This is a genomic window from Wolbachia endosymbiont (group A) of Yponomeuta plumbellus (genome assembly GCF_947251575.1).
Taxonomy (GTDB): Bacteria; Pseudomonadota; Alphaproteobacteria; order Rickettsiales; family Anaplasmataceae; genus Wolbachia; species Wolbachia pipientis.
The window spans coordinates 1209695-1267365 of record NZ_OX366353.1; the positions used below are offsets into that span (position 1 = coordinate 1209695).

General features: G+C 35.3%; 59 protein-coding genes, 3 tRNA genes and 3 pseudogenes (2 of these 65 running past the window's edge). 29 read left to right on the forward strand and 36 right to left on the reverse strand.

From position 1 onward, the window contains the following. The 3 genes from OPR39_RS06010 to mnmE form a co-directional block, all read right to left on the reverse strand. Window positions 1–37, reverse strand: partial view of an NAD(P)/FAD-dependent oxidoreductase gene (locus tag OPR39_RS06010; RefSeq protein WP_174516794.1) — the start only. 980 nt of this gene lie to the left of the window's left edge; 37 of the gene's 1017 nt are visible here — the first part of the coding sequence; it begins with the start codon at window positions 35–37; its stop codon lies beyond the left edge, outside the window. A gap of 168 nt (window positions 38–205) precedes the next feature. Next, a tRNA-Ser gene (locus OPR39_RS06015) sits at window positions 206–293 on the reverse strand. Between the two features lie 47 nt (window positions 294–340). Beyond that, entirely contained in the window at window positions 341–1669 is a 1329-nt protein-coding gene (gene mnmE / locus OPR39_RS06020; RefSeq protein ID WP_015589308.1) for a tRNA uridine-5-carboxymethylaminomethyl(34) synthesis GTPase MnmE, read from the reverse strand. Between the two features lie 222 nt (window positions 1670–1891). Here mnmE and nuoI point away from each other — a divergent pair, with 222 nt between their 5' ends. From nuoI to infC, 4 genes are all read left to right on the forward strand, one after another. Beyond that, entirely contained in the window at window positions 1892–2374 is a 483-nt protein-coding gene (nuoI, locus tag OPR39_RS06025; RefSeq protein WP_041573606.1) for an NADH-quinone oxidoreductase subunit NuoI, read from the forward strand. 115 nt (window positions 2375–2489) lie between these two features. After that, complete coding sequence (locus tag OPR39_RS06030) at window positions 2490–2705, forward strand: hypothetical protein (protein WP_144054593.1); 216 nt, start codon at window positions 2490–2492, stop codon at window positions 2703–2705. After that, a complete protein-coding gene (thrS, locus tag OPR39_RS06035; protein ID WP_141456657.1) occupies window positions 2702–4603 on the forward strand; it encodes a threonine--tRNA ligase in 1902 nt (633 codons plus the stop codon). Before OPR39_RS06030 ends, thrS begins: the two co-directional genes overlap by 4 nt. A 12-nt stretch (window positions 4604–4615) precedes the next feature. Further along, entirely contained in the window at window positions 4616–5134 is a 519-nt protein-coding gene (gene infC, locus OPR39_RS06040; protein ID WP_015589305.1) for a translation initiation factor IF-3, read from the forward strand. A 28-nt stretch (window positions 5135–5162) separates the two neighbouring features. On the opposite strand, the gene nuoF is transcribed toward infC, so the two are convergent. Beyond that, window positions 5163–6425 (reverse strand): NADH-quinone oxidoreductase subunit NuoF, encoded by a 1263-nt coding sequence (nuoF, locus tag OPR39_RS06045; RefSeq protein ID WP_015589304.1) that lies wholly within the window; start codon window positions 6423–6425, stop codon window positions 5163–5165. Between the two features lie 19 nt (window positions 6426–6444). Further along, a tRNA-Lys gene (locus tag OPR39_RS06050) sits at window positions 6445–6517 on the reverse strand. 327 nt (window positions 6518–6844) lie between these two features. On the opposite strand from OPR39_RS06050, the gene OPR39_RS06055 reads away from it, so the two are divergent. The 4 genes from OPR39_RS06055 (at window position 6845) to OPR39_RS06070 (ending at window position 9634) form a co-directional block, all read left to right on the forward strand. Beyond that, window positions 6845–6920 (forward strand) — tRNA-Ala (locus tag OPR39_RS06055). Between the two features lie 213 nt (window positions 6921–7133). Further along, window positions 7134–8621, forward strand: a complete 1488-nt coding sequence (locus OPR39_RS06060; RefSeq protein WP_265039358.1) for a magnesium transporter MgtE N-terminal domain-containing protein — start codon at window positions 7134–7136, stop codon at window positions 8619–8621. A 109-nt stretch (window positions 8622–8730) separates the two neighbouring features. Continuing rightward, the gene (locus tag OPR39_RS06065) at window positions 8731–9099 is read left to right on the forward strand and encodes a hypothetical protein (RefSeq protein WP_015589302.1); all 369 of its coding nucleotides are present in this window, start codon (window positions 8731–8733) and stop codon (window positions 9097–9099) included. A 103-nt stretch (window positions 9100–9202) separates the two neighbouring features. Then, entirely contained in the window at window positions 9203–9634 is a 432-nt protein-coding gene (locus tag OPR39_RS06070) for a hypothetical protein (RefSeq protein ID WP_174516792.1), read from the forward strand. 77 nt (window positions 9635–9711) lie between these two features. Here the strand turns inward: OPR39_RS06070 and ccmE are convergent, their stop codons facing one another. From ccmE to OPR39_RS06105, 8 genes are read right to left on the reverse strand one after another with little or no spacing between them, the layout of a single operon-like run. After that, window positions 9712–10104, reverse strand: coding sequence for a cytochrome c maturation protein CcmE (gene ccmE / locus OPR39_RS06075; RefSeq protein WP_265039360.1), 393 nt, complete (start codon window positions 10102–10104; stop codon window positions 9712–9714). Continuing rightward, complete coding sequence (locus OPR39_RS07495; RefSeq protein ID WP_167482792.1) at window positions 10088–10225, reverse strand: CcmD-like small membrane protein; 138 nt, start codon at window positions 10223–10225, stop codon at window positions 10088–10090. Before OPR39_RS07495 ends, ccmE begins: the two co-directional genes overlap by 17 nt. Beyond that, complete coding sequence (locus OPR39_RS06080) at window positions 10222–11094, reverse strand: biotin--[acetyl-CoA-carboxylase] ligase (protein WP_141456660.1); 873 nt, start codon at window positions 11092–11094, stop codon at window positions 10222–10224. The genes OPR39_RS07495 and OPR39_RS06080 overlap by 4 nt, the downstream gene beginning before the upstream one ends. A gap of 17 nt (window positions 11095–11111) precedes the next feature. Further along, a complete protein-coding gene (locus OPR39_RS06085; RefSeq protein WP_015589298.1) occupies window positions 11112–12476 on the reverse strand; it encodes an NADH-quinone oxidoreductase subunit N in 1365 nt (454 codons plus the stop codon). Further along, a complete protein-coding gene (locus OPR39_RS06090) occupies window positions 12473–13915 on the reverse strand; it encodes a complex I subunit 4 family protein (RefSeq protein WP_015589297.1) in 1443 nt (480 codons plus the stop codon). The genes OPR39_RS06085 and OPR39_RS06090 overlap by 4 nt, the downstream gene beginning before the upstream one ends. A gap of 3 nt (window positions 13916–13918) precedes the next feature. Next, on the reverse strand, window positions 13919–15769 hold the full coding sequence (gene nuoL, locus OPR39_RS06095) for an NADH-quinone oxidoreductase subunit L (protein WP_015589296.1): 1851 nt from the start codon (window positions 15767–15769) through the stop codon (window positions 13919–13921). Between the two features lie 4 nt (window positions 15770–15773). Beyond that, a complete protein-coding gene (gene nuoK / locus OPR39_RS06100; RefSeq protein ID WP_010962953.1) occupies window positions 15774–16082 on the reverse strand; it encodes an NADH-quinone oxidoreductase subunit NuoK in 309 nt (102 codons plus the stop codon). Beyond that, window positions 16073–16660 (reverse strand): NADH-quinone oxidoreductase subunit J, encoded by a 588-nt coding sequence (locus tag OPR39_RS06105; RefSeq protein ID WP_015589295.1) that lies wholly within the window; start codon window positions 16658–16660, stop codon window positions 16073–16075. Before OPR39_RS06105 ends, nuoK begins: the two co-directional genes overlap by 10 nt. A 224-nt stretch (window positions 16661–16884) precedes the next feature. Between OPR39_RS06105 and OPR39_RS06110 the strand changes: the two genes are divergently transcribed. After that, window positions 16885–17298 carry a WD_0964 family protein gene (locus OPR39_RS06110; RefSeq protein ID WP_015589294.1) on the forward strand — a complete coding sequence of 138 codons (414 nt, stop codon included), beginning with the start codon at window positions 16885–16887 and terminating at the stop codon, window positions 17296–17298. 100 nt (window positions 17299–17398) lie between these two features. Next, a complete protein-coding gene (locus OPR39_RS06115; RefSeq protein ID WP_015589293.1) occupies window positions 17399–19315 on the forward strand; it encodes an ATP-dependent helicase in 1917 nt (638 codons plus the stop codon). Between the two features lie 154 nt (window positions 19316–19469). Here OPR39_RS06115 and OPR39_RS06120 read toward each other — a convergent pair whose 3' ends face one another. From OPR39_RS06120 to OPR39_RS06140, 6 genes are all read right to left on the reverse strand, one after another. Further along, window positions 19470–19940, reverse strand: coding sequence for a reverse transcriptase domain-containing protein (locus tag OPR39_RS06120; protein WP_320109783.1), 471 nt, complete (start codon window positions 19938–19940; stop codon window positions 19470–19472). Next, complete coding sequence (locus OPR39_RS07300; protein WP_022626388.1) at window positions 19844–20065, reverse strand: hypothetical protein; 222 nt, start codon at window positions 20063–20065, stop codon at window positions 19844–19846. The genes OPR39_RS06120 and OPR39_RS07300 overlap by 97 nt, the downstream gene beginning before the upstream one ends. Before the next feature lie 25 nt (window positions 20066–20090). Then, the gene (locus OPR39_RS06125) at window positions 20091–20225 is read right to left on the reverse strand and encodes a hypothetical protein (protein ID WP_255324781.1); all 135 of its coding nucleotides are present in this window, start codon (window positions 20223–20225) and stop codon (window positions 20091–20093) included. 33 nt (window positions 20226–20258) lie between these two features. Further along, window positions 20259–20462, reverse strand: coding sequence for an IS5 family transposase (locus OPR39_RS06130; RefSeq protein ID WP_007549940.1), 204 nt, complete (start codon window positions 20460–20462; stop codon window positions 20259–20261). Between the two features lie 91 nt (window positions 20463–20553). After that, a complete protein-coding gene (locus OPR39_RS06135) occupies window positions 20554–21720 on the reverse strand; it encodes an aspartate kinase (RefSeq protein WP_015589292.1) in 1167 nt (388 codons plus the stop codon). A gap of 200 nt (window positions 21721–21920) precedes the next feature. Beyond that, a complete protein-coding gene (locus tag OPR39_RS06140) occupies window positions 21921–23366 on the reverse strand; it encodes a hypothetical protein (protein ID WP_265039362.1) in 1446 nt (481 codons plus the stop codon). Window positions 23367–23501: 135 nt separating this feature from the next. Between OPR39_RS06140 and OPR39_RS06145 the strand changes: the two genes are divergently transcribed. Then, window positions 23502–24776 (forward strand): APC family permease, encoded by a 1275-nt coding sequence (locus OPR39_RS06145; RefSeq protein WP_265039363.1) that lies wholly within the window; start codon window positions 23502–23504, stop codon window positions 24774–24776. Window positions 24777–24989: 213 nt separating this feature from the next. Here the strand turns inward: OPR39_RS06145 and OPR39_RS07500 are convergent. Continuing rightward, a pseudogene (locus OPR39_RS07500) lies at window positions 24990–25934 on the reverse strand (IS110 family transposase). Window positions 25935–26254: 320 nt separating this feature from the next. Then, window positions 26255–26707: a hypothetical protein gene (locus OPR39_RS06160; protein ID WP_265039364.1), complete on the reverse strand. Its 453-nt coding sequence runs from the start codon at window positions 26705–26707 to the stop codon at window positions 26255–26257. Window positions 26708–26847: 140 nt separating this feature from the next. On the opposite strand from OPR39_RS06160, the gene OPR39_RS06165 reads away from it, so the two are divergent. Beyond that, entirely contained in the window at window positions 26848–27882 is a 1035-nt protein-coding gene (locus OPR39_RS06165; protein WP_010962945.1) for an aspartate-semialdehyde dehydrogenase, read from the forward strand. 815 nt (window positions 27883–28697) lie between these two features. On the opposite strand, the gene OPR39_RS06170 is transcribed toward OPR39_RS06165, so the two are convergent. After that, window positions 28698–29192, reverse strand: a complete 495-nt coding sequence (locus tag OPR39_RS06170; protein WP_012673308.1) for a Smr/MutS family protein — start codon at window positions 29190–29192, stop codon at window positions 28698–28700. Window positions 29193–29284: 92 nt separating this feature from the next. Between OPR39_RS06170 and rlmB the strand changes: the two genes are divergently transcribed. From rlmB to OPR39_RS06185, 3 genes are all read left to right on the forward strand, one after another. After that, window positions 29285–30049, forward strand: coding sequence for a 23S rRNA (guanosine(2251)-2'-O)-methyltransferase RlmB (gene rlmB, locus OPR39_RS06175; protein ID WP_265039365.1), 765 nt, complete (start codon window positions 29285–29287; stop codon window positions 30047–30049). 79 nt (window positions 30050–30128) lie between these two features. Further along, window positions 30129–30851: a Bax inhibitor-1/YccA family protein gene (locus OPR39_RS06180; RefSeq protein WP_015589287.1), complete on the forward strand. Its 723-nt coding sequence runs from the start codon at window positions 30129–30131 to the stop codon at window positions 30849–30851. Then, window positions 30852–31388, forward strand: coding sequence for a cytochrome c oxidase assembly protein (locus OPR39_RS06185; RefSeq protein ID WP_015589286.1), 537 nt, complete (start codon window positions 30852–30854; stop codon window positions 31386–31388). It abuts the gene before it with no gap. A gap of 253 nt (window positions 31389–31641) precedes the next feature. On the opposite strand, the gene OPR39_RS06190 is transcribed toward OPR39_RS06185, so the two are convergent. Genes OPR39_RS06190 through OPR39_RS06200 form a run of 3 tightly spaced genes read right to left on the reverse strand, consistent with a single transcriptional unit; the run spans window position 31642 to window position 32341 of the window. Next, window positions 31642–31794: a hypothetical protein gene (locus tag OPR39_RS06190; RefSeq protein ID WP_237357333.1), complete on the reverse strand. Its 153-nt coding sequence runs from the start codon at window positions 31792–31794 to the stop codon at window positions 31642–31644. After that, window positions 31779–32132: a hypothetical protein gene (locus OPR39_RS06195; RefSeq protein ID WP_265039368.1), complete on the reverse strand. Its 354-nt coding sequence runs from the start codon at window positions 32130–32132 to the stop codon at window positions 31779–31781. The genes OPR39_RS06190 and OPR39_RS06195 overlap by 16 nt, the downstream gene beginning before the upstream one ends. Further along, complete coding sequence (locus OPR39_RS06200; RefSeq protein WP_265039371.1) at window positions 32129–32341, reverse strand: hypothetical protein; 213 nt, start codon at window positions 32339–32341, stop codon at window positions 32129–32131. The genes OPR39_RS06195 and OPR39_RS06200 overlap by 4 nt, the downstream gene beginning before the upstream one ends. Before the next feature lie 115 nt (window positions 32342–32456). Between OPR39_RS06200 and OPR39_RS06205 the strand changes: the two genes are divergently transcribed. Further along, complete coding sequence (locus OPR39_RS06205; protein WP_015589284.1) at window positions 32457–33434, forward strand: quinone oxidoreductase family protein; 978 nt, start codon at window positions 32457–32459, stop codon at window positions 33432–33434. A gap of 348 nt (window positions 33435–33782) precedes the next feature. Here the strand turns inward: OPR39_RS06205 and OPR39_RS07505 are convergent. Next, window positions 33783–34723, reverse strand: a pseudogene (locus tag OPR39_RS07505) (IS5 family transposase). A gap of 223 nt (window positions 34724–34946) precedes the next feature. Between OPR39_RS07505 and mraY the strand changes: the two are divergent. Together mraY and OPR39_RS06230 are read left to right on the forward strand one after the other, a co-directional pair. After that, entirely contained in the window at window positions 34947–35927 is a 981-nt protein-coding gene (mraY, locus tag OPR39_RS06225; RefSeq protein WP_007548592.1) for a phospho-N-acetylmuramoyl-pentapeptide-transferase, read from the forward strand. Between the two features lie 6 nt (window positions 35928–35933). After that, window positions 35934–36530 (forward strand): ribonuclease HII, encoded by a 597-nt coding sequence (locus tag OPR39_RS06230; RefSeq protein ID WP_015589381.1) that lies wholly within the window; start codon window positions 35934–35936, stop codon window positions 36528–36530. A 3-nt stretch (window positions 36531–36533) separates the two neighbouring features. On the opposite strand, the gene virB9 is transcribed toward OPR39_RS06230, so the two are convergent. The 3 genes from virB9 to OPR39_RS06245 all read right to left on the reverse strand — a co-directional run bounded on the left by virB9 (window position 36534) and on the right by OPR39_RS06245 (window position 38274). Beyond that, the gene (virB9, locus tag OPR39_RS06235; RefSeq protein WP_015589382.1) at window positions 36534–37316 is read right to left on the reverse strand and encodes a P-type conjugative transfer protein VirB9; all 783 of its coding nucleotides are present in this window, start codon (window positions 37314–37316) and stop codon (window positions 36534–36536) included. A gap of 185 nt (window positions 37317–37501) precedes the next feature. Then, window positions 37502–37957: an outer membrane lipid asymmetry maintenance protein MlaD gene (gene mlaD, locus OPR39_RS06240; protein ID WP_007548591.1), complete on the reverse strand. Its 456-nt coding sequence runs from the start codon at window positions 37955–37957 to the stop codon at window positions 37502–37504. 2 nt (window positions 37958–37959) lie between these two features. Continuing rightward, window positions 37960–38274, reverse strand: a complete 315-nt coding sequence (locus OPR39_RS06245; protein ID WP_007548590.1) for an NADH-ubiquinone oxidoreductase subunit NDUFA12 family protein — start codon at window positions 38272–38274, stop codon at window positions 37960–37962. 64 nt (window positions 38275–38338) lie between these two features. Between OPR39_RS06245 and OPR39_RS06250 the strand changes: the two genes are divergently transcribed. The 3 genes from OPR39_RS06250 to purF are packed head-to-tail and all read left to right on the forward strand — an operon-like array spanning window position 38339 to window position 42373. Next, window positions 38339–39805: a proton-conducting transporter transmembrane domain-containing protein gene (locus tag OPR39_RS06250; RefSeq protein ID WP_015589384.1), complete on the forward strand. Its 1467-nt coding sequence runs from the start codon at window positions 38339–38341 to the stop codon at window positions 39803–39805. 53 nt (window positions 39806–39858) lie between these two features. Continuing rightward, entirely contained in the window at window positions 39859–40962 is a 1104-nt protein-coding gene (rodA, locus tag OPR39_RS06255) for a rod shape-determining protein RodA (protein ID WP_174516924.1), read from the forward strand. A gap of 25 nt (window positions 40963–40987) precedes the next feature. After that, entirely contained in the window at window positions 40988–42373 is a 1386-nt protein-coding gene (gene purF / locus OPR39_RS06260; RefSeq protein ID WP_015589386.1) for an amidophosphoribosyltransferase, read from the forward strand. A gap of 21 nt (window positions 42374–42394) precedes the next feature. Here purF and OPR39_RS06265 read toward each other — a convergent pair whose 3' ends face one another. The 4 genes from OPR39_RS06265 to ruvA all read right to left on the reverse strand — a co-directional run bounded on the left by OPR39_RS06265 (window position 42395) and on the right by ruvA (window position 45466). Beyond that, entirely contained in the window at window positions 42395–42901 is a 507-nt protein-coding gene (locus tag OPR39_RS06265; protein ID WP_141456676.1) for a DNA-3-methyladenine glycosylase, read from the reverse strand. A gap of 116 nt (window positions 42902–43017) precedes the next feature. After that, window positions 43018–43830 carry a hypothetical protein gene (locus tag OPR39_RS06270; RefSeq protein ID WP_015589388.1) on the reverse strand — a complete coding sequence of 271 codons (813 nt, stop codon included), beginning with the start codon at window positions 43828–43830 and terminating at the stop codon, window positions 43018–43020. A 77-nt stretch (window positions 43831–43907) separates the two neighbouring features. After that, a complete protein-coding gene (ruvB, locus tag OPR39_RS06275; protein WP_015589389.1) occupies window positions 43908–44888 on the reverse strand; it encodes a Holliday junction branch migration DNA helicase RuvB in 981 nt (326 codons plus the stop codon). Beyond that, entirely contained in the window at window positions 44885–45466 is a 582-nt protein-coding gene (ruvA, locus tag OPR39_RS06280; RefSeq protein WP_141456674.1) for a Holliday junction branch migration protein RuvA, read from the reverse strand. Before ruvA ends, ruvB begins: the two co-directional genes overlap by 4 nt. 788 nt (window positions 45467–46254) lie before the next feature. Between ruvA and OPR39_RS06285 the strand changes: the two genes are divergently transcribed. From OPR39_RS06285 to OPR39_RS06300, 4 genes are all read left to right on the forward strand, one after another. Beyond that, window positions 46255–46854: a peroxiredoxin gene (locus OPR39_RS06285; RefSeq protein ID WP_012673206.1), complete on the forward strand. Its 600-nt coding sequence runs from the start codon at window positions 46255–46257 to the stop codon at window positions 46852–46854. Beyond that, window positions 46841–47779: a thioredoxin-disulfide reductase gene (gene trxB, locus OPR39_RS06290; RefSeq protein WP_015589186.1), complete on the forward strand. Its 939-nt coding sequence runs from the start codon at window positions 46841–46843 to the stop codon at window positions 47777–47779. Before OPR39_RS06285 ends, trxB begins: the two co-directional genes overlap by 14 nt. Before the next feature lie 89 nt (window positions 47780–47868). Further along, the gene (locus OPR39_RS06295; protein ID WP_265039374.1) at window positions 47869–48366 is read left to right on the forward strand and encodes an ankyrin repeat domain-containing protein; all 498 of its coding nucleotides are present in this window, start codon (window positions 47869–47871) and stop codon (window positions 48364–48366) included. A gap of 69 nt (window positions 48367–48435) precedes the next feature. Next, a complete protein-coding gene (locus OPR39_RS06300; protein WP_265039375.1) occupies window positions 48436–49305 on the forward strand; it encodes a coiled-coil domain-containing protein in 870 nt (289 codons plus the stop codon). 76 nt (window positions 49306–49381) lie between these two features. Here OPR39_RS06300 and OPR39_RS06305 read toward each other — a convergent pair whose 3' ends face one another. The 3 genes from OPR39_RS06305 to OPR39_RS06315 are packed head-to-tail and all read right to left on the reverse strand — an operon-like array spanning window position 49382 to window position 52786. Further along, the gene (locus OPR39_RS06305) at window positions 49382–50302 is read right to left on the reverse strand and encodes a tyrosine recombinase XerC (protein WP_015589184.1); all 921 of its coding nucleotides are present in this window, start codon (window positions 50300–50302) and stop codon (window positions 49382–49384) included. A gap of 2 nt (window positions 50303–50304) precedes the next feature. Further along, the gene (lpdA, locus tag OPR39_RS06310; RefSeq protein ID WP_015589183.1) at window positions 50305–51684 is read right to left on the reverse strand and encodes a dihydrolipoyl dehydrogenase; all 1380 of its coding nucleotides are present in this window, start codon (window positions 51682–51684) and stop codon (window positions 50305–50307) included. After that, window positions 51677–52786 carry an outer membrane protein assembly factor BamB family protein gene (locus tag OPR39_RS06315; protein ID WP_015589182.1) on the reverse strand — a complete coding sequence of 370 codons (1110 nt, stop codon included), beginning with the start codon at window positions 52784–52786 and terminating at the stop codon, window positions 51677–51679. Before OPR39_RS06315 ends, lpdA begins: the two co-directional genes overlap by 8 nt. Window positions 52787–53143: 357 nt before the next feature. Between OPR39_RS06315 and OPR39_RS07510 the strand changes: the two are divergent. The 4 genes and pseudogenes from OPR39_RS07510 to lepA form a co-directional block, all read left to right on the forward strand. Then, window positions 53144–54084: pseudogene (locus tag OPR39_RS07510) on the forward strand (IS5 family transposase). A gap of 123 nt (window positions 54085–54207) precedes the next feature. After that, complete coding sequence (locus OPR39_RS06335; protein WP_265039378.1) at window positions 54208–54492, forward strand: hypothetical protein; 285 nt, start codon at window positions 54208–54210, stop codon at window positions 54490–54492. A gap of 527 nt (window positions 54493–55019) precedes the next feature. Continuing rightward, window positions 55020–56423 (forward strand): malonyl-CoA decarboxylase, encoded by a 1404-nt coding sequence (locus OPR39_RS06340; RefSeq protein WP_015588958.1) that lies wholly within the window; start codon window positions 55020–55022, stop codon window positions 56421–56423. Window positions 56424–56502: 79 nt separating this feature from the next. Then, a protein-coding gene (gene lepA, locus OPR39_RS06345; RefSeq protein ID WP_015588959.1) for a translation elongation factor 4 crosses the window boundary here: on the forward strand, window positions 56503–57671 show its 5' portion. It continues 628 nt past the right edge of the window; the window shows 1169 of its 1797 coding nt (coding positions 1–1169); the start codon lies at window positions 56503–56505; its stop codon lies beyond the right edge, outside the window.

Sequence of the window (57671 nt, forward strand, 5' to 3'; positions counted from 1 at the left end):
CAGGTCCTGCACCTATTATTACTATATCGGTTTTCATATTCAGATGGTGATCTATTTATAGATATTAGCTTTCTTTGCTAACAAGGTCAATTTACAAAGGGATGTATTTTTAAAAGATGTGGCTAGATTAGACAAGATTTCCAGCGTTATGAACCACATAGTCCAAATAAGCTCTAAAAATCAGCTAGCATAGCGAGATGCTGTGCGGACGGAATGGGATTCGAACCCATGGTACGCTCATCACGTACGTCAGTTTTCAAGACTGGTGCCTTAAACCGCTCGGCCATCCGTCCATTTCTTTTCTATCACAACATTTGATTTTAAGCAATCTATAAAAGCTTTACTTGCCCACGCAAAAGTTGCTAAACACACTACTCAATATTTCCTCAACATCAATAATTCCAATCACCGCACCAAGTTCAAATGCAGCAAGCCTCAAATCTTCAGATATCAACTCAATTGGATTATCGATATTAAAACGTTGTAAATGTTCCAGTGCTTTCTTCATGTGATTCCTATGTCTTTGCCGAGTGATTACAGGGGTGTCTCTATCATGCCCAAATTTTTCCTCTGCCTTCTCTTTTATGAGAGAGATCAATTTGTTTGTACCTATTTCCTTTAGAATAGAAATGGGTAAAAGATCTATGCCATTAATTTTTATATTGTGATTATTGATAACATCGTCAGCTTTGCTCAATACATAAATAGTATCGCTATTTACAACGTTGCAATTGATATTATGACGCTGTTCAAAAGGAAATAGTTCTATTCTTAAATCAGCTTCAAAAGACCTCTTTTTCGCTCGACTTATACCTTCTGATTCTATTGGATCTGAACTCTCACGAATTCCAGCAGTATCAGAGAGAATGATTGGGTATCCGCCAATGTCAATATGAGCTTCAAGTATATCTCTTGTTGTGCCTGCATATTCAGAAACAATAGCAATATCACGCTTGGCTAAGAAATTAAACAGAGTTGATTTACCGACATTTGGTTTACCAGTTATTACAATATGTAAACCCTCACGCAACCTTTCGCCCCGTCTATTATCATTTAAATGCTCTTGTATCAATCGCACGAGAGATTGCACTTCATTATTAATTTTTTCCAACTCACTTTTTTCTGCCCAAATGTCCTCTGGAAAGTCTATATATGCTTCGATTTTGGATTGTATCGTTATCAATCTTTGCCTCCAATTGCTGTATAGTCTCTCCAATTCTCCTGATATCTGCTTAATCGCTTGTTTAGCTTGCATTTTCGTCTCAGCGTCAATTAAGTCTGCAATTCCTTCTATTTGAGTTAAGTCAAATTTACCATTTAGAAAAGCCCTAAGTGAGAATTCTCCAGGCCTGGCCATAACGAAAATTTTTGATAATTCCTCCAAGATGATTTTTATGACTGCCTTACTTCCATGCACTTGTAACTCTATAACATTCTCGCCAGTGAAACTGTTTGGAGCAGGGAAATAGATGATTATTCCATTATCTATCAATTGATTGAAATCATCATATAGATCAACTAAAGTAGCAAATCTTGGTTTAATTTCTTTCTTAATATGAAAATGATTTAAAGCTTTAAGCGCGTAATTGCCTGAAATTCTGATTACTGCAACTCCTGACTTACCAAATACGGTCGACAAAGCGAAAATAGTTTCATTTGTGTTTGTCATTATTTATATAAACTACTTAGCAATATTACACTTAAGAAACCAAAATACCTAATTTGAAAATATTCAAAATTTTTATCTATCTTGCTAGTTTATATTAATGCAGTACTATCATACTAGTGAATGTATTATATAGAAAAGCTGTAAAAGTCACCCAGGTGAAAATATTTATTTTGAAAACTGATAATATGATTTATAATGACTGACACAAGTTTTAAATATTTTATGCTCAAGAAATTAGCTTGGTATTGGTCTTTTGCAGAGTTAATCAAAGGGTTTGCTATTACATTGAAATATATGTTCAAACCAAAGGTTACGTTAAGATATCCTATGGAGAAAGGCCCTTTAAGTCCAAGGTTTCGTGGTGAGCATGCGTTGCGTAGGTATCCAAACGGTGAAGAACGGTGCATAGCTTGTAAATTATGCGAAGTTATCTGCCCTGCTCAAGCAATAGTTATTGAAGCAGAGGAAAGAGAAGACGGTAGTCGTCGCACCACACGCTATGATATTGACATGACAAAATGCATATACTGCGGGCTTTGCCAAGAGGCATGTCCAGTTGATGCAATTGTGGAGGGTCCTAACTTTGAATTTGCTACTGAAACGAGAGAGGAGCTAATGTACAATAAAGAAAAGTTATTGCGTAATGGTGAAATTTGGGAAGACGCAATTGCACTCAGGTTAAAAAAGAATAGACCTTATTATTAATGTTCAGAGCTTATAACCCTGTTATCCATTATGATTTAGGGGCAGTGCCCACTAGGGGTGGTGTCATCCAAGTAGCTGATACACAACTGTACGAACATTTGTTTGCGAGGGCAGTATGTTAAATGTTATGGCCTGTTTTGCCTCAAACACAAAGGTGTCATCCCAGTGCTTGACACTGGGATCCAGGTATAAAAATATTTGCAAATTGTGCAATGGACAACAGATTTTAGGAGCATACGTTAAACTAATTTCCATTATAAAAATAAGATGGATCCCAGTGTCACGCACTGGGATGACAAAGAGAGGGTTAGACAAAAGGGTCGATAAATGATTAGGATTACTTTCTCAACCGAACAAAAAGTAAAAGAATACAGTGGTAAAGTCACTGGCTTTGATATACTACAGCCGAATGTTTTAAAGGAAGCAGTTGCATTGAAAGTAAATGGTGAGTTATATGATCTCTCACGTGAAATTGAATCTGATACAGAGATAGAGGTAATACAACTGAGTGACGAAGCGGGTTTAGATATAATAAGGCATGATGCTGCTCATATAATGGCGCAGGCAGTGAAAGAGCTATTTCCTAATACTCAGATTACTATCGGCCCAACAATTCAGGACGGTTTTTACTATGATTTTGCTACAGATCGTACCTTCACTACGGACGATCTTACCGCAATAGAAAAGAAAATGAAAGAGATTGTAAAAAGTAACCACAGATTTGTTCGAGAAGTTTGGACTCGCAAGCAGGCAATTGATTTCTTTAGTGGTATAGGCGAAAAATATAAGGTTGATATTATCTCATCCATACCAGAGGGTGAAAACCTAACTGTTTATAGGCAAGGTGATTTTATTGACCTATGTCGTGGTCCGCACTCACCATCAACCGGTAGAGTTAAAGCGTTTAAACTTATGAAAGTAGCGGGTGCATACTGGCGAGGTGATGCAAAGGGCCCAATGTTGCAGCGAATATATGGCACAGCATGGAGAAATAAGGATGAATTAAACGCTTATCTTGAGTGTCTCAAAGAAGCAGAGAAACGTGATCACCGCAAAATTGCCAAGGATATGGATTTATTTCACATCCAAGAGGAAGCTGTTGGGCAGGTTTTTTGGCATGAACAAGGATATATTCTATATAATGTTCTTGAGTCTTACATCAGAAAGAAGCTAATAAATAATGGCTATTTTGAGGTAAAAACTCCTATTTTAGTAAGCAAAGAGCTGTGGGAAAAATCTGGACATTGGGATAAGTTTCGTGAAAATATGTTTATTGTTGATGAATCTGAAAGCAAAAAGCTAGCAATAAAACCCATGAATTGTCCTTGTCATGTGCAGATTTTTAATTCTCACACCAGAAGCTATCGTGATTTACCAATACGTATGGCAGAGTTTGGCACATGCCATAGAAATGAAAGCTCAGGCTCATTGCACGGACTGATGCGAGTGCGTGGTTTTACGCAAGACGATGCACACATTTTTTGTATGGAAGAACAAGTGAATTCTGAGACTATAAAGTTTTGTGACCTTTTAAAAGAAGTATATTCAGAGCTTGGGTTCAATGAAATTTCTGTGAAATTTTCAGACCGTCCAGGTATTAGAGCAGGTAATGATGAAGTATGGGATAGAGCTGAAAAAGCGCTGCTTGAAGCCGTTAAAGAAGCGGGCTTGAGTTATAAACTTAATCCTGGTGAAGGTGCATTTTATGGTCCAAAGCTAGAGTTTGTTTTAAAAGATGCAATAGGCAGAAGCTGGCAATGTGGAACATTGCAAGTTGATTTCATTTTACCAGAACGTCTGGGAGCTTTTTATATAGGGGCAGATGGACACAAGCATCACCCTGTTATGCTACATAGGGCAATTCTTGGGACTTTTGAGCGTTTTATTGGAATTTTGATAGAAAATTATGCAGGAAAATTTCCAGTTTGGCTTGCTCCAACGCAACTTGCTATTCTGACCATTACAAATGAGGCTGACGGTTACGCCACAGAAATCAGCAATGTCTTAAAAGAACAAGGTGTGAGAGTCAAGACTGATTTGACCAATGAAAAAATTAGTTATAAGATACGTTTGCATAGTCTAAACAAGGTTCCTATATTGTGGATTGTAGGCAAAAATGAAGTTACAAGTAAAACTGTGTCAGTGAGAAATTTAGGATCGGAAAGACAGGAGTCTTTTTCTTTGGAAAAGGCTAATGAATCGCTGTTAAAAAGTATTAATTTGAATTAAGGGAGTTAAAGTTTGCAAGTTAAAAAGAACAATAAAAACAGAATTAATGGATTCATCACAGCTAAGGAGGTACGCTTAGTTGATCACAGTGGTGAAATGGTCGGAATCGTGCTAATAGAACGAGCTTTGGAACTTGCACAGGGTGTTGGTTTAGACTTGGTAGAAATTGCACCTGATTCAACTCCTCCAGTATGTAAAATACTGGATTATAGCAAACAAAAGTATGATATAAAAAAGAAAGCAAGTGAAGCAAAAAAGAAACAAAAAACATTAACTATAAAAGAAATTAAACTGGGTCCCAATATTGGTGATCACGATTACGGAACAAAATTGCGTCAAGCAAGAGACTTACTTGCCCACGGACATAAAATCAAAGTTACAATGAGATTTAAGGGCAGAGAGCTTATAAACACTGAAGTTGGATTGGAAAAATTAGAACGGCTAATTAGAGACACTGAAGATATCGCAAAGGTAGAATTAGCACCTAAAAGGGAAGGGAATCAATATTTTTTAGCTCTGGTTGCTAAGTAGCAAGACGGCTTAAGAAGTATAAGTAGAGTTAAACTATCGCTCTCTCTTTGATAACATGGCGAAAATGTCTTATTAATCCTTGAATCGGCCAAGCTGCAGCATCGCCAAGCGCGCAAATTGTATGTCCTTCTATTTGAGTTGTAAGGTCAAGCAGCTTATCTATTTCATCAGGTTTAATATCTCCTGCCACCATCCTCTTCATAATCCTCCACATCCATCCAGTACCTTCACGGCATGGTGTGCATTGCCCACAGGACTCATGCATATAAAAGTGTGATAACCTCTCTATTGCAGCTATTATATCAGTTGATTTATCCATCACTATTACAGCAGCAGTACCAAGCCCTGATTGTGCAGTTCTTAATGAATCAAAATCCATTTCAATAGTATCGCATATAGATTTTGGAATTAATGGCACTGAAGACCCACCAGGTATTACAGCAAGTAAATTATCCCAACCCCCTCGCACTCCACCTGCGTATTTTTCAATCAATTCACGTAATGGAATTCCGAGCTCTTCTTCAACATTACACGGGTTGTTTACGTGCCCTGAAATACAAAAGACCTTGGTACCAGTATTATTTGGTTTACCAAGAGATGCAAACCATTCTCCTCCGCGATTCAGAATATCTGGAACCATGGCTATAGTTTCAACGTTGTTTATTGTAGTTGGGCAGCCAAAAAGTCCAACACCTGCAGGAAATGGAGGTTTCATGCGAGGAAAGCCCTTTTTTCCTTCAATTGATTCAAGTTGAGCTGTTTCTTCTCCACATATGTAAGCTCCTGCACCCCTATGGATAAACACATCAAGATCATAGCCTGATTTGCAGGCATTTTTTCCAATTAAACCTTCTTTATAGGCTTCCTCAAGTGCCTTTTTTAGAACTAAATATTCATTATAAAATTCACCCCTGATATAAATATATGCAACTGATGCGCTGATCGCTCTGCCGGCCAGGAGAATTCCCTCAAGTAACTTATGTGGCTCATATCGCAATATATCTCTATCTTTACATGTACCAGGTTCTGACTCATCTGCATTGACTACTAAATATGTTGGTTGTTTTTTTGGAAGATTTTTGGGCATAAAGCTCCACTTAAGGCCGGTAGAAAATCCTGCACCTCCTCGACCTCTCAAACCAGATTTCTTTACTTCATCAATGATTTTTTCTGATCCTAAATCTAGTAACTCCTTTGTTTTTTGCCAGCTACCACGTTTTTTTGCACCCTCAAGTAGTGGAGTTTCTTTACCATTTAGGTTGGTGAATATTTTGTCTTGTTCTTTTAGCATGTTTTTCAAAATTTGTGAGTGATCCCGACGCGATTCGAACGCGTGACCCACTGATTAAAAGTCAGTTGCTCTACCGGCTGAGCTACGGGATCATTTCATTTTTCAGCTATACTAAACATCAATACAGTTTTTATCCATTTTAATCAAACTAAAATTTTCATGTGTGGTTAAATAAATTATATAATATACTGCGTTAGTGATAATTTAGTTAAAAAATTTTTAAAGGAAAACTTCTTGTTAATTTTCAATTCACAGATTCATTTGGCAAAGCTTATAGTGTGATGTAAAAATCTGAGAAGACAAAAAGATAGAGAATTGTACATAACTGCAGAATTTGTGCACTATTTAGCAATAGCCTAACAGATAAATATTTCTTGCATTTCAGCCTGAGTGATTTATGCTTTAAGCAAGAATTACCTGGGGGTATAGCTCAGCTGGTAGAGCATCTGTTTTGCACGCAGAAGGTCAGCGGTTCGATCCCGCTTGCCTCCACCAGTCTATATTAGCTCTAGCCGCCACAAAACCTGTCAAAGCAGCTTATTTTAATCTATGAGGATTTTATACTACTTCCCTGAAAATCCCTATTTCTTTTCGTAACTTTTCTCTACACAAGTAATGTTGGTTATTACAATTGTAATATATACCAACTTAACAATAAATTAATCAATAAATGTTAGAATACTAACAATTAATTTATTGGTAACGCCTATGAGTGGAAAAAAGCATGTTTTTAAGATGGTACCTGGAAAAGAGGTGTTTAGAAAAACCCCGACTAAATTGATAAAGTGGCCTGAAGGTTATGATCCTACAATGTCTATTAAAAAAGTTGAGCTTGTATCGCTGGATGATAAAAACGATGTAGCACTAGGCTTATTACCTATAAAACTTTGCGGCAGTTCTTGCCTAGACAGTTACATATGTCTGGAGGAAGAAAATGAAGGAAATCTGGTAGCCAAAGATTATAAAAGTGATTCTAACTTAGATTATGTAAAAAGTAACCATACATTTGTATATTACGGTAATGAGTTGGCTAAGTTATCATATACAAGAGAACTTGTGCAGCCTTTCAAAACTATGTGTAGCAGTTCTATTAAATCAAAAAAATTGGAATACAAATATGTAACATGGGAAGATTCAGATACTGGCAACAATAAATATTATTTTTCAGACGAGGCAGGAAATATAATCGATTCACCTGACAATGAGGTATTACAAGACATTATGTTATACTACGGTGAGAGACATATAAGAGATGTGCTACTGTTGCTATCAAGCACGTTTACCAAAGTTTTTATTCAGGGCCTAACAGACGACCAACTAAAAACTCTTACCAATACTCTTAGTAACGAGCAACTGCAAAAAATAATTCCTGAACTGAGCTCAAGCCAACTACAGACCTTAGCAAAGAACTTAACAGATGAACAACCCCAAGCTTTAGTGGATCATCTAACCAATCACCAATTACAAACTCTTGCTCAGGAACTAAATCCAGAAAAGTTACAAATAATTGTTCCTATTTTAAATGATGCTCAGCTTGAAGCTCTAGTTAGAGACTTAAATCCAGAGCAAGTAAAAGAAATTTTACCTCACTTAAAAGTGGATCAGTTCAAAGCACTTATTAAAACTTTAAATGACGAACAATTTACAGTGCTTGCAAAAGACTTGGCTGAGCACCACTTGACAATACTTTCTAAAGAATTAGAAGGTGACCAGTTGAAAGCTTTAGTAAATAGTCTGCAAGAAGACCAACTGAAAGACTTAGTTAATAAGCTTGATCATGATAAACTTGGCATAATTGCTCAGGATTTAACTGATTCTAATAGGATCCAGATTATCATTAAGTCTTTAGCTAACAACCCAGAAAAACTTCAAGCTTTTGCTCGCAATATGTCTAATGAGCAGTTTAAGGAACTTTTGGATAACGTGGGTGCAGAAGAGCTTAAAGATATCATTCACAAACTGCCTTATGAGAAAGTGACAGCTGTGATTGGTGATCTCGGCAGTAAGGATCAGTCTAAAGCTATTATTGATGCATTAAAAGAGAAACTTGAAGAGCAAAATGGAAAGATAGGAGAGCTTATGGATAAGATTGACCAGATGCTTCCTGAGCAAAGTGAAGCAAATTGGGATAATGCACATCTATCACCTTACGTCTTTCAAGATACTAATACTGAATTTACAGTAATAGATGTTTAGTGCGAACTTGGATACTTATAAATTAATGTTTATAAGTTAAAAGAAAAAACAGTTTGCATGTGAAACTAAAAAATAATTTAAACTTTAATAATTTATGGAGGTAATTTATATGAGCAAGAACTCGCAAAACCTTGTACAAAATGAGGATAATTTTACTACTGGTAATAAAGAAAAACTTATAAGCGCTCTTGATCTTATTATACTTAAGACAGGTACTGATAAGGATATACAAGACCTTGGCAAAACAGCAAGTGGTCATACTGTTAAAAAAGCAGTTGATGCATTAGTTAATAATATAAATGAACAACTTATTAGTGGGTTGAATATTATGTTAGGAGAAGAGCAAGCTAAAGTTAAAAGTTTGGAAGATATTATAGGCAACGATGATGCAGGATTAAAAAAAGATCTAAGTGAGTTAGCAGGTAAGGTAAATAGTATGTTACCTGAGGAGGCACCAACCCATCCTGATATATTGTAGTAGTTAGGAAAGTAACAGCCTGATACAGGCTGTTACTCTTTCCACATACCATTTCAGTGTAGCTGAGTTGATTTTAAAAGTATAATTTTTTATAGGAGTTAATATGAGTAATTACAGTGTAAAAGAAAGCGAAAAAGACTATGAATCAATAGGAAGAATAGTCGAAGACGAATATAGAATAATAGATGACATAGAAGTCAAAATTAAGCCTAAATCTTTTGAGAGCAATAAAGAAAAGAATGCGTCGGTTGGTTATGTTCACAAAGTTCTAGACAAACTAATCACAGAATTAAACGACACATTTGTTTCTGACTTGGATTACCAATTGAGGCTTAATGCAAACTATGTTCAGAATAAATTGAGTAAGGATTTATATGATTTGGACAAGGTAGTTATCGATACTAGTAAGAATTATGAAATTTTGGAAAAAAACTTTAATAATCTAAGAGAAGAAGTTGAAAAATTAAAAATAGGAACGGTTAGTGATGACAACATAGATGAATGGGAAGCACCAACTCACCATGATATATTATAGTAGTTAAGAAAGTCACAGCTTGCTAGCAGGCTGTGACTCTCTCTACATACCGTTTCAATACAGCCAGGTTAAGGAATCTATTTTAAAACTTTCGGTATATAGTTCTCATCATGTTTTGCAAACACCGTATCTGCAAGAAAGGTATTATTATCAAACATTTTACCTTGCACAACAACACCACTTTTTTCTGAAAACATTGGTGGAAGTATTCCCTGGTATTTTACCACAACGCTTTTGTTAAAATCTGTCATTTGAAAAACTACTTCACTTTCGCTCCGTATCACACTATCTTCAACAACCATTCCACCAATATGGATTGGCTTTTGACTATTTGGTAAAACTATTGCCTCACTTACTGTATAGAAAAATGAGATATTTTCTTTGAGCGTTGTTAAAATAAAAAAGACTATGCAGCTTAAAAAGCAGAAAATTCCTGAAGTTATAAGTAATCGCTTATGTTTCTTCTTCATTATTATCTTTCAGGCTTTCTAGAATTTTTTTACTTTTAATATAGCAAGAAATGGTAAAAATCAGTTCTCCGGTAATCAACGTAAAACTAATAAGGTAAGCAAAAATTACATATGTATTCATAATGCACTGCCAATAAATAACTCACCTGCATCAAAATAAATTAAGCTTCCATCCTTTTGCTGCAACACCAATTTACCACTTTTATCTATATCAGCAAAAATTCCTTCATACAATTTGTCAGCTAACTTTACACTGATTTGTTCATGCATTTTGAATGCTTTTTTTAACCACATTTCTCTTATAGCATAAAACCCATCAAATAGCCATTGCTTTCTTAGCTTATTAAAATTTATTATTAATTTTTTTAGTAGATCTATGTTAGACACAGACTCACCGTAATTGCTAATGCACGTTGTTCCTGGAAGTGGTGCATGATTGACATTAATTCCAATTCCTATAATGAGCCAATTCGAATTGGATCTTTTTTCAAGCAATATTCCACTTATTTTCTTGCCATCGATTAGAATGTCATTTGGCCATTTATACTGGAGATTTAGACCATTTATAAATGACAGTATAGTATTTCCAACAGCAAGAGCAGTAACAAAAGTCAATTCTGTTAATTTGCTGACATCCGCAATTTTATTCACCAAACCCCTCTCTGTCATCCCAATGCCCTCTGATGTCATCCCAGTGCTTGACACTGGGATCCATTCTTCTTTTTTTCTAGATTCCAGCGTCACGCGCTGGAATGACACCGAAAGCTGGCTTTCATTAAGATAATCGTTAAAGAGGTTTATTACCAAACTCGCATAAAAATTACCCTCTGGAGAAATCCAGTTTTTTCCAGTGCGCCCTCTACCCTCTGTTTGTTTATCGGCAATAATAACGGTTTCATTTGATATTCCTCTCCCAATTAAATCCAACGCTTCTTTATTAGTGCTTGAAACTTCTTTGTAATGATGAATATGAAAACCCTCAGGGATCACCTTGTCAGTCCTTTAGTTCAATGAGTGAGTAAAACGTACAAGAAAAGAACGAGGTTGATCAGTGAAGCCACTGAAGTAATAATGAATAGACCCTTAGAATAAGCAACCTTATTACCACTAGCTTTATCAAAATACATAACTTTCATGATATTTAAATAATAGTAGCATGATATCACACTCGCTATTACAAGGATCAAGGACAGGCTGATAAAGCCAGAATTTATTAAACTTTTGAATATAAAAAATTTAGCGATAAAACCTGCAAGTGGAGGTATTCCCGACATCGAGAGTAACAGCACAGAAAGATGAAATGCTACAATTGGGCGTTTCTTCCCTATACCAGATAAATTTGCAATATCACAATCGTCATCGTCAATTTGTACGAGATATGAGAATAGCCCTATGCTTGTGATGATATATATCACCAGATACATTAAGGCACTATCTGTTCCTGCTTGTGTAAAAATAGAAAGTGAAGCAAATATAAAACCAATGTGACCAATTGAACTGTAAGCAAGCAGCCTTTTTAAGTTTTGCTGACGCAAGGCCCCAAAAGCTGAGATAAGCACAGACAATGCTGAAACGTATAAGAAAATAGGCTGAACATAACTTTTTACATTTACTAACTCTTCATTCATCAATCGAATTAAAAATGTTACAAGTGCAGCTTTTGGAGCTGTAGAAAAAAACGCAGTTACTATGGTAGGTGCACCTTGATAGACATCTGGAGCCCACATATGAAAAGGAGCAATAGCAAGCTTGAAACACAAACCAATTAGGATAAAGACTAATCCAAAAACTATTCCATAAGTTATCTGATGGCTTTGCAAGAATGAACCGAGCTCAGAGAAATTGACTTGTCCTGTATATCCATAAAGCAGCGACATTCCATATAGCATAATGCAGGAAGATAGTGCACTAAGTGTAAAATATTTCACTCCTGCTTCACATGAATAAGCTGAATCTTTATTAAAGCTCGCAAGAACATACAAAGATATACTCATCAACTCAAAAGCTAAATAAAAAGAAATCAGACTATTTGCTGAAACCAAAGTTATCATGCCAAATAGCGCAAAAAGAATCAGTATTGAAAATTCATATTTATAGTCATATTTTGATAAATTCAGCATCAAAAGTATTAAAATTCCTGTGCTGAGAATTAACCCTTGGGCTGACCTGATGTATAAATTGAGTTTTAACAACGAATTAAAGAGAAAAATTTCATTGTTTTCTGCCGAAATAATTAAAATAATCAAAGTTACCACTGTGCAGCCAAGTGCTAATAAGTTGATAGTTCGGCGGTTAAATATAATTCCAAGCAGCAGCAACACTAACGAGGAGATAATAGAGAACGTTTCCGGCAATATCTGTATATAATTCATAGCGCATTATATTTGACTAACAAATTTGCCATACATGGCTTCAAATAATTCAGTGCAAGGGTTGGGTAGAATCCAAGCAAAATAACAAACACTGCAAGCAGAATTAAGACAGAAAATTCTATGCTATCCAAGCGGTTATTTAATAATTTAGAATAGCTAACCCCCCATATTATTTGCTTACATAAATTCAGCATATAAACTGCGCTTAAAATAGTGCCAAGTGCGATAAATCCTGTAAAAAACCCTATGCTCTTAAACATTCCAACCATAGCCAAAAACTCACCTATGAATCCAGATGTTCCAGGTAGCCCTATTGAAGCCATTGAAAATAAAATGAACATAAAACCAAATTTTGGCATTGTGTTTACTATGCCAAAATATTTTGCAATCTCCAAAGTTCCAGTTCGAGTATATAGCATTCCAACACACAAAAATAAAGCAGCAGAAATAAGGCCATGACTAATCATTTGAAATATGCTACCCAGTACTCCTTCCTCACAAAATGAAAAGAGGCCAGCAGTAACGATCCCCATATGTGCTATTGAAGAATAAGCTATTAACTTCTTTATATCATCTTGAGCAAACGCAACTAGAGAAGCATATATTACCGCAATAATGCTCAGCACAACAACGAAATTTGAAAAATACAAACTTGCCTGAGGAAGCATTGGAATAGAAAACCTTAAAAATCCATATCCCCCCATTTTAATAAGCAAGCCAGCTAAAATCACAGATCCAGAAGTTGGTGATTGCACATGCGCATCAGGAAGCCAAGTGTGAAATGGAAACATCGGTACTTTTATTGCAAAAGAAATAAAAAATGCAATCCATAGCAATGACTGCACTTCAAGATCAAGACTTGGCACTAATGTAGCTAATTTTTGTATATTAAACGTCCCAAAAGTGCTATAGATGTACACCAAGCCAAGTAGGAATAATAATGAGCCAGTTAATGTATAAAGAAACAACTTAAACGTTGCATATACCCTGTGTTTTCCTCCCCAGATGCCAATAATAAAGAACATTGGTATTAAAACAGCTTCAAAAAACACATAAAAGCTTATAGCATTCAGTGAAACGAAAAAACCGACTACAAAACTCTCAAGCAGTAGAAACAATGCCATATATGGACTGAGGGTCGTATAACTCATTTTGCAGTTGTAGAGTATACAAATTACAAACAAGAAAGTTGTAAGCAGAAGGAAAAGCAACGATATACCATCTATCCCTATTCCAACATTTCTAATTGGGTAGCTGACAAACTGAAAGTCCGCATTGTTATAATCAAATTCTATACAAGCTACAATGCTAAGCAAAAATGGAAGTACAGCAAAAAATAGGGCAAGGAATCTTAGGTGTATAGATTGATGATTAATCCTGATTAAGGATAAAATCAACGCTCCTATCAGTGGAAGCAAGAATATACTAAGTAACAACACCTTCTATTTAATTCCAATAATATATAAAGCACCGATTATTAAAGTAACAAACATAATAAGTGCATAATCAAATATATAACCAGTTTGCAACTTTATAGAACTTTTTGAACATTCATTAACCAACCTTACAACACCATTTGGTCCAAATGAATCAATAGCCTTAACATCAAACTTCCATAGAAGCCTAGATATAAACCTTATTGGTACAATTATAACAAACTCATACACCTCATCAAAGTACCATTTATTCTGCAAAAATTTAAGTAAAAATTTACTCTTAATTTGCCTAATTACTTGATATTGGTAAATTAGGTACGCAAGTGCTATTCCACTTAGGCTCGCCAAGGTTGGCAGTAGTTTTATAAAGAAATTATGAACTCCATGCTCATCAACCACCACTAAACTTGATTTCCAAAACGCATTACTAGTTATGTTCAAAATATTTGCTCCCCACACTCCAGAAAATACCGATCCAAAAGCAAGTATCAGTAATGGTATAAGCATAATCTTCTGTGCTTCATGTATATTAATTTTACTTTGTTTTTGGCTGTGGAACACAAGAAGCAATAACCTCCAAGAGTAAAACGCTGTGAAGAATGCAACAACTAAGCTTATTACAAAAGCAAAGCTATCCGTGCTATAAGCATGTTCAATTATCAAATCCTTTGAGTAAAAACCTGCAAATGGAAATATTCCAGAAAGCGCAAGAGACCCAATCCACATGAGAGTGTAAGTGCAAGGGATTTTCTTCCAGCAATTTCCCATTTTCTGAATGTTTTGCTCATGATGCATTGCATGAATCACATTGCCAGCACCAAGAAATAGTAGAGCTTTAAAAAAAGCGTGGGTCATTAAATGAAAAATAGCAACATTGTAAGCAGAAAGCCCACATGCCATGAACATATAACCAAGTTGACTGCAGGTTGAATAAGCAATTATTTTTTTTATATCATTCTGAGTAATCGCAACGGTGGCTGCAAAAAAAGCAGTAAGTGCACCAACGATAACTATTAATTCTCGTGCCACATTTGATAACTCAAACAATGAAGAACATTTTGCTATTAAAAATATACCGGCTGTTACCATCGTTGCTGCGTGAATGAGTGCAGAAACAGGGGTTGGCCCTTCCATTGCATCTGGCAACCAAACATGTAAACCAAGCTGTGCAGATTTACCCATACAGCCAATAAAAAGTAATATGCATATTATATGAATTACTTTGAATTCACAGCAGAATGCCCTAATGTTCTGCGCGCCAAGAAGATCAGCTGTGTCAAAAACTTCAGTAAATTTCAAAGAGTGAAATGTATAATAAATAAGAAAGATTCCAATCAATAGTGCAAAGTCTCCTACCCTATTCACAACAAATGCTTTAATTGCTGCATTATTTGCAGAATATTTTTGGAACCAAAATCCTATGAGTAAATAAGAACACAGGCCAACTCCTTCCCAGCCAAAAAAAAGCTGCACGAAATTATCGCTTACAACCAGCACAATCATGCAAAATGTGAACAGCGATAGGTAAGAAAAAAACCTCGACTTCCCATGCTCCATATAGCCGATAGAATAGAGATGCACTACCAGCGAAACGGTGGTAATAACAATCAGCATTAAGGATGAGAGAGCATCCACACTAATTGCCCAATTTACTTTTAATACACTTAATGAAAATAAAGGAAATAAACTCAAGTGATAATTTTCAGAGAAGGTAAGAAAAACATACCAAGATAAAACTGCAGATATTCCAATCCCTGCCGTTGTAATTAACTGACCAAAAACATCCTTTCTAAAAAGTGCTGCAAATAGTGAACCAAAAAGTGGCAAAAATACTATTAATTTCAGTATATCCATCATACTTTCATTCTTTCATTAAGTTCGCTTGTTCAACATCTATATTGCCACGGCTTCTATAATATACAACCAATATTGCAAGTCCAACTCCTGACTCCGCTGCCGCAACAGTCAACACAAACATCACAAAGATTTGCCCAACTATATCATTCATAAAGGCAGAAAAAGCAACTAGATTGATGTTAATCGCCAACAATAATATTTCTATTGATAACAATATATTGATTATGCTCTTACGGTTGATGAAAATACCGCACACCCCAACAGTGAACAAAATAGCAGCAACTATCAAAAAATGATTTAATCCTATTTCCATTCCACTCCTTTTCCAAATTTAGCCTTAACCAATTTTACAGATGAAGATTGCGTCAATTGCTTTAATACATTCTGTTTTTTAACTCCTTTTTTCTTGTCCTGCAAAGTAAGAGCAATTGCACCGACAATTGCAACAAGTAGCAAAATTCCAGAAAGATGAAAAGCGTACATGTAGTCGGTATACAGCAAATTACCAATAGCTTTCACATTATTGGTATTATAGTTTATAACATTGCTTATATTCGGTGCTGAGCTGCGGATTACAAAGCTGATGACTAGAAAAAACACAACACACAACATAGCACCAAGAGTGCAATGCTTTGCAAAACCCTGGCGCAACCTTATGTAGTCAATATCGAGCATCATAACTACAAAGAGGAACAACACCGCAACCGCACCGATGTATACTATCAGCACCATCATAGCAATGAATTCAGCTCCAAGGAGAATAAAAAGCACTGCAGAGTTAACGAAGGTGAAAATTAAAAATAATACTGCATGCACAGGATTTCTTACACTAATTACGCATACAGCAGATAAAATGCTAAGAATTGCAAAAAAATAAAAGAAAAAAGGCATCGATACTTTAACTGCAACAATAGTTACTAATTTAAAGTAACTATCGTGGTAAAGTCAATATTATATTAAACGTTTAAAAACATTGTACTACAAAGCTCCAGCTCCATTTTAAATTATTATATAGAGCATTTTCTCAGTAATGCAATAAACACTTAACTTGTTCTTGATAATTTTAATTTATTAACGTATAATATATGTATATTCATAATTAATGGCAGCGCGAAATGTACAACATATTTGGTTATTTCAAAACTTGTAACACACAAAGTGGTAAATTAAATAGTGAAAGTTATCAGTACACTACAAGAGATTACATGACAATTTACTTCAATAACACACTAGCAAGTTTCAGTAGATCATGGAGAGAATTTAAAGAAAAAGCGTATGGATTTATGTATGATATCGGAACTTGGTTGAAAGAAACATATGAAAATCTCACTGAACGACCTGCAACGCATAACCACTATGCCTCAAAGTTCCCTGTTAAAGTTGAAGAAAGAGAAATGGAGGAGCTAAACCGTACATATAAGTCATTCCAAACTCCACCTATCCACCTAACAAACAGCAGCCTAGATCAGATCAATTTATCGTTACCCACCACATCCAAGCTGCCTAACAAAGGTATATACAAAACGTAACACTTGAGTGAAGCATTCTTTAACTGTTCTATTCAATAAAACCTTTACAATATTTCAATCATAGGTTTAACTTTACGAAGTTATAATCTATAGGGCTACGATGAACGATTATCTCTCACTGCTAAATCCAGAACAACAATCAGCTGTAACTAACATAGATGGACCAGTTTTGATACTGGCAGGAGCCGGGACGGGAAAAACAAGAACGATTACTTCAAGAATAGCACACATAATTAGAAACGGTCACGCTTATTCTGATGAGATATTAGCAGTTACATTTACAAATAAAGCAGCAAATGAGATGGTATCAAGGGTACTTGAGCTAACGGGCACAAACATACCATGGCTTGGCACTTTCCATGCAATTGCAGCAAAAATTTTGCGCATGCACGCAGAAATTGTGGGCTTAAACCCCAATTTTACAATCATTGGTGTGGATGACCAATTACAGGTAATAAAAAATATTATCAATGAAATAAATCCTGATTACCTATCAGAAAAATGTAAGACCATTATGAATATTATTCAGCAATGGAAAGAGAAGTGCTTATTGCCATCTGAAGTGGAAGATATTCAATCATTTAGGCCAGTATATGTAACTGCACTCAAGGTCTATCACCAGTATCAGGAAAGGTTGAAATTCCTTAACTCTGTCGATTTTGGTGACTTATTGCTATATAACATACAACTCTTTAATCAAAAGACCGAAGTTCTGTCCTACTACCAAAACAAGTTTAAATATGTCATGGTAGATGAATATCAAGATACAAATGCGATACAATATCTTTTGCTAAAATACCTTGCAAAAGAGCACTCAAATATTTGCTGTGTAGGAGATGATGACCAGTCGATATATAGTTGGCGTGGTGCAGAAGTTGAAAATATTTTGAAGTTTTCTGATGATTTTAAAAATGCAAAAACCGTTAAACTAGAGTGTAACTACAGGTCAACATCCCACATACTTGCAACTGCGTCATATGTTATCAATCACAATAAGACTCGCTTAGAAAAAAAATTGTGGACAACAAACATTGAAGGGGAAAAGGTAAATCTAATAAAATTATGGGATGGGAAAGCTGAAGCAAGGTTCATAAGCGAACAGATATTGAAACTCAATAAATACAGATTTAGTGACATTGCAGTGCTGGTAAGGGCCACTTTTCAAACTAGAGTTCTCGAAGAGTATTTTATAAAATATTCAATTCCCTACAAGATTATAAGTGGCGTAAAATTCTACGAACGTCAGGAAGTCAGGGATATAATTGCATATTTAAGACTTGTTACAAACAATAACGATGACTTAGCTTTCGAAAGGATAGTAAATCGGCCAAAAAGAAGCATAGGAGCTACAACTCTAAAGAAAATATACACGACTGCTCAGGATAACAAAATTTCTTTTTTTGAGGCAGCAAAAATATTAGTTAATAGTAATCAGGTAACCGAAAGAATTAAACTCTCACTCAACGATTTTTTAAATAAAATTAAAGCTTGGGAAGAAATAGTAAGCGTAAAACCACTGCATGAATTCGTTAAAATCGTAGCAAACCAATCAGGATATATTGAAATGCTTGAAAATGAGGAGGTAACAGGCTTAGCACGAATAGAAAATGTTAAAGAGCTCATCTCATCTTTAAAAAATTTCGATAATGCCACAACTTTCTTGGAGCATATAAGTCTGGTGATGGAAGTGGATAATATGAATAACGATGACACCGTATATGTTATGACTCTTCATGCAGCCAAAGGACTTGAATTCCCGTGCGTGTTTCTACCTGGTTGGGAAGAGGGATTATTTCCTCATCAAAGATCTTTTGATGACAAAAGTGGTAAAGCTTTAGAAGAAGAAAGGAGACTCGCATATGTTGGCATAACCAGAGCCAAAGAAAGGTTAATCATTTCATGTGCAGATAGGAGGGAAATTAACAACCAGTGGCAACCGATGCGCACTTCTCGGTTCATTAAAGAATTGCCAAGAGAAAATGTTGAGGTAATTAAAAGCAACATTGCCTACTGTTGAAGCTATAATTGCAGATAAACATATCTTACAAATCTGAATTACTTTAACTATATGTTTCTCTTGGCAAAAATTCTGTAACCGTTCACACTTAATTCTTCAATCTCATACCAATTTCTATTACATAACAAACAAATAGACAATAGAAGTGAGAAGGTTATACTAAGGCAGTATAATGATGGAGTTTTGGAATGGCATTGGTATCAGGTTGCAATTTTAGCTTACATTGTGCCAATCTTTCTTCAATTGCTGCTCGCATAAATTCTGCCTGTCTTTTAGTTCTGCAGTGCACTATCGCATCATCCACATATCTTTCAAATGGTACTGTTGGGTGATTTTGTTTCATCCATATATCAAATGCATGGTGCATAAATATGTTTGAAATGATTGGGCTTATTGAACCTCCTTGCGGAACTCCTTTTTCCCTAACTACCTTACTGCCATCTGCTTGCTGAATAGGGGATTTCATCCACCTTTCAACATACAGTATGACCCATTTGCAGTCTGTGTGCTTCTTGATAGCCTGCAGTGCTAAATTGTGGTCCAGATTGTCGAAAAATCCTGTAACATCAACAGCTTTCTTGGTAATCGTATCCTGTCTCCAATAAACAGCGGTTTTGCTATGTATCCTTGATCAGCAAAAAACTTACGTAAAGTTGGAGCCTTGTATTTAGCTTGAGTGAAAAGATTTAGAGCACCATCACGATCTTGAACACTTGCACTATGAACATCAGCCGCAATAATTAAGCCCACTGTATCTACAACAATATGACGTTTTCTACCCTTTATTTTTTTTCAGCATCATATCCTCTGGATCCCCTTTTTGAGTGGTTTTTACTGATTGACTGTCAATTATTCCTACTGAAGGTGTTTCATTTTTACCAAACATTTTTCTTACCTCTTTTACTAGCATATTATGTATTTTTTCCAATTTGCCATTACTACGTCACCTGAGAAAATAGTCATACACCGTCTTCCATGGAGGAAAATCTTTCGGCAGCATTCTCCATTGACAACCACCTCTCATTATATACCTTATTGCATTAATAATTGTTCTGATATTGTGCTTTCTTGGCCTCCCTATCTTTCCTTGTGCAACATGTGGCTCCAAAATTTCCCATTCCTTATCACTTATATCACTTGGATACAATTTTCCCTCCTATTTTTTACTTACACTATCATATTTTTTTCCTCATTCCTTTTCAAGACATACTCTTAGACAACTGGACGTCAAGCCTATCCTAGTGCTGCATATCAAGCTCATACTCAGTATGTAAATCTTTGACTAAAGCTACAGCGCATTCTTTTTGAACAATTATACTGATTTTGATTTCAGATGTTGTGATAGCAAGTATTTCTATCTTTTTTTCGCTTAAAACCTTGAGTGTGCGGTGCATCACTTCAGTGTTAGACATAACACCAATACCAATTATTGAAATTTTAGCTACATTATCGTTTATAGCATAATTTTCATTCTTATTCAGTAACTTTTCCATTGAATCAATATCAAATTTGGAGATAACAAAACTTGACCCATGTATCATATCAATTTTAACGTTTGCTCCTGCTATATCTCTTAAAGTACGCAAGTTATTTGCAAGGTTAGTGAAAGTTACAAGAGCTTCATTAGTGCTATAAGTTATTCCAGTAATTAAGTATCTCTCTAGTACATCCCTTTTGTGTAGCACTGTGGTGCCTTCTACTTCCTTAAAAGTGGATAGCACTTGCACTTTAATGTTATGTTTCATTGCAAGTTGTACTGAACGATTATGCAGTATTTTAGCACCAGATGACGACATTTCCAACATTTCATCGTAAGAGATAAATTTGAGCTTGCGTGCCTTTGGAACAATTCTCGGGTCTGCTGTATATATTCCATCAATATCAGTAAAAATTTCGCAAGTTCTAACACCAAAGGCTACCGCGAAGGCAACTGCTGATATATCAGAGCCTCCTCTTCCAAAAGTAGTGATTCTATCATCATTTATACCCTGAAAACCAGCAATGATCGCAGCAGTATAACCCTCAGCAAAAGATCTTTTCACACGTTCAATCTTTATTGTTTTTATTTTAGACTCAGAATAAAAATCATCAGTTGCAATTGGTAACTGCCAGGCAAGCCACGATTTAGCATTAACTCCGATCGATTGGAGAGTGATAGCTAATAGACCGCAAGAGATTTGTTCTCCTGCTGAAAGCATAACGTCATACTCTGATAACTCTTGTCTATAACTTAAATTTGAGATTTGCCTAGCCTGAAAAACCATTTGGTCAGTAAATCCTGCAACAGCAGATACAACAACGATTACATTACAACCTTTCTCAATATCGTTTTTTATCAAATTTGCAACTCGGTTTAAATCAGTTAGCGAAGTCCCACCAAATTTTTTTATGATTATTTTGTCCATAGTTACAATATAACTCTCTTCTGAAGAAAAATATAGTTTTTGTAGAGATAGCAGCTTGCAAGCCATTCAGAAAAGGGAAGACAAAGCTATAGAACACGTCATACCGCCGCGGCGCTAACTAGTAGCGGAATGACGAATTTGTTGTTTTAAAATTGTCAGTAAATCTAAGTTAGTTTAGCTATATAGCACGAACTAAACCACTAAGCAGCAGAAGACCTTGCATGACCTCCAAAAAATGCTTTTACTCTTTCAAGATAAGTAGGTGGTTCTGCAGGGATTTCTATATTATACATTGAATAATACACTGCTTCCTTTATACTATCATCTGTAACTAATTCCCTTAATTTTTGCTTTATGGCACCTCTTTGAATACTTTTTCCACACTCTTCGTAAAATTTTATGTAAAGCTCTTTAAAGACAAATTCTCTTATTTCTATTATTGATTGGTTAATGTTGCTCTTCACCTCATCGCTTATATTATTTTTATCCGCATAATCTTCGGAGTAAAAATCTTCAAACTTGTCTACCAAAATTTTTAATTTTTTATAATTGCAATATTCTTTTAAAAATCTTTCAGTAAATTTAGGTGTTAATACGTTCACTGCTCCATTTATTTGAACCAAGAAATTATTTTTCGCTTCAAGACAACTAAGCGAATAAATAATACGATCGAACATTCCCAGAGTACATAAACCAAGTCCATCCTTTAAATTCATTAGTAATAGTGAATTCACATCTGATTTTTGATTCTTAGCAGCAGTTGAAACTAAGTTTGCAGCTTGTGTGAGAGTTAGTCCAGTTTTTGATTCTTGCCAAGCTGCTTCATTGGAACCATTAAAGTTAAGATAAAGTTTTAATTGCTCTTTTTGCTCAGTTGTAAGCTCATCTGAATTATTTATGTAGTCTTCAAACTCTTTATTGAGTACATTTGGTTGAGCTCCAAATTTCTGTTTTAACTCTTGAGCGCATTGGAGAATACTATGTTCAAAACTACTCGTGTGAACGCCCTGACTGCCAGTGCCCACATCACTTACATTAAACAAAAAGCTTAGCTGCTTTACATTCAAACCCAAAGGTGAGAAAAGCCTCACTAATGGATACTTTATCAATTCAAGAAGTGCCACTGGAATTAGCAGTGCATAATTTAACAATAATAAACCAAAATTAAATATAAGAAACCCACGTAGAGCTGATACCTTTGATGCAATATACAAAAATGGAAGCTGTAGGTAATATATCAAGTGTATACTGAAGAATAAGATTTTGTCCTTTAATTTTATTGTTGGATCTTTATAAACCTCAAACAACATGCTATTGCTATCAATATTGTTGTTTTTAAAGGAGGTATAGTTGTTTATGATCTTCTCTTGCAAGGGAAGAGGCATTTTATTCAGGCAAATAAACGCAGCAATAACAATAAAACCTGTAGCCAAAAATGCTAGTGCAGGGCTAGAAGTGCTTGTAGATAAATAGGCATAAAGACCATCAACAATTAAGTTTTTGTATAATCTTTCAAAGGGACGAACTAGAATCGGGTCAAGGATATAGTTAACAAGAAGATTTAAATAATACACGAGAAACAAAAGTGGAATCAAAAATGCAATAATACTACAAACAACCAAAAATGCTTTTAATCTCGGATTCATAACCCCCTCTTAATAATCTGTTAATATAATCTATTTTAGGAATAAATTGAAAAAAATGCAAGTTTTTATGTTAAAAGATCAATTGAAATTTCTGAGTTTAGGGTATATTGTTAATCTATTTAGATAAGAATTATTGTGTCAAATAAAATAGGTTTTTGGGCTATTTTTGCCTTAGTGATTAGCAGCCAAATTGGCTCTGGAATTTTTATGCTTCCAATTAGCCTTGCTCCATATGGCATGTATAGCCTTATAAGCTGGATAATATCAGGGCTTGGTGCTATATCTCTTGCTTTAGTTTTTGCCTCACTCTGCGCAAAATTTCCGGAAACGGGTGGCCCTCACGTCTATGTAAAGCATGCTTTTGGCCCTGCTGCAGCTTTTTTTGTTGGTTGGACGTATTGGGTGATCTCATGGGTTAGCACAACAGCCGTAATAGTTGTGGGTGTTGGTTATCTTACACCATTTTTCCATGAAGATATTCAAAACGTACATCTGTTTTTAGAGATGTTATTACTTACAATTATTACACTAATAAATTTTAGAGGAGTAGCTACTGCTGGACGTGTTGAGTTTTTATTGACGGTGATAAAAATTTCTGTATTGCTTGTAATACCTATAGCAGCATTGTTTTTTTTTGATAGAAATAACTTCATCATAAGTGAAGAAATATCAAATCTTACAACATCGCAGATTCTTGCACGTTCTACACTTATTACTCTATGGGGTTTTATTGGAGTTGAATTGGCAACAGCACCTGCAGGGTCAGTTGATAATCCAGCTAGAACAATACCAAGAGCTGTGGTACTTGGAACAATCTCTGTTGCTGTTGCGTATTTTATCAACAATCTTGCAATTATGGGATTAATAAATGGCAATGATTTAGCAAGTTCAAGAGCACCATATGTTGACGCAATAAAAATTATGGCCTCTGGCAATTGGCACTTGATTATTTCTATAACTGCGTTCATTTTTTGTGTTGGTACTTTAAACGCTTGGGTACTAGCTAGTGGACAAGTGGCCCTTGGCCTTGCAAAAGATAAACTGATGCCACAGTTTTTTGCTCAAAGAAACAAGCACGGTTCTCCTTTCTGGGGCATAACAATCAGCTCCGTTGGCACTTCAGTTCTACTAATCCTCACTTCAAGCAACAATTTTGCTAAGCAGATCACATCAATTATCGACTTTTCTGTAGTTTCATTTTTATTTGTTTACCTTGCATGCAGTCTTGCTTTTCTCAAAGTTATTGTGCAAGAAAAGAGTTGTTACAAATTTTTAATTGGCAGTATAGCAACAACCTTTTGCTGCTGGGTAATATTTGAAACTTCTGTGAATACCTTGCTGATCGCAAGCTTATTCACTGCAAGTGGCGTACCTCTTTATTTATTTTGGTATCGCAGAGTTTCTGTATAGCAAATGTTATGTATCTGTTCAGCAGAGTGGCAAAATAAGGTAGACGAGAAAAGACAACTATAGGAAGAAATGGGTGTCATGCCAGTGCGTGACACTGGCATCCAGTTCTTTCGCGCAGTTCCATCAAAAACGTTGTAAAGGATTAATCGCTTTCGTGTTTACCAACTTAGTGCCCAATCTGGATCCCAGATACTGTCTCTGCTGTCAAACAAATTATCCAACAAAATTACAATTAAATGGTTGATTCTTTTTAAGAATACCAAAAAAGACATGCATTAATTTTCGCATTAACGCAAGAACTATGACTTTTGGACATTTGCCTTTACTTGCTAGACGCTGACAAAACTTTTGAAAATGATTATTATGGTTTTTGACTACTATAGCTGGCATATAAAGAGCTTTTCGAATACGCTCAGATCCTATTTTGCATATGCAACTTCTCTTACTTACTGACGATCCCGATTGATAATGTCCTGGCAGCAAAAGCTGTAAATTGTTTAGCATTGTCAAAGTTATCAACTGATGGCATTTCTGCGACAACAGCAACAGCAGTAAGATATCCTATACCTTTTATAGTCTTAAGGTTTTCCACCATATTTTTTAGATGTGGATAGTTATTTATATGCTCATTAATTTCTTTTTCGAGAACAATAATTTGCTCCTCTATTGCCAAAATTACTTTAGATATAGCTTCTTTGCAACTGGAATGCATATTTTTGTTTTCCAAGCGATTTGTCTGTTGCACCTTATCATCTTTTAGCGATTGCATGCAACGCCCTCAAATGCCTCATTTCAGGTGCAATGGGCTTCCAAAGAGCAGGTTTGTTGGCGATACAAAATCTAGCTATCATAGCTGCATCTGATTTATCTGTCTTATTTCTGAGCAGCTCACTTTTGCCAAAAGCTTTCTGGGTTTACTATACTGACATTATGTCCTAAATCGTGCATAAAAGTAGCCAAATCTTCTCCATACCAACTAGTTGCTTCAAGACATAAATGAGTAAGATTTGCTCCATGGCCATTGCACCAAACTACAAGTTTTGCAAAACCATCTTGATTATTTTGAAAGACTTTGTGTCGTTTTTTACTGTCCACTAACAAACAAACATCAAATTTCTTTTTTGAAATATCCACACCCAAAATAGCATTTACTTGCATAAAATTGCCTCCAAGACTATAAATAAACTGAGAGTTTAGACTAACCTTGTAATACGGGATATAATTCCAAAAGATACTGTTCAGTCTTTAACTCTATGGGAGGGAAGCAAAATCTGGCTTAATGGCATTAGTGTCGCATCAGCTTCACCCTCCCTGTGAGGTATTTTAGCTCTAATGCCTCACATCATAAAGATACAAGTGTCACGCACTGGGATGACGAGAAAGGAGCACTGGAATTTTTGTTTCAATATTTGTACATGAGCCATGCATCTGAACAGATACAATGTTATAACTAGAGATAATTTTTAAATGATTGATATTTATGAACTACGACTTTTCTTGTTGTCCACTTGTTCAACATTACCCTTCTCAAGTTTACTATCTACTTCTTTTGTGTGTTCATCATCTATACTAGTTTCATCTTTTATCTTACTAGGGTAATCTTCCTGCGATTTTTTATATGCTTCCATGTTGTCATATATAGGGTTACTGATGATTTCTATTTTTTCAGGTGTGAAAATCCTTGCTAAAAATCTCCTTATTATTGGTATTGACCTTAAGAGATCTCTTAGCTTTGAAGATTCTTGTCTTTTGTTTAGAGACTGTTGGTCTATTTTAGAGGTTTTTACACCATACTTTTTATCATCAAAATTTATTGTAGGCTTTCTTTTATTTGAAAGAACACTTTGGGCCCTTGATCCATTGGTTCCTTCAGGCCCTTGAGGTGTAGACATTGCAGGTTTAACCTTAGTTTCATCGTATTCCTTACTCATCTTTCATTTCATTATGTAATATTACTAATATTGCATAATAATAGCTAAATTACAATTAATTGCAAGGTAAAAATATTAAAACAATTGTAAATTTTGTCAGTAAAAATATAATAGAACTTTAAAATTAGAGGTTCATCTATATGAGATACAAAATTGCTGTTATTGGAGCAACCGGAAGAGTAGGGCGTGAGGTATTAAGCACGCTTGCTGAATTTCAAGATGAGGCGATAGATTGCGTTATTGCACTTGCATCGAAAAAATCAGAAGGGAAGAAGGTGAGCTTTGGTGACAAAGAGTTAACAGTTTTATGCCTTGAGGATTATGACTTCGTTGGAACTAATGTAGCCATTTTCTGTGCTGGATCTCATGTTTCTGAAGAGTATGTACCAATTGCAACACAGGCTGGATGCATCGTGATAGATAACAGTTCCCATTTTAGAATGAAAGAGGGTGTGCCACTCATTATTCCAGAGATTAATAAAGAAAAAATTATGGAATATAAAAACCACAACATAATATCCAATCCAAACTGTACTACAATACAGATGCTGCTAGTACTACATCTATTACACCAAAAAGCAAAAATAAAGAGAATCGTTGCTTCAACTTATCAATCAACTTCTGGTGCAGGCAAAGCAGCAATGGATGAGCTCTATGACCAGACAAAAAAAATCTTTATGAACGAAGCTAAAAAACCCAAGATATTCTCTAAGCAAATAGCATTCAATTGCATTCCCCATGTAGGAGAATTCATGGAAAATGGTTCTACAGAAGAGGAATGGAAAATGCAAGAGGAGACAAAAAAAATTTTAGAGGAAGATATAAAAGTTACTGCAACTTGTGTAAGGGTACCCGTCTTTATCGGTCACGCTATGGCAGTAAATGTGGAATTTGATCAACATATCACTGAAGAACAAGCTCGTGAAGTGCTAAGTGAAGCCGAAGATAGTGGAGTTTTAGTGTACAACAGGCGTGAAGATAGTGAATACATAACTCAAATTGATGTTGTACAGGAGAATGCTGTATATGTATCGCGTATTAGAAGAGACAATACTGTTGAGCACGGATTAAATATGTGGATAGTGGCTGACAACCTGCGCAAAGGCGCAGCATTAAATATAGTGCAGATTCTTGAGATTTTGATAAGAGAGCATTTGTCAATCAAGTGCATATAGAGCGCACGTACGTTGTAATTCGAAGGAAATTGTATATCACATGGCAGCGCGTGACGCTGGAATGGCTTTGTTGCATCGCTACTTATGAAAGGCTAACTATAGTTAGGATTATAAGCAACTTATTGAAAATCTTGTTTTTTTTTGCAATCAATCTGATCAAATTTAAGAATAGTAATTTGTTATTTATATTAATAAATTTAATTCTATTGAAAATAGCTAAAGCATTGAAATTCTTGAATTTTAGCCGGATTGGTAAATGGTAGTGAAATTTCTTTTACTCAAATTTAGGTATTCACTGACCGTTCTTGTTATAAATACCAGAATAATAAGCTACTGATATTCTCCACCTTTTTTTATCTTTAATCCATTATAGCTAGCGATGCAACAAAGCCCACTGGAATCCAGTGTCAAGCACTGGAATGACACCATTTGCTGTGCAGTTTACCTTCAAAAATGAATGTTCGTACAGCTATGGAATAAATCGCGGTATGACGGTTCGCAGCGGTATAGTAACTCGTCACCCCGCTACTTGTTAGCGGCTGAGATACCGCGGCGGTATGACGTAGAAGCTATACTTTTATACTCACCAACTCAGTATCCAATCTGGATCCAAGTAGTCAAGCTATTCGGATGACACCCTCATAAAGTGAAATGAGATCCCGCTAACACGTAGCGGGATGACGGGAAAAGAGGTACTGGGAGACATCCTTCCTGGTAGACCCAAATCACAATGTTCGCACAGTTGTGCGTCACGCGCTGCCGAACACTGTATGGTTATACAAGAAAAATTAAGGCTTAAAGGGAAACTTAAGCAGCTAATAGGACCTAAGCCTTCTTAATAAAACATAAAAAGCTCCTTTACCACCATGTTTTTTCGTAGCTTGCTGGTAGTATAGAACCATATGCTGGATTTTAGTATCATTTAACCACTTATTTAAGTTATTCTTTATAGTGTCTGTTTTATTTGTTGCACTGCCGTATCCCGTAATTACCAATAAACATCTATTCCCTGCTCGATAATTTTTGATAATAAAATCTATCAATTTACAGTAAGCATCCTCTATATTATAGCCATGCAAATCGAGCTTGTCGCTTATAAAATATTTACCCCTATCAACTTTTGATTTTGTGTTTTGGTCAAGACAAAATGATGAGTTACCATTATTGGTATTAAGAAAATTCCCTTGTAAGTCGGAGGTACCTTTATCAACCATAGACTTTATATTTACTTTATGATCAACTTTCAAAGTAACTTTTCCACATTTTATTGGCTTAACATTTTTTTGCCAATCCAACTCATCGTCCGACATAAACGCATTAATCGAATTGTATAATTTTACAACAATATTCAAACATAGTAAAATGTTGCTTATTCTATAAAAACCAGATTTTCGATAATACGATGAAATCGTCAAAAACTAATGAGAATTTTTGGCTGTATGGAAAGCACACCTGCATGTCAGCACTGAAGAATAAAAATAGGCGGTGTATAGAACTGTTAGTAACAGAAAATTTCTATAGAGAACACGAAAAAGAAATTAAGCAATGTGCAAATAGTAAGGCCATTAAAGTTCGATTAGTAGAAAACAAAATACTTAATGACGTTTTACCCAAAGGTGCTAATCATCAAGGGATTGCTTTAAAAGTTGCTCCTATCCTTCATAACTTAAGCATCGAAGAAGTAGCTGAAAGCTCAAACGACAGCTCTACTATAGTCATTTTAGATCAAGTCACTGACACGCACAATATTGGGTCAATTTTAAGAACTTCAGCTTGTTTTAATGTCAATGCATTGGTTTTACCACATAACCACTCACCGAGTGAAAATGCATCTATTGCAAAAGCAGCAAGTGGAGCTTTAGATATCGTTCCGCTAATATACGTTACAAATATAGTGAAAACTATGGAGTATTTAAAAAAGGTCGGCTACTGGTGTTACGGGTTTGATTGCAATGCTAAAGAAAATATAGATGAAATAAAGAGCTTTGAAAAAAAAAGAGTAATCATTTTTGGCTCTGAAGAGAAAGGGGTACGAAGACTAGTTAAAGAAAACTGTGATTATCTTTTAAAAATCCCAATATCAAACGTAATTGACAGCTTAAATGTTTCAAATGCAGCAGCAATAGGCCTATATTCTATTTATATTAAAACAAATGCCAGCGCATAGCTGTTTATAATAAAAACACTTGATAAAAATATGGTTTTATATTATAATGTGTTAAGTAATGGATAAAAGGAGTTATATTATGTCTTATATGAGAAATGAACAGGATATTCGCTCTCAAGGCGCTTATTATAGTGCTGGGCTTAGAAGTTACCTAACTAAAGTATATAATTACATGGCTTTAGCTTTGGGCGTCACAGGGCTTGTTGCATTCCTAACAGTGTTTTCTGGTCTTTTTCAGGTGATTCATTCTAATCCCGTCCTATCGCTTGTGGTAATGTTATCTCCAGTTGCATTGGTGTTCTACATGTCTTATAGAATTCAACACCTAAGTGCTCAGTCTGCCGTTACTATATTTTTCTCGTTCTCAGTGTTAATGGGGCTTTCCTTATCTTATATTTTTATAGTTTATACTGCAGAAAATATAGCAAGGGCGTTTTTCATTACATCAATCATGTTTGGCTCTATGGCTTTATATGGTAATACTACAAAAAGAGATCTTACAAGTATGGGCTCTTTCTTGATTATGGGAATCTGGGGGTTAATCATTGCGTCTATAGTAAATTTATTCCTTGGAAGTAGTCCTCTCTACTTTGCAATATCGTTTATATCAGTAATAGTATTTACCTTAATGACTGCGTATGATGCTCAAAGAATCAAGGACGTTTATTATAAACATAATGACGGATCAGAAGTTGCTACTACTAAATTGGCAATACTCGGTGCAACTAATCTTTATTTTGACTTTATTAATATATTTCTCAATCTACTCAGGTTACTTAACTTGTTCAACAATAGGGATTAGATGTTTTCCTTTTTAAGGAAAGGCAGTAAGAATTCTATAGTTTTCTTTCTAATATCTCTAGTTGTATTGATGTTATGTCTTGCATATGCATCGGTGCCTCTATATAGCATTTTTTGTAAAGCTACTGGGTATGGTGGCACAATAAGAAAAGTAACTAACACAACAACAAATATAACTAACCAAAAGATCAGGGTCCATTTCAATGCTGATATAATGTCCGATCTACCTTGGGAGTTTAAATCAGAAACTAACTACGTTGACGTAAACATAGGAGAACAAAGTTTAGCGTTTTATTACGCAAAAAATCTATCTGATCAGCCTTCATTTGGTATGGCGGTGTATAATGTTACGCCTTTCAAAGCAGGTAAGTATTTCAATAAAGTTGCATGCTTTTGTTTTGAAGAGCAAATGTTGCTAGCAAAACAAAAAGCAGCTATGCCCGTATCTTTCTATATAGATCCTGAGATAATGCTTGATAGTAATACGAAAGATTTGAGCGAAATAACACTATCATACACGTTTTTTAAGCTTAAGTAATAAACTTTTTCCTATTGTCACCCAAGCAGCGTGAGCTATAGCTAAACTGACTTAGATTTACCGACAATTTGAAAAACTGTCATTCCGCTACCCGTTAGCGGGATCTATGCTTTGAGATACCGCGGCGGTATGACGTAATCCGATAAGGTAAACCTCGTCATCCCGCTACTTGTTAGCGGGATCTCCGCGGCGGTATGACGTGTTAGCTATAGAAGGAGTGCGTTGTTATTCAAATAATGATTATGCAACAGATCTATTGAATTGAGCAGGAGTTCTTATTTGCTTTTTGCGCACCGACTACTTGTGTCTCAGTGCTTGGTGTTATCAATTCCCATCCTTCATTCTTTGCTTCACAAGCATTCCAATATTGAGCCAATTCCTTATTATTTTTTACAGAATCTGGCATTTTTTCATGAGGTTTTTTTCCAATGTATGCTTAATTAGAATCTTACAGCAATCTTTGCATTCAATTGACTTCTCTGCATCATATAATTCAGTAACACAATCTAAAGCGGTATTTCCACCGTAGTGTTCATGTGGGCTATCACTTACCCCCGCTTCTATGAGAGCCTTTAACACGTCTGGAGAACGAGTCAAAGCGCAGGCATGTAAATATCCTTTTTCATTTTGCACGTTAGTACCTGCTTTTATTAAAACTTGCGCTAGATTTGGTAAAGCGTGAGGTTTGTTATTAATAGCAATAGAAAAAAGACTATCTACTGGAAAGCCATCATAGTCTTTCAAATCAAATTTGTGATTAATATCAAAACCTTTTTTTCCCAAGAAGCATATAAATATTCATAATAGTTTTCTTTGCTTGAAGTTCGCATTCCACTTTCTAGCCTTTCTTTTATTTTTTTTATTATATTACTAGTATCTAAACCGTTATCTTTATCCACTTTGTACAACACATTATACAAAACACTATAAAGCAAATTTTCTCTATCCATCATAATTTATACCTTAAAACTATTAATATGCACTTATATAGTATATAAACTCTAAATAACATTTTGCAAAATATTAATTGTTAGATAACATAATCAAAGTTTTTATCTTACATTCATCATGGTTAGAGCTATACAAATTAAAAAAACTGGGGGACCAGAAGTATTAGAATTTGTAGATAAGAATATAGGTGAGCCAAAAGGCGAGGAAGTCTTAGTGCGTCACACAACTATCGGCTTAAATCGTTATGATTTAGAGCACAGAAAAGGTACGCGCAAAATTAAAAATTTACCATCAGTGCTTGGGGTAGAAGCAGTGGGAGTTATTGAAAAGCTTGGTAAAAAAATCAGTGATGGGTTGAAGGTCGGAGATAGAGTTGGATATTGCACAGCTCCTCCAGGGGCATATTGTGAAAAGCGCATTATACACCAGAAATATCTGATAAAAATCCCAGATGACATATCTGATGAAGTTGCTGCTGCAGTGCTGTTTAAAGGTATGACAGCTCACTATTTAGTTAATCAATCTTATAAAATCAGGCCTGGTGCTTTTGTGCTAGTTCATGGAGCTAATGGTGGCTTAGGGCAAATAATATGTCAATGGGCGAAGGATAAAAAAGGTGTAGTGATAGGTTCTGTAAGCTCTGATGAAAAAATGAAGATAGCTTTACAAAGTGGCTGCACATACGCAATAAACTACAATGATAAAGACTTCGTTTCTAAAATTATGGAGATTACGCAAAACAGAGGAGTAGGTGCAGTATATGACCCCATAGGTTACGCTACAAGCAAGCTCTCTTTTGAATCTTTAGGCAGGTTCGGCATATACGTTTCCTATGGGCAGATATCAGGTAACGCTCCTATTAGTTTTTCTTTACTTAGTTCACGCTCGTTATTTGCAACTGGAACCTTAATATATCATTATAAGCATGATAGATTCACATTAGTGCTTACCACAATGGAAATCTTCGAGATGATAAGAAAAAAACTTTTAACTGTACGGATCAATAAAAAATATAAATTTGATGAAATAATTCAAGCCCATCGCGATATGGAAAACAGAAAAGCAAGTGGGTTAAATATTATCAAAATCTCTTAAATAAACTAGTAATTTAAACTAACCATTCATTAAATCATATCAACTAGAACTTCACATATTTAATTCTCCTTTTGAGGGAATTAAAAGCATATAGCTAAACTGACTTAGGCTTACCGACAACCGTCATCCCGCTACGTGTTAGCGGAATCTATACCGCGAATAGACTTCTTGCATAACCCAAATTAAGTAGAAAAAGGTATCATCCGAGTAGCTGACACTGGTTCCTTTATGACGGTAGTAGCCCCCCTTCTCCTGTCATTCCAGTACCCTCTTCTTGTCATCCAAGTAGCATGACACTGGGATGGCTTTGTTGCATCACACTTTATGAGATGGTGATTTATGGTAAATTCATGTAACTATCTCAAATTTAGCCATACCAATATCAGTGAATTTATTAAGCAAATAGCATTTGATTGGCAGTTCTTTTTCTCGATTTATCTCAGATTTATTCCTAAAACTAAATCCGAATATTTGCTTTAATCTTGAGAAAAACCCTTCAATATAAGATCTTTTCCCATAATTTACTTCTTTTTTCCATTCTTTCATGCCATCTTCACCGTATAATTTTATTAACCTAATAGCAGCATTCCTGTCAGACATATAATCTATTTCTGGATGTTCTGCCGCATTGTTTATTGGTGGAATTTTTGTCTTTATATCATATTCGTTACACAACTTATAAAACTTGTGCCTATCACATGCTCTATCTGCATATAGTGCTTTTATGGCATGCTGAAAATCGACTTCTTTTAGCAAATCACAAGCTCCATAGTGATCAGCCGTTACTGTATTTTACAGCTATGGCTTTTTTGCTGTTTGTATTCAACATTACATGCAATTTTCTTGTCTGTTCATAGCTGCGATACTTTCTATCTTCGCTATTTTCTTTGCTATGACCAGGAGTGTTGTTGTATATACTAATTCCTGTACTGTCTATAGCAATTTCGATGTCTTCCATATTATTTTCTGCAATCATTTATCTTAATATTAAGTTTCTTAAACCTTCTTGATGCTTGTGAATAGCTGATAACTGCCAAATCTCTTCCTATTTGTTGCAAATACCCTTTTATAAACCCGACTGTTTGTCTTAAACCAATTCTAAAGAAACTGACGATTATATGCACCAAAATCACAACTTTATCACTATAAATATAGTTGCCGCCCTGCATTTTTGGACAATTCTCGTACCAATTTTCTATGGCGTCATTGATATAACAAAAAATGCTTCCTCTTTCTTGGAGAAATTTGTTATATTCATGGCAGTTACTGACTCTCATTTTTTGTGGCATATTTTTTCTTCAACAGTTAAATGGCTATTTATAATGAATTTTGTCAGTAACTGCCAGTTCTTTTCACTTGAGCGATGCAACAAAGCCATCCCAGACTGGGATGACACCCTACTGATGGGCCCAAATCACAATGTTCGTACAGTTGTGGGTCAGGCTATAGGATGACAGAAATTGACTTTATTAGCTATAGGTGGTATGACACTCAGTCAATTTAAGTAAGCAGATGATCTTAGCTACAAAAGTATTTTTTACCTCATTTGTTTTTGGGTTTATTCTTTTTCCCTATTTTATAAAGCTTCTAAAAAAAATAAGCAAAGATGGGCAACCAATTAGATCATGTGGACCAGAAAGTCATTTAATAACAAAAAAGAATGTACCACCTATGGGCGGAATAATAATACTGACTTCTTCTTTATTACCAATTTTACTCTGGGTTCAGTTAACACCAGAAATTTTGCTGCTGATATTGATAACTCTATTTTTTGCTCTACTTGGATTTATTGATGATTATTTAAAATTGAAGACAAATCACTATCGAGGTTTAAGTGCAAAAACCAAAATACTTATTCAGTTTATTGTTGCTCTGGTTGGTGTGTTTATACTTAAGCTATACTCTGCTGAATGTTTTACAAAAACGTCCCTATTTAAAGGAGTAATAATAGATTTTGGCTATCTATATGTTCCGTTTGCTGCGTTTGTAATTGTCGGCTCTTCTAATGCTGTGAATCTCACAGATGGTTTGGATGGCCTTGCTGCAACTCAAGTCATCACTTCCTTTGCTTTTTTGGGGCTAATTGCATATATAACTCAAGCAGATATGAATATTACTTTATTCTGCATTGCATTTATAGGAGCTATTCTAAGTTTCTTGTGGTTTAACACACATCCAGCAAAAATATTTATGGGTGATGTTGGTAGCTTGTCGGTAGGCGCAGCCTTAGGGTTAACTAGTGTCCTAATTAAAAGAGAAATGCTTTTTGCCGTTATTGGAATAATTTTTGTAATAGAGACTCTATCTGTTATTATTCAGATATCATATTTTAAATATACAAAGTTTAAATATGGAGAAGGAAAAAGAGTTTTCCTTATGGCACCAATGCATCATCACTTTGAAAAGAAGGGATGGTCAGAAAATGTAATCGTTATGAAATTTTGGATAATTTCTATTATCTGTTCAGTTTTTACTATAACTTTCTTATTATAAAAACCTATGAAATACCCAGACTTTACATTAGAAAATAAATTATCAGGAGTGATAGCAGGAGTGGATGAAGTTGGAAGAGGTCCGCTAGCTGGTCCAGTAATATCCGCAGCCGTAGTGTTTATTGATAGAAATACAATTATTGATGGAATCAACGACTCGAAAAAGTTGACTCCTCAATGTAGGCAAGTCCTATATGAAAAAATAATATCCGTTGCAAAATTTGGTATAGGAATGGCAAGCGTAGAAGAAATAAATTCATACAATATCTTGCAAGCAACAAAACTTTCAATGAAACGTGCGTTGATAGACTTGGACCTAGAATTAGATTATGTGCTAGTTGATGGTAATCAACCACCTGAAGTGAAATGGCAAGTGAAATCCATAGTAAATGGTGATAATTTGAGTACATCAATTGCAGCAGCTTCAATCGTTGCAAAAGTTACGAGAGATCGGCTTATGCAAGAATTGCACAATAAGCATCCTGAATATAATTGGTATAAAAATAAAGGATATGGGACAAAAGAGCACCTTAACGCTATTGGCCTTTATGGAATTACAGAACATCATAGAAAAAATTTTGCACCCATATCTCGGGCATTATAGCCTTTACCCTTTTTTGAAAGGTATGGTTTCATTAAATAGGCAAACTGTACTCGATCCATTCCTTAAGGTAAACACTGAACTTACCCTTTCGATTATCAGGTAGTTATCAACTGTACGGAAATTTACTAAAGACTCATATCCTGCAGAATCAACCATAAAAACTGCCGGAAAATCAGAGTTTATTTTATTGAATTGTAGATATGTAAATTTTCCGTCATCAAAAACCTTAATTGGTATTATTGACTGACTACCTTTGACGTGCGAGATGGAATAATTAAAATTTAATCCCTTCTTTACAACTTCAATATCATTGATATCAGGAATAATGGTATGACTAGCTTGTTCGAAGATATCACCGTTATTTGTTGTGTAAATCTCATCACTGCTAAATAGTGGATAAAGAAACCTTACTTCATATGCTAATCTTGGATCATCTAGTCCAGTTGCTTCTTCAGCATGAAGTTCAAAGTAATAAACTCTTTTATTGGTAATTATAGTTGCATTAGTATCAGCAATATCATCTATGGGCTTAATAAACAATCTGTTACCTTGAGGAAGAAGTTGCCAACCAGTTGAATCACCCATTGAAAGGTTTTGTATTATCTCCCCTGGTTCAAACAATATACTGGACTGATAACCATAAAAACCCGTATACTTATGTATAGCCTGTGGGTTATAATTTATTACCTTTATGTGATTATCTCCAGCTATTGAACGTGGCTCCTGTTTTGCAAGTGCATCACTACCACAGAGGAACAATAGTACGGCAAACAGTAAACCAATCATAATATCAAAATGAATTAATCTTCATTTTATCATTAATAGACATGCACTGCAACTGTTAAGGCACTTTCTATACTATAAACCCCAAAGCAAGCGGTAGAAAAGGCAAGAAATAAGGTAAACTCCTTAAATACTTTAGAACTACAGGAGGCTTCACCTGAACGGGTACACTTGGAATCCTGCCATTTTCACTTCGTAAACATACCAAGAATTCTGTCCATTATTCCACCCATGTTTGCTTCAGCTTGAGTATACTCTATTTTACCACCATGCAAGATTAGTTTAATATCTGATCCAGGTGATATATTAACAAATTTACTGCCAACAACTCCACTGCTAGTGATCAGAGCTGAACTATCAATTGGCAATTTTATGTCTTTGCTTATACACATATCGATTCGTGCTACGTAGGTAGCTTTGTCAAGTGATACACCAGTTATGCTTCCAACATCTACACCAGAGATCTTGACACTATCACCAACTCCTATACCGTTAGCGTTAGCAAAAAGACCATATATTTTATAGCAATCCTTATAGTTTTTCTTTATGTAAGATAGCTTATCAATAGCAAAGAAAATCAGAAAAATAGTAAAAATTAATACAAATAATCCAGCGGTTATTTCAAGTATATTTGACCTTCGCATCTTTAGTTATCAGGACTCCAGCTTTTATAGTAATTTTTCACTTTTTGGTTTGGATAGTATGCATCTTTTGTACCCGTTAAATTAGGAGTATGTTTTACTTTTCTTTTTTTATTATTAACTGGTACTACATTATCAGTATAGTGAAGCCATATATGCCATTCCGGAGGCACTGTTGTAGGCTCAGAAACACTGCTATACATAACCCACCTTTTTCCTTTACTTGATTCATAGTAAGAATTTCCATTTTCATCTCTTCCTACAAATTTATCTTCTCTTCGTAATAGGCGTTTTATTGCATTACAAATTTTAGATAACATAAGGGTATTAAAACAAAAAGTATTATATATACTAATACTTTAACGATATATTAACAACAATTTAATGCAATTACCAATCTTACAAGTTATTATCCCAATAATTGCATCAATGTTTTGCTTTCTTGCCAAGAAACACAAGGTATCTTGGTTTATTTCTTTTATTGCAACAACAATCACTCTTATCATTTCATCAATACTACTCATTAAAACATATAAAGGTGAAATTATAACTTATCACCTTGGAAATTGGGCTCCTCCGTATGGAATAGAGTTAAGAATCGACGTGTTAAATTCCTTAATTCTAACCCTAGTGAATTTTATAGCGCTGATTAGTGTGCTTTATAGCTTTTATATTAACGAAAAAGAGATTAGCAAAAACAAAATCACTGGTTTTTACTCTCTATTTCTACTGTGCTTAAGCGGACTGCTCGGGATTCTAGTAACAAACGACATATTTAACCTTTACGTTTTCTTGGAAATTTCATCTCTTTCTTCTTATGTATTAGTTTCAATGGGAAGGGATAAAAAAGCCTTGGTTGCAGCATTTGAATGTCTAATTAGTGGAACAATAGGTGCAACATTTTATTTATTTGGCATCGGGCTCTTGTATTCAATGACTGGAACGCTCAATATGTCTGACATGGCTGAAAGAATAGTTCCATTATACGATAACAACATCATAAAACTTGGCACGTTGTTCATTTTTGTTGGTCTCTCAATCAAAATGGCACTGTTTCCATTAAGCAGGTGGCTGGTTAATGCATATAGTGAGGCGCCAAGTTTCATTAGCATATTCTTTTCAGGCACAGTGACAAAAGTGATGATATATGTTTTCATCAGAATCTTTTATACTGTTTTTCATCAAAATTTTTTCTTGTTTAAGCCGCTACTGGACAATGTGATAATTATCCTCGCACTTTGCGCTATTGTATTTGGGTCGATATTTGCAATAACCGCAAAAGACATAAAAAGACTGCTTGCTCACTCTAGTATTAGCCAAATTGGTTATATAATTTTAGCACTGAGTTTTAACTCAAAAACAGGTGTATTTGCAGCAATTCTTCACATAGTAAACCACAGCATAATAAAAACATCTTTATTTATGGCTGCAGGATGTATTTCTTACAAATTTGATACAACAAAAATAGAGAATTTATCGGGACTCAAGAAATCAATGCCTTATACAGCACTTGCGTTCACTCTATTCAGTTTAGCATTAATCGGTATGCCTTTAACAAATGGCTTTATAAGCAAGTGGTATATAATGAAAGCAATTATCGAATCTCATGCGTGGATTTCCCTTGTAACATTTGCTGCTGGCTCTTTCCTTGCATTGATATATATGTGGAAGATGGTAGAGAAAATGTATTTTGAAAATGATGCAACGTCACGCACTGGAATGACACCGGACAAAATTAATGATGTGCCATTTCCTATGCTTTTTTGTCTATTGTTTATGGCAGCTTTAACAGTAGTAACTGGAATATATAGTACTTCAATTCGGTTAGTAGTTGAGAAGTTGGTTTTTTGATTTTTATCTTTGTTTCATATTTTACTATACTTTAAGGTTATAAGGTCTTTATTGTGGATAGGCTGAAGAAGATTCATTGGTTGTTAGTCATTAACGTGATAGCGCTGTTTTGCGTTGGCATTGTTGTTCAATACTCTTCTGCTGGAGGAAAGTGGGTGCCATTTGCGATTCACCAACTGGTCATATTCTCCTTCTTTTTCCTATTCGCTATAGCTATGTCATTCATAGAGCTAGATTTTTACTTGAAGTACGCCTACTTTTTTTATATAGCAGCAGCGATTTCGCTATTAGCAGTAAATTTTTTTGGCTCACACATAATGGGTGCAACAAGGTGGATAAGAATTGGATCAATTAGTTTGCAGCCATCAGAATTTGCAAAAGTAGGCTTAATACTTGCGCTTGCTCGCTATTTTGATAAGCAGAGTGTATATAAAATGATGGAATTTAAAATATTGCTTAAGGCACTTATAATTATTTTCTTACCCGTGTTCTTGGTGTTAAAGCAACCTAATTTAGGCACAGCTGTGATAATGTTATTTATAGGGATATCAATTATATTCACAGCAATAATAAAAAGATCTCATTCGGTAATATGTGGAACGCTTGGCATTTTTGCAGTACCGGCTATTTGGCCTTTTTTACGTCCTTATCACAAGCAAAGGATATTGTCGTTTTTGGATTCATCAGTGGATCCACTTGGGATAGGTTATAATGCGCAGCAATCTCAGATAGCTATTGGTTCAGGAGGTTTGCTTGGTAAGGGCTTTGTTAACGGAAGTCAAACTCAACTTGGATTTTTGCCGGAAAAGCGTACAGATTTTGCTTTTGCAGTGCTGAGTGAGGAGTGGGGCTTTTTAGGTAGCATGGCTTTAATTTTGCTTTATACCTCATTACTTGGCATAATTTTCTCTATCGCTTATAGGTCGAAAAATTATTTTTCTAAGTCGTTATCTATCGGCATTTTCGCCTTTTTTAGCGCTCATTTTTTTATAAACATCGGAATGACAATGGGCCTCTTACCTGTGATAGGCGACCCATTGCCATTTCTTTCCTATGGAGGAAGTACAACTGCTGCAAGCTTGATATGCATAGGATTATTGCTGGCAATAAAAGCAGATGAACAACAAAATGCTTGTATTTTACCTATGCTAAAGTAAAATTAAACTTTACTTAATAGTTTTTATGCTAGATGAAATGCGTGAGGAGTGTGGGGTATTTGGCATAAGTTGCAACCAAAGTGCTGCTTTTAACTCTATACTTGCTCTCCACGCTTTGCAGCATAGAGGTCAAGAGTCTTTTGGCGTAGCAACCAGTAACAACGATAAGCTGCACTCTTATCACTTTCAAGGTCAAGTGAGCAGCGTATTTGATGATATAGATGAAATAAAGAAATCCTTACCTGGAGATTGTGCAATAGGTCATGTTCGATACTCAACAAGTGGTAGTAAATTTGGAGTGCAGCCCATGTTTGGCAAAAGTGGCAAATTTGGGGATTTTGCCATAGCACATAATGGTAATTTAATTAATATTTCTCCGATACGCAAACAATTAATTAAACAAGAGTGCGTTTTTCAGTCAGATATTGATACAGAAGTAGTAGTGCATCTGACAGCAAGCGGTGAAAAAGATAGCTTCTTAGAGAGTTTTATATATGCATTAAAGCAAATACAAGGTGCTTATTCTTTTGTGGCAATCAATCAAGAAGTAGTTATTGGAGTACGTGATCCGTCTGGAATCAGGCCTCTTGTTTTAGGAAAGTTAAACGGTTCTTACGTTCTTGCATCTGAAACTTGTGCTCTTGATATAGTAAATGCAGAGTTTGTTAGAGAAATAGAACCAGGTGAGTTAGTCACCATTGATCGAAATGGTAATCTAGCTTCAGCATTTCCTTTCCCACAGCAAAAATCAAGTTTTTGTATTTTTGAATACGTTTATTTTTCAAGACCAGATAGCATAATGGAGAATAGGTCCATATATGATATAAGAAAAGAAATAGGAAAAATACTTGCAGAAGAGAGCCCACCAAAAAACAATGTAGATATGGTTGTACCAATACCTGATTCTGGAATACCTGCAGCTATTGGATATGCAAAGCATTCAGGATTACCTATGGAACTGGGAATAATTCGTAATCATTACATAGGAAGAACTTTTATACAACCAACCGCTGAAGTACGTAAAGTTAGAATAAAATTAAAATTCAATGCTAATAAGCACACTTTGAAAGGTAAAAACATAATTTTAATAGATGATAGTATAGTGCGTGGTAGTACGTTAACAAATATAATAGTTATGCTAAAGGATGCAGGAGTAAAAGAGATTCACCTCAAAATTTCAAGCCCACCAATTAAGCATTCTTGTTTTTATGGAATAGATACACCAGAGTGCAAAGATTTAATTGCTGCAAATAAATCTGTAGAGGAAATTAAGGAAGTTATAGGAGTAGATAGCCTAGCCTTCTTGAGTATTGATGGACTATATCAGGCTGTTAAAGGAGAGGTGCGTAACAATGCTACACCACAATATTGTGATGCTTGTTTCACTGGTGATTATCCGATTGGCAAATAATCTACGTAAGATCACTGGAGCTCAGATCTTAAACCGCCAAAATTTCTCTTGGCCTTTACTAATTCCGATTCTCGGGGTGCAAATATAATCTGGTTTGAGGTGAGATTCATAAACACAAAATTTGTGGCTTATAGTAAGGTCCTGTTTGTTATGTTCTTTTGTAATATTTAATCTTTTACACAATATTCCTGGCCCACCTAAATTTGCTTCAAGCGGTTCAATGAGCTTTAATCCTCGTATTAACACTGCTGCTGGGAATCCTTCTGCTTCTGTTACAATATTTAGACAATAGTACATCCCATATATAAAATATACGTACGAAAATCCCGGCATACCAAACATTACTGAAGTTCGATTAGTATAGCCTCTTGCCGCGTGACAAGCTGGGTCATTCATTCCTATATAGGCTTCAACTTCGGTTATTACTCCACTAAAGTTAGAAAATTTAAGGACTTTTCCCAATAACTCTCCAGCTACAGTTAAGGTCGGCCGCTCGTAGAAATTTCTTGGTAGTATTATGTTGCTCATTATAAGAGTATAAGTTACTTGCAGGTGCAAGCAACTTATACTAATTATTACTTTTGTTTTTTCTTACTTACTCATTTGAGCAGCAGGAGCTTGATGCTTTTGTGTTGTGCTCTCTGTTACATCTGTTGAAAGTTGCTCCAAGATTTTACTTCTTCAGAACTTTGTTGTAATTGTGTTTGTGGCAATTGTGATGCTAATGCTTCATGTAAAGGCTTTGCTTCATATTGCCTTCCCACTTTTACTTCTTGGTTTGCACGTAACTGTTCTTCAGTTACGCCATTACCCTCGATGGGCTTTATAGTACCATCATCACTAATGAGGATTTTAATTTTGCATTCTTGTCCATCAACATACCACTTTAGAGCCATTTGATATGATCCATTAGCCACTTCATAAATTCTTGCCCCATCCTTATCAATTTGGCAACGTACCCCCCTTGTTTTTTGGTCAGGTAGTAGCAACGTAACTGTCTTTACATCGTACTTTTTGCACATATTACCACTTAGAATATCATGCAAGTTTACTTCTTTTATATAATCGTTCAGCGCAATTCTTATGACAGGCTTAACACTGTTATCTATATTTTTAGTTTCTCTTAATTTTATAAGCTTTGCATCAATATTTTTAGATATCTCTTCTTCAATTTGTTTAGCAGCTTTGCCTACAATTTCCCGACCATGATATTTGGTCTCCTCAGCAGTATATCTATACATACCATCGCTATTCTTATGAACATGAGGTTTCACTATTACTTTATTAGTAGTATTCGTAGAAGGGTTGTTCTGATCTACAAAGAACCTCTTCCATGTTTCTTCATCATCAAGAGTGACGTACCTACATTTATCCTTATTCGGTATTGACCCAGATACGCTACCAGCAGCAATATTTTGATCAACAATCAAAGATACAGTTTCATTACTATCTAACATATATGCCTCCATTATCCTTAATACACAAATGTCAACATACGAGCATTATCTCAATTAGTCAATATAAATTATGACGTTTAATGTTGAAAGCTCAAATACTCCTTTGCTTGATCGGTTAGAACGCGCCCTCTTGGTGTGCGCTTTACAAAACTAATTTTGATTAAATAAGGTTCTACTGTTTCTTCAATATTGCCAACATCTTCGGATAGCGCAATAGATATGGTGTCAATTCCAACAGGGCCTGAAGTGTTGAATAAAAATCTTAGATAATTCATATCAAGTTTATTGAGTCCCATTTTATCTACACCTAATTTTAGTAATACAGAATCAGCGACTTCATAAGTGATTTTTTTATCATCTTTCACTTCAACAAAATCCCTTATTCTTCTGAGTAACCTCAAAGCAATTCTTGGAGTACCGCGCGCACGGCAGGCAATTTCCCGTGCAGCACCCTCTTCAATTTCAGCAGAAAGAACTCTTGCGCCTCTTTTTATAATATCGACTAGCTCCTCAAAAGAATAAAACTCAAGATGCAAAGGAATGCCAAAACGATCTCTGAGTGGCGCAGAAAGTAATCCAAGCCGTGTAGTTGCTCCAATTAGCGTAAATGGTGGTAGATCTATCCTTAAAGTGCGAGTAGATGGACCTTCACCTACTAATATGTCCAAGCAAAAATCTTCCATAGCAGTATATAAAACTTCTTCGATGCTGCGATTTAATCTATGGATTTCGTCGATAAATAGGACATCTTTTGCATTTAAAGTGGTAAGCACTGCGGCCAAATCTCCAGCTTTACTGAGCAATGGACCAGAAGTTGCGCGGAAGCTGACCCTTAATTCTTTAGAGACAATTTGTGCTAAAGTTGTTTTGCCAAGTCCTGGAGGACCGTATAATAAGACGTGATCTAAGGCTTCAGTTCTCGTCTGTGCAGCGTTTATAAACACTTTTAAATTTTGTATTAAGTCTTTTTGCCCGACAAAATCATCAAGTTGCTCAGGCCTGATGTTGATATTGCGCACATCTTCAGTATATTCTTTACCGCACGATATTGATTTCATAGTATTGAAAGCTCCTTAAGCGCTATGCGAATAATATCCTTAGTGTCCAGATTTGACGATTTGTCTTGTATTTTCTTTATCGTATCATAAGCTTTCACTTTTTCATATCCAAGATTGATCAATGCTGAAAGGGCATCTTCATTAATTGGATTAAAGTTATTGTTATTTATTTCTAGTTTACTCACTTTGCCACTCAATTCAGTGATGATTCGATTTATGAGTTTCAGGCCAAGTCCACTCATCTTGAGTGCTACTTTATCCTCATTCATAATTGCCAAAAATAGCTGTTCTGGAGTTAATTTACTCAAAATTGACATTGCAGTTTTATAGCTAACGCCGCTTACTTTGACAAGCAACCTCAAGCACTGCTGTTCTTCTTCGCTTATAAAACCATATAGCTGAGTAGTGTTTTCTCTGTTATTTGCATAGGTTTCGATAAGTAATTTGATTCTACTTCCAATTGCACAAGCACTTAAAGTTTTGGCTGAAAGATACACCATATAGCCAACATCATTCACATTCAGGATTATGTGATCACTGCGCACTTCATCAACTATTCCGCTTAGATTTCCTATCATTTTTAACACTATATAGAGTTCAGTTTAAATACTCCCGGATCTTAGGTCAAGCAAACGAACATTATAACAGGGAAACGTGGCTAAAAAACCACTTGACAAACTCCGCCAGCCCCCTTATCATGAAACTGAAGCTATTTATTTATCTTCTCTGTACAGATTAAATGACAAAAAACTCACGTATCTGGCGTCTCATGTTTAATTTTTTGCACTATGTGCACTCTATGTCTTTATCAAATTTCTGGGTTTTTACCTACACAAGCTGAAATACGCTATTTAAAACATTAAAAAACGCCAACTTAAAAAATAGATAGTGAATAACTAGCTACCCTAGGGTTTCTTTTGCCTTTTTTTCTGTTTAGTAAATTTCTTAATGTTTATAATTTAGATTAGTTGCGGCTTAAAAGCAACTGAATCGCGGTTATTAAACGTTTAGAATAAAAAAAACGCCATACTTGAAAGTATAATGTAAGTAATTAGCCAACCACGGGGCTTCTTTTGCCTTTTTTTTATTTGGTAAATTTCTTAATATTTATAGCTAAACGACAACCGTCATCCCGCTGCTTGTTAGCGGCTAAGAGATACCGCGAATGAATCGCGGTATGACGGTATGCGGCGGTATGACGTAGAATTTTATACTCACCAACTCAGTATTCCAACCTGGATTGTATCTTATCGGTAAAAAAGAAGAGCTATTTTAGGAAGTTTTTATAGGACTAAAACCAAAGAAAACTTGCATATAAGTTTATCAAGATGTAAAATTAAAGTTATTTTAAAAGAATAGGTTAATTATGAATCTTGTAACAAAATCTGCTATCGATTTTACTGCTTCATCTGTTCTCTCTGACGGAGAAATTGTTGATGATTTCTGTCTGAGTAAGCGCATAAAAAATAAGTATGCTGTCCTTTTTTTCTATCCACTTGATTTTACTTTTGTTTGCCCAACTGAATTGATATCGCTCAATAATAGAATAAATGAGTTTGCAAAGCGTGGTGTTGAAGTGATAGGAATAAGTGTAGATTCAAAATTTTCACATTATAAATGGCGAAACACTCCAGTTAATGATGGTGGTATTGGAGAGATTAGCTACACTTTAGTGTCTGATATCAAAAAGTCTATATCAAGAGACTATGGGGTCTTATATGATGACTCAATTGCGCTGAGAGCAACTTTCGTTATTGATGATAAATTTATTGTACGTCATCAATCGATAAATGATTTGCCTTTAGGGCGTAATATCGATGAATTCGTTAGAATCGTTGATGCAATTAAACATAATGAAGAGCATGGTGAGGTGTGTCCAGCAGGGTGGAAAAAAGGTAAGCCAGCAATGCAGGCAAGCGATGAAGGAGTAGCTGATTATCTAAACTCATACAGTGAAGAATTATAAATTTAGTACAAAAGTTCTTATTATTGGATCTGGGGCAGCGGGTTATGCTGCTGCTATATATGCAGCACGTGCAAACTTAGAGCCAATTGTAGTAACGGGAATGCAGCCTGGTGGTCAGCTTACAATTACTACAGATGTTGAAAACTATCCTGGTTTTGTTTCAATACAGGGTCCAGAACTAATGGAGCAAATGAGGTTGCATGCAGAAAAGGTTGGAGCAAAAATAATAGATGATGAGATAAAAAGCGTTGAACAACTTGAGGATTCTAATGAGTATAGGTTTAGATCTTCTGGTAATATCAATGACTACTATTCAGATGCAATTATCATTGCATCTGGTGCGCAAGCGAAGTGGCTTGGTTTAGAAAGTGAAAAGAAATTTCAGGGTTATGGGGTTTCAGCTTGTGCGACTTGCGATGGTGCATTTTTTAGGAATAAAGTTGTAGCTGTGATTGGTGGTGGAAACACTGCTGTTGAAGAAGCAATATTTTTAACTCGATTTGCCAAAGAAGTGATATTAATACACAGGCGTGATAAATTAAGAGCGGAAAAAGTAATGCAAGATAGGCTCTTTAAAAATGATAAAATAAAAGTAATGTGGAACCATACCGTAGAGCAGATTCTTGGAGAAGAAAATCCAAAAAGGGTTGCTGGTATTGCGATTAAATCAGCAGAAACCCAAGAATTAAAAGTGGATGGAGTGTTCATTGCAATCGGGCATGCACCAAATACGGGTATTTTTAAAGGCTTTGTTGAAATGGATGAGCAGGGTTACATCATTACAAAACCTGGAACAACTTTAACTAGTAGGGCAGGAGTGTTTGCTGCAGGTGATGTTCAAGATAAGGTATATCGTCAAGCAGTAGTTGCAGCAGGAACAGGATGCATGGCTGCGCTTGATGCAGAAAAGTTTTTGGAGTCGTAGTTAATTCTAGGATTTTAGATAAATTGCTTGCAATTTTCCTTTTCTTTTACATAATTATATTAGTAAATCATTAATAAAGAGGGTTTAGTATGCCTTATAGAAACGGTGTAGCATGTTATGGAGCTTATGGAGGTGGTGATAACACGGCATCGCAAGCTCGAAATCCGACAACTTCAAGACAGCTAAGTGAATCAACAAAACAGCTATTTAAGGCTATTGATGATGGAAACCTAGAAGATTTTAAAGAAGCTCTGGCAGAGGGTGCGGATGTTAATGCGTTTGATAAAGAAGGCATGACACCTTTGATGTCCATAGTTACTAATTTGTCTGCAGGCTCTGAAACAGAAAAAGAATATCAGAATATGATTAGGTTGCTCCTACTGCACCGGAGCATAGATGTTAATATTTCTGAACAAAATAATAACAATACAGTTTTGCATCTAGCAATGTGCTTTCAACAAAAGAAAACTTTACAACTCTTACTAAGTCATCCAAACATAAACACTTATCTAACCAATAAAAACCATCAAAATCCTGAGGAATGTGCTAGACAAAATCGTGCTGGGCATTTGATAATAGAAATATAAAAAGCACAGAAAGGAAAAGAATTATTAGCTGCTCTTTCTAGCGGAAATATTTGCCAAGCGAAAAGACTATTGAATCAAGAGCTTCATCCTAATTGCTGGAGAAGAACCCAAGATGGAAGAATAAAAACACCACTTAGCTTAATTATTCGATTATGTTTACGAACGATAACAGAAGATGAAAAAGAAGTATTGACAAAACTTTTAAAACATAAAGACCTAGATTTTAGTTACGAGCAGTATGCACAATTAAAGCAAACAATTGAACAAGCTATTCAGAGCCGATTAACTGATACTATTAATAGAAAAGATTTAGATGATGTGAAAAAATTAGTAGAAGATAATTGTTTTATAAATCGTGCAGTTGTTACTGCTGCATTGGGGGGTGTTGATAATCCAGTTAACTCTATTAAAGATTATTTAAATGAAAAATTTCCTGCAAATACGAATAATATACCAGAAGATTTTGAGAAGTTTTTACAAGGGCTTGAAAGAACAAAAGCTCAACTTGTAGAAAAAGAGCAAGAGCTAACGAATAAAACTAGCAAAATTTCACTATTAGAAAGAGATTTAGGGCAAGTAAGACAGGAAAAATCGGCTCAAAAAACAAAAATCAATGATCTAAATAGTGAAGTAACTCGACTTAATAGAATTGTGTATGGAAGAGCAAGCGACACTGTCGAAATTTTACAATTAAAAAGAGATTTGAAACAAGTAAGGGAAGAAAGAGATAGGCTTTCATCAGAAAATAGACTGCTCCGTAGTAATAAAAACGAAAAATCCTCGCAAGCAATTTCTTCTGGTAGAAAACTAAGCAACTACGCTTCTGCATGTTTTATATTGCTCGGAGTATATACTGTTGTTGCATGTTTAGTAATAGAAGATTATCCAGGGATAATAAGTGCTTTCTTTACAGCAGTTGCACTGGCTTTTTTTTATTAGGATGTTGTAATTTATATAAAGCAAACACAATACTTAGTGATGTTGAAAGCACTCAGCTTGGTGGTTTAGAACGAAGTTAAAGTTTTGATTTCTTCTCCAGGCCCTGCTGAAAATTTTTGTACATGTTAAAAACATCTTGATAATTGAGGTGAGTGTAAATTTGAGTAGTTTCCAGGCTTGAGTGACCAAGCAGTTGTTGTATTGATCTTATGTCAATATCTTCCTGAAGCAAATGAGTAGCAAAACTATGGCGAAATGCATGTGGAGATAAAATTTCTGGTAAATTTAACATTCTCCTTATTTTCTGCAAACGATTGGCCACATAAGTTCTTCCCAATTTTTTTCCTCTTACTCCCAAAAAAAGATGTTGTGCTTCATCAAGGTAAGGGCAAGCTTTTATATACTCTTGTATACATTTTTTTACTACGGGGAGAATGAATACCTGCCTTTGTTTATCTCCTTTACCTGTAATTATTAAGTTTTCGCTACTGATATCACTAACCCTAAGGTTCAACGCTTCACTGATTCTTAAGCCTGTACCATATAGCAGGACGATAATCGCAATTTCTCTTTTTACCACCCAAGGTTCACCCAGGTCGGATAGTTTCATTTCTTTCAATAAAGTTTTTATATTAGGTATTGATAATGCTTTGGGCAGAGTTCTTCTCTGAATTGGCCTTGATAAGGAAAATACAGCTTCATTGTCTATATTGTGGTTATTTTTTATGTACTTGAAGAAATTTCTGATTACTGAGAGTGCTCGAGTGTTGGATCTTGCGTTTACACCTCTTGCGTAACGAGAGGTAAGCCAACTTCTTAACTCAGGTATGCTTAAATTTTTCAGAGTACCAACATTTACTTCTCCGCCAATGTGAGTATTTAGGAAACTTATAAGATCCTTCAAGTCCCTCATGTATGACTCTAAAGTATTTGGTGAATAAGATCTGTTGCACCTCAGCCACTCATACCATTTTTCAATGATTGAACCGAGGTCCACAATTATTTTTTAAAGAAAGCATCGATGCACGCATCTCGAAAGGCTTCATTTATATCAGGATGAGAGTGACAAATTCTGTATATATCCTCTGCTGCTGCGCCATATGCCATTGCAACCGCTGCTTCGTTTATTAGCGTGTCAGCGTATGCTCCTATGATATGCACACCTAGTATTGTATCTGCTCTGCTACAAGTCAGCACTTTCACGAATCCTTCAGCATCATCAGTGATTTTTGCTCTGCCGTTTGCAGCAAATTGACATTTACCAACTTTGTACTTACGGCCAACACTTTTCAACTCCTCTTCAGTTTTACCGATTGAAGAAACCGCAGGGTGAGTGTAAATGACAGATGGTATGATTTCATAATCAACGTGAGGTACTTGCCCAGCGATTATCTCTGCAACTGCCACTCCTTCTTCTTCTGCCTTATGAGCAAGCATTGCTCCACCGATCACATCACCAATAGCAAATATTCCTTTTACATTAGTTTCATATCTGTTGTTAACTTGAACGAAACCGCGATTATCTTTTTCTATTTTTTCATCAATACCAAGATTCTCAGTGCATGGTTTGCGTCCTGCTGCAACCAGCACCTTATCTGCCTCTATAACGTTTGTTTGGTTATCTTTTACAGAGCAAACTTTCACACTCAAAGAGTTGCTACTTTGTTTTATCTCCTCGACTTTAGTGCTAAGTAAAAATTTTATTCCTTGTTTTTGTAGACTAGAAAGTAGAGACTTACTTAATTCTCCATCCATTGCTGCAGCGATTCTGTCAAAAAATTCTACTACAGTGACTTCAGACCCTAGCCTTCTCCATACAGAAGACATTTCAAGCCCTATTGCCCCGGCTCCGATTACGACAAGTTTTTTTGGTACTTCAGTTAAAGATAGTGCACCGGTGGAAGAAATAATGTCTTTCTCATCGATATTAATTCCTGGCAAAGAAATAACATCAGAACCGGTTGCAATTACTATATTTTTTGTCTTCAGCACCTTACCTTCAACTGAAACTTCAAGATTACCTTGGTCAAAAGAAGCAAGCCCATTGATTTTAGTGATTTTGTGAAGGTTAAACAGATATTCTATACCTTTTCCAAGTTCCTGAACTCTGGCGTCCTTATAGCCTAGCATTTCTTTTAAATCGAAACTTGCGTCCTTAATTTTTATGCCAAGCTTCGACAGATCATTTTTCGTGTGAGCATACTGATAGGAAGAATGGAGCAATGCTTTGGAGGGTATGCACCCAACTCTGAGGCATGTGCCACCAAAAATGCTATTTTTATCTATACAGGCAACTTTCAATCCAAGTTTTGCAGCAGCGATAGCACACTTATAGCCTCCTGGGCCACCACCTATAACAATTAAATCATAATCAGTCATAAAAAACAAACCTATTTTCTAAAGAATAAACACCTTTTCCCTCAGTTGTTACATATATCTTATTGCGAGTAAACACTGGAGTGTGAAACACATTACCAGGTACTTTGACTACCTTTCCTGCACTTTCAGATCCCGGAAAAGCAAACATTGAACCTTTATTGCTTGTCACCCACAGTGTATGGGCATGCATAATTGGAGCAAACAATTGCGTATTTTCTATTAAATCAGATGTCCAGACTGTTTCTCCATTTTTTATATCCAGGCCAATTATTTTATCGTCTTTAGTAACTATAAAAATTCTGCCGCCTTCTTTTTGTTTCTCTGCAGGAATAAGAGGACTATAATATGACTCAATGTCTGATACACTTTTTACTTGCAGTGACTTTGACCATAAAATATTTCCTGATTTCACGTCAATGCTATAAATATAAGAATTATTTGTAGCTATTAAAGTATCGCCAAGCACTCTCGGTGTAGTAGTTACATCTGTGAGCTGTGTATCCAAAAGGTTTGTAGCCAATTTTTGGCTCCACAATTTTTTACCGTCTTCATTAAAAGCTATTAACTCACCATTTGAAAATGGTGCTATTATTTTATCATTAGAAATTGCTGGCGATATGGAATACAAACCTCGAACCTCATTGATGCCGTTTTGATAAGTCCAAACGAAGCTGCCATCTTTTATATCAAACACGTACAGATAATTATCAATAGTCAATACTACCAATTTATTATTTATTACTGCTGCTTTTCCTCTTACTGGAGCTCTCAATTCTTTTTCCCACTCAATCTTGCCAGTTTTTGCGCCTATTGCGTGTAAAGTGTTATCCACTATAAAGAAAACATTTTTTTCATAATGTGATAGGCTCATGTTACCAATTTTTTTCCTATGTGAGAGGTGTAATTTCCAATTCATAGCCTTTGAGTTATCAATATCAAAGGAATATAAAGCGCCGTGCTTGTCTGATAAAATAACGCTATTTTCTATAAGCACTGGAGCTACATATCCTTGAGATAGTTTTTTATCCACTAGACTTATTCTCTCGCTTGCCATTGTGTAACTGCTACACAATAACATTATCATGACAATTATTACTTTCATTATTTATTGAAAACAAGATTCATTAATATACATCTTAAGAACCTTAATTACAACGGAAATGTTCTTGCTGCATGTTAAAAACGTTGATTTATGAACGAAATATTATATTATTATGTGAGATAATGTATATTCTTAGAGGTAGTACACCTCATCCACTATGCAGCAACGTGCATAGCTGTATGAACATTGAGATATAAAATAATTTATACCAAGAAGAAAGATGTCATCCAAATAGCCTCTTTTCCTGTCATCCCAGTGCTTGACACTGGGATAGCTTTGTTGCATAGCAACTGAAAAAATCTGGTGGCTACTGACAAAATTCATTATAAATAGCCATTTAACTGTTGAAGAAAAAATATGCCACAAAAAATGAGAGTCAGTAACTGCCATGAATATAACAAATTTCTCCAAGAAAGAGGAAGCATTTTTTGTTATATCAATGACGCCATAGAAAATTGGTACGAGAATTGTCCAAAAATGCAGGGCGGCAACTATATTTATAGTGATAAAGTTGTGATTTTGGTGCATATAATCGTCAGTTTCTTTAGAATTGGTTTAAGACAAACAGTCGGGTTTATAAAAGGGTATTTGCAACAAATAGGAAGAGATTTGGCAGTTATCAGCTATTCACAAGCATCAAGAAGGTTTAAGAAACTTAATATTAAGATAAATGATTGCAGAAAATAATATGGAAGACATCGAAATTGCTATAGACAGTACAGGAATTAGTATATACAACAACACTCCTGGTCATAGCAAAGAAAATAGCGAAGATAGAAAGTATCGCAGCTATGAACAGACAAGAAAATTGCATGTAATGTTGAATACAAACAGCAAAAAAGCCATAGCTGTAAAATACAGTAACGGCTGATCACTATGGAGCTTGTGATTTGCTAAAAGAAGTCGATTTTCAGCATGCCATAAAAGCACTATATGCAGATAGAGCATGTGATAGGCACAAGTTTTATAAGTTGTGTAACGAATATGATATAAAGACAAAAATTCCACCAATAAACAATGCGGCAGAACATCCAGAAATAGATTATATGTCTGACAGGAATGCTGCTATTAGGTTAATAAAATTATACGGTGAAGATGGCATGAAAGAATGGAAAAAAGAAGTAAATTATGGGAAAAGATCTTATATTGAAGGGTTTTTCTCAAGATTAAAGCAAATATTCGGATTTAGTTTTAGGAATAAATCTGAGATAAATCGAGAAAAAGAACTGCCAATCAAATGCTATTTGCTTAATAAATTCACTGATATTGGTATGGCTAAATTTGAGATAGTTACATGAATTTACCATAAATCACCATCTCATAAAGTGTGATGCAACAAAGCCCACTTGGATCCAGGAAAGTTTGCTTGTTTACAAGCAAACTAGCATAGAAAGTGGTTACAACGTTTTCGATGAGATTATATGGAAAACTGGATTCCAGTGTCAAGCACTGGAATGACATCACAGGGGCACTGGAATGACACCTTCCTGCCCAATTCATGTTGCTATAAATATTTAAGAAATTTACCAAATAAAAAAAAGGCAAAAGAAGCCCTGGGGTTATTATCTGCTTTAAAATATTGGCGTTTTTTATGTTTTAAACGCTTGACAAGCGAGATTCAGCCGCTTTTAATTGCAACTAACTTACGCTGCAAATGTTTAAGAAATTTACTAAGCAGAAAAAAAGACAAAGAATCCCCGAGTTAGCTAGTCTTTTACTATCTCTGTCGAGTATTGGCATTTTTTGATGTCTTGTAACGCTTTATAAGCGCGTTCAGCTTATTTAGATAAAAATCTAGATGTAGATGAAGTTTTGTAAAGACATACAGTATCTATATACTGCAAAAAATTGAACATAAGACGCCGATACATTAAGTAATCCTTACCTTTTAATCTGCAGATTGGCGAAAGCAAATACAATAGCTTCACTGTTATGATAAGGGGGCTGGCGAAGGGTGTCAAGGAAGTTTTTGTTTCTACTGAATGACAGTTGTGGCTTGGGAGGTAGTGCAAGAAGTCTATTGTATTACTGAATCATTAATAATTCAGTAATAGTGCCTGCTATGTAGCTAAAATTTTCCTTTAACTTAAGCTATATGTAGCTAAAATAACTTGGGTTTACCGACGATTTGACAAACGACAAATTCGTCATCCCGCTACTTGTTAGCGGGATCTAGAGATGCCGCGGCGGTATGACCCTGACTTGCATTAGCTATGTATAATAAAGGGAATCTATGACAAAAGAATCATTGGTAAAAACTGATATAGTGAAAGTTGAAGACAAAAAGGCGGTAAGAAGCTTTTTTAAAATACTAGGTGGAGTGGCAGATGCTGTAAGATCGTGGATTGGTAACATCAGTCCTGATTTAAGCAACAGTCGCGATATCGATAGTTTAGTCTTGAAGATGAACGAGTGCTTAAATCCAAAGGGAGGGGAGGTTTCAGCACGTAAAAACGCTGTATCTCTTGGTAACTTGTACTTAAGCTTATCAGAGAAAGGTAAAATAAAATTTCTACAAACCCTGGCAGAAAAATTTAATCCGAATAAAGCGGAAATAGATGAGAAAATTAGAGAGTATAAGAAAAACCAAGATCCCGAGTTAAACTATAAATTTGAACAGGATTTAATAAAAATTCTTGAATCACCGCGTTCTAAAATATTAAAGCAATTTATTTCTTTACCAGAAGGCCTTAAGTTTATTGTTGATATGCGTTCTGATGTGCTTAAGCTAAAGAACCAATATAGAAGCTTGAATCCACTAGAGAGCGAATTAAAAAATATACTCTATACTTGGGTTGATGTTGATCTACTCGATCTTCGTCAAATCACCTGGGATTCACCTGCATCATTGCTAGAAAAACTTATAAAATATGAAGCTGTGCATAAAATTTCCTCTTGGGGCGACCTAAAAAACAGACTAGACTCTGATCGTCTCTGTTTTGCTTTTTTTCATTACAAGATACCAAACGAACCTCTAATTTTTGTAGAGGTTGCATTGGTGGATAAGATTGCAGATAGCATTCAACACCTTTTAGATGAGTCAGTACCTTCAAATGATCCGAGTAATGCGAGCACTGCTATATTCTATTCAATATCAAATACTCAAGCAGGGTTATCTGGAATCAGCCTTGGTAATTTTTTGATCAAAAGGGTTGTAGAAAAGCTATCACAGGAGTTTAAAAGTATAAAAACATATGCAACTCTTTCTCCAATACCTGGCTTTACGAAATGGCTAAAAAACAATCTAAACCAAGATGTCACTTTATTGGGCAAACTAAATATAAAACAATCTAGTGCAGAAATTTTAGAAAGTGCAGAGCAATTAAAAACTAATGTTGAATGTACAAATGAAACTAAACAATACATGCTTAAACTATGTGCATATTATTTACTAAAAGTGAATAATAGTAATGGAAATACTTATGACCCGGTGGCGCATTTTCATTTAAGCAATGGCGCATCAATAAAACAATTAAACTGGATGGCGGATACTTCTGAAAAGGGTATTAGTCAGTCAGCCGGGATGATGGTAAATTATCTATATGAGTTGCCTAAAATAGATAATAATCATGAAAACTATATGGTTAATAAAGTGATTTCCTGCTCGAAAAAAGTGTCGTCTATGTTGAAGGAGTAAATAGTCTCTTAATAAAGGATTGCCCTCACAACACTTAAAATGTAAAATAGTTTCACTAATTAAGTATAGTGGGCCATGAATGAACAACATAAGGAATTTCGCAATAATAGCGCATATAGACCATGGTAAGTCAACGCTTGCTGACCGTTTAATAGAGGAATGTAACGGCCTTGAAGCAAGAGAAATGACCAATCAAATACTCGATTCAATGGATATAGAACGCGAACGTGGGATTACAATTAAGGCACAGACGGTAAAACTCAATTATACGGCAAACGACGGTAATCAATATTGCCTAAATCTCATGGACACCCCAGGTCACGTTGACTTTTCTTACGAGGTAAGTCGAAGCTTAGCCGCATGTGAAGGTTCACTTTTAGTGGTAGATAGTAGCCAGGGCGTTGAAGCACAAACCCTTGCAAATGTATATAAAGCTATTGACAACAACCATGAAATAATAGTTGTGCTCAATAAAGTTGATCTTCCTGCTGCAGATCCAGAAAAGGTAAAACTCCAGGTTGAGGAAGTAATTGGCATTGACGCAAGTGAGTCAGTTTTAATATCAGCAAAAACTGGACTTGGAATAAAAGATGTACTGGAAGCAATAGTAGCAAAACTTCCAGCTCCTCAAGGTGATGTCAATGCTCCATTGCAAGCAATTTTAGTTGATAGTTGGTATGACACTTACTTAGGAGTAGTAATTTTAGTGCGAGTTAAAAATGGAGTGCTAAAAAAAGGCATGAAAATTGTTATGATGTCTAATAATGCTACATATCAGATAGATAATATCGGTATTTTCACCCCTAAAAAAGTGATGACGGGTGAACTTTCAGCGGGTGAAGTTGGTTTTATAACTGCTTCAATGAAGGAAGTAGCAGACTGCAAGGTAGGGGACACTATCACTGAGGAAAAGAGACCTTGTAGTAAAGCACTTCCTGGATTTAAAGAAGTGCATCCTGTGGTATTTTGTAGCATTTTTCCTCATAAAACGGATGATTTTAAATATCTAAGAGAAGCTCTAGAAAAGTTACATTTAAATGATGCAAGTTTTACCTTCGAAGCTGAAACTTCAAATGCACTAGGCTATGGATTTCGTTGTGGTTTTTTGGGAATGTTGCATCTTGAAGTTATTCAAGAAAGGCTCGAGAGAGAATTTGATTTAGACCTAACAGCAACTGCACCGAGTGTTATATATAGGGTTACAACACGAAGTGGTGAAGTTTTGAATATTCATAACCCAAGTGATAT

Coding starts and splice junctions, on each gene's coding strand:
- mnmE (WP_015589308.1), bottom strand. CDS start 1,669: ATGACAAACACAAATGAAACTATTTTCGCTTTGTCGACCGTATTTGGT.
- nuoI (WP_041573606.1), top strand. CDS start 1,892: ATGCTCAAGAAATTAGCTTGGTATTGGTCTTTTGCAGAGTTAATCAAA.
- OPR39_RS06030 (WP_144054593.1), top strand. CDS start 2,490: ATGTTAAATGTTATGGCCTGTTTTGCCTCAAACACAAAGGTGTCATCC.
- thrS (WP_141456657.1), top strand. CDS start 2,702: ATGATTAGGATTACTTTCTCAACCGAACAAAAAGTAAAAGAATACAGT.
- nuoF (WP_015589304.1), bottom strand. CDS start 6,425: ATGCTAAAAGAACAAGACAAAATATTCACCAACCTAAATGGTAAAGAA.
- OPR39_RS06060 (WP_265039358.1), top strand. CDS start 7,134: ATGAGTGGAAAAAAGCATGTTTTTAAGATGGTACCTGGAAAAGAGGTG.
- OPR39_RS06065 (WP_015589302.1), top strand. CDS start 8,731: ATGAGCAAGAACTCGCAAAACCTTGTACAAAATGAGGATAATTTTACT.
- OPR39_RS06070 (WP_174516792.1), top strand. CDS start 9,203: ATGAGTAATTACAGTGTAAAAGAAAGCGAAAAAGACTATGAATCAATA.
- ccmE (WP_265039360.1), bottom strand. CDS start 10,104: ATGAAGAAGAAACATAAGCGATTACTTATAACTTCAGGAATTTTCTGC.
- OPR39_RS07495 (WP_167482792.1), bottom strand. CDS start 10,225: ATGAATACATATGTAATTTTTGCTTACCTTATTAGTTTTACGTTGATT.
- OPR39_RS06085 (WP_015589298.1), bottom strand. CDS start 12,476: ATGAATTATATACAGATATTGCCGGAAACGTTCTCTATTATCTCCTCG.
- nuoL (WP_015589296.1), bottom strand. CDS start 15,769: ATGATGGATATACTGAAATTAATAGTATTTTTGCCACTTTTTGGTTCA.
- nuoK (WP_010962953.1), bottom strand. CDS start 16,082: ATGGAAATAGGATTAAATCATTTTTTGATAGTTGCTGCTATTTTGTTC.
- OPR39_RS06105 (WP_015589295.1), bottom strand. CDS start 16,660: ATGCCTTTTTTCTTTTATTTTTTTGCAATTCTTAGCATTTTATCTGCT.
- OPR39_RS06110 (WP_015589294.1), top strand. CDS start 16,885: ATGTACAACATATTTGGTTATTTCAAAACTTGTAACACACAAAGTGGT.
- OPR39_RS06115 (WP_015589293.1), top strand. CDS start 17,399: ATGAACGATTATCTCTCACTGCTAAATCCAGAACAACAATCAGCTGTA.
- OPR39_RS06125 (WP_255324781.1), bottom strand. CDS start 20,225: ATGCTAGTAAAAGAGGTAAGAAAAATGTTTGGTAAAAATGAAACACCT.
- OPR39_RS06135 (WP_015589292.1), bottom strand. CDS start 21,720: ATGGACAAAATAATCATAAAAAAATTTGGTGGGACTTCGCTAACTGAT.
- OPR39_RS06140 (WP_265039362.1), bottom strand. CDS start 23,366: ATGAATCCGAGATTAAAAGCATTTTTGGTTGTTTGTAGTATTATTGCA.
- OPR39_RS06160 (WP_265039364.1), bottom strand. CDS start 26,707: ATGAGTAAGGAATACGATGAAACTAAGGTTAAACCTGCAATGTCTACA.
- OPR39_RS06165 (WP_010962945.1), top strand. CDS start 26,848: ATGAGATACAAAATTGCTGTTATTGGAGCAACCGGAAGAGTAGGGCGT.
- OPR39_RS06170 (WP_012673308.1), bottom strand. CDS start 29,192: ATGTCGGACGATGAGTTGGATTGGCAAAAAAATGTTAAGCCAATAAAA.
- rlmB (WP_265039365.1), top strand. CDS start 29,285: ATGAAATCGTCAAAAACTAATGAGAATTTTTGGCTGTATGGAAAGCAC.
- OPR39_RS06180 (WP_015589287.1), top strand. CDS start 30,129: ATGTCTTATATGAGAAATGAACAGGATATTCGCTCTCAAGGCGCTTAT.
- OPR39_RS06185 (WP_015589286.1), top strand. CDS start 30,852: ATGTTTTCCTTTTTAAGGAAAGGCAGTAAGAATTCTATAGTTTTCTTT.
- OPR39_RS06190 (WP_237357333.1), bottom strand. CDS start 31,794: ATGCCAGATTCTGTAAAAAATAATAAGGAATTGGCTCAATATTGGAAT.
- OPR39_RS06200 (WP_265039371.1), bottom strand. CDS start 32,341: ATGATGGATAGAGAAAATTTGCTTTATAGTGTTTTGTATAATGTGTTG.
- OPR39_RS06205 (WP_015589284.1), top strand. CDS start 32,457: ATGGTTAGAGCTATACAAATTAAAAAAACTGGGGGACCAGAAGTATTA.
- mraY (WP_007548592.1), top strand. CDS start 34,947: ATGATCTTAGCTACAAAAGTATTTTTTACCTCATTTGTTTTTGGGTTT.
- OPR39_RS06230 (WP_015589381.1), top strand. CDS start 35,934: ATGAAATACCCAGACTTTACATTAGAAAATAAATTATCAGGAGTGATA.
- virB9 (WP_015589382.1), bottom strand. CDS start 37,316: ATGATTGGTTTACTGTTTGCCGTACTATTGTTCCTCTGTGGTAGTGAT.
- mlaD (WP_007548591.1), bottom strand. CDS start 37,957: ATGCGAAGGTCAAATATACTTGAAATAACCGCTGGATTATTTGTATTA.
- OPR39_RS06245 (WP_007548590.1), bottom strand. CDS start 38,274: ATGTTATCTAAAATTTGTAATGCAATAAAACGCCTATTACGAAGAGAA.
- OPR39_RS06250 (WP_015589384.1), top strand. CDS start 38,339: ATGCAATTACCAATCTTACAAGTTATTATCCCAATAATTGCATCAATG.
- purF (WP_015589386.1), top strand. CDS start 40,988: ATGCTAGATGAAATGCGTGAGGAGTGTGGGGTATTTGGCATAAGTTGC.
- OPR39_RS06265 (WP_141456676.1), bottom strand. CDS start 42,901: ATGAGCAACATAATACTACCAAGAAATTTCTACGAGCGGCCGACCTTA.
- OPR39_RS06270 (WP_015589388.1), bottom strand. CDS start 43,830: ATGTTAGATAGTAATGAAACTGTATCTTTGATTGTTGATCAAAATATT.
- ruvB (WP_015589389.1), bottom strand. CDS start 44,888: ATGAAATCAATATCGTGCGGTAAAGAATATACTGAAGATGTGCGCAAT.
- ruvA (WP_141456674.1), bottom strand. CDS start 45,466: ATGATAGGAAATCTAAGCGGAATAGTTGATGAAGTGCGCAGTGATCAC.
- OPR39_RS06285 (WP_012673206.1), top strand. CDS start 46,255: ATGAATCTTGTAACAAAATCTGCTATCGATTTTACTGCTTCATCTGTT.
- OPR39_RS06295 (WP_265039374.1), top strand. CDS start 47,869: ATGCCTTATAGAAACGGTGTAGCATGTTATGGAGCTTATGGAGGTGGT.
- lpdA (WP_015589183.1), bottom strand. CDS start 51,684: ATGACTGATTATGATTTAATTGTTATAGGTGGTGGCCCAGGAGGCTAT.
- OPR39_RS06315 (WP_015589182.1), bottom strand. CDS start 52,786: ATGAAAGTAATAATTGTCATGATAATGTTATTGTGTAGCAGTTACACA.
- OPR39_RS06335 (WP_265039378.1), top strand. CDS start 54,208: ATGGAAAACTGGATTCCAGTGTCAAGCACTGGAATGACATCACAGGGG.
- OPR39_RS06340 (WP_015588958.1), top strand. CDS start 55,020: ATGACAAAAGAATCATTGGTAAAAACTGATATAGTGAAAGTTGAAGAC.